The 44,699-nt window shown below is 39.3% G+C and carries 37 protein-coding genes and 1 riboswitch; of the genes, 19 read left to right on the top strand and 18 right to left on the bottom strand.

Going from position 1 to position 44,699, the window contains the following annotated elements:
• Positions 1-212 precede the first annotated feature (212 nt).
• Both murI and btuB read right to left on the bottom strand, forming a co-directional pair.
• Entirely contained in the window at positions 213-1,079 is an 867-nt protein-coding gene (gene murI / locus M997_RS02220) for a glutamate racemase (RefSeq protein WP_064718498.1), read from the bottom strand.
• On the bottom strand, positions 1,024-2,880 hold the full coding sequence (btuB, locus tag M997_RS02215; protein WP_064718497.1) for a TonB-dependent vitamin B12 receptor BtuB: 1,857 nt from the start codon (positions 2,878-2,880) through the stop codon (positions 1,024-1,026). Before btuB ends, murI begins: the two co-directional genes overlap by 56 nt.
• A gap of 71 nt (positions 2,881-2,951) precedes the next feature.
• Positions 2,952-3,176: riboswitch (cobalamin riboswitch) on the bottom strand.
• 112 nt (positions 3,177-3,288) lie between these two features.
• Between btuB and trmA the strand changes: the two genes are divergently transcribed.
• On the top strand, positions 3,289-4,386 hold the full coding sequence (gene trmA / locus M997_RS02210) for a tRNA (uridine(54)-C5)-methyltransferase TrmA (protein WP_064718496.1): 1,098 nt from the start codon (positions 3,289-3,291) through the stop codon (positions 4,384-4,386).
• Between the two features lie 127 nt (positions 4,387-4,513).
• Here trmA and M997_RS02205 read toward each other — a convergent pair whose 3' ends face one another.
• Both M997_RS02205 and fabR read right to left on the bottom strand, forming a co-directional pair.
• Positions 4,514-4,912, bottom strand: a complete 399-nt coding sequence (locus tag M997_RS02205) for a YijD family membrane protein (RefSeq protein ID WP_064718495.1) — start codon at positions 4,910-4,912, stop codon at positions 4,514-4,516.
• Positions 4,912-5,598 carry an HTH-type transcriptional repressor FabR gene (gene fabR / locus M997_RS02200; RefSeq protein WP_064718494.1) on the bottom strand — a complete coding sequence of 229 codons (687 nt, stop codon included), beginning with the start codon at positions 5,596-5,598 and terminating at the stop codon, positions 4,912-4,914. Before fabR ends, M997_RS02205 begins: the two co-directional genes overlap by 1 nt.
• 200 nt (positions 5,599-5,798) lie before the next feature.
• Here fabR and sthA point away from each other — a divergent pair, with 200 nt between their 5' ends.
• Positions 5,799-7,196 (top strand): Si-specific NAD(P)(+) transhydrogenase, encoded by a 1,398-nt coding sequence (gene sthA / locus M997_RS02195; RefSeq protein ID WP_064718493.1) that lies wholly within the window; start codon positions 5,799-5,801, stop codon positions 7,194-7,196.
• 6 nt (positions 7,197-7,202) lie between these two features.
• Here sthA and oxyR read toward each other — a convergent pair whose 3' ends face one another.
• The 5 genes from oxyR to argC all read right to left on the bottom strand — a co-directional run bounded on the left by oxyR (position 7,203) and on the right by argC (position 12,889).
• Positions 7,203-8,105: a DNA-binding transcriptional regulator OxyR gene (gene oxyR / locus M997_RS02190; protein ID WP_064718492.1), complete on the bottom strand. Its 903-nt coding sequence runs from the start codon at positions 8,103-8,105 to the stop codon at positions 7,203-7,205.
• A 235-nt stretch (positions 8,106-8,340) separates the two neighbouring features.
• Positions 8,341-9,723, bottom strand: coding sequence for an argininosuccinate lyase (gene argH, locus M997_RS02185; protein ID WP_064718491.1), 1,383 nt, complete (start codon positions 9,721-9,723; stop codon positions 8,341-8,343).
• An 80-nt stretch (positions 9,724-9,803) separates the two neighbouring features.
• Positions 9,804-11,012 (bottom strand): argininosuccinate synthase, encoded by a 1,209-nt coding sequence (locus tag M997_RS02180; protein ID WP_064718490.1) that lies wholly within the window; start codon positions 11,010-11,012, stop codon positions 9,804-9,806.
• Between the two features lie 78 nt (positions 11,013-11,090).
• Complete coding sequence (argB, locus tag M997_RS02175) at positions 11,091-11,864, bottom strand: acetylglutamate kinase (protein WP_064718489.1); 774 nt, start codon at positions 11,862-11,864, stop codon at positions 11,091-11,093.
• A 20-nt stretch (positions 11,865-11,884) separates the two neighbouring features.
• On the bottom strand, positions 11,885-12,889 hold the full coding sequence (gene argC, locus M997_RS02170) for an N-acetyl-gamma-glutamyl-phosphate reductase (RefSeq protein ID WP_064718488.1): 1,005 nt from the start codon (positions 12,887-12,889) through the stop codon (positions 11,885-11,887).
• 100 nt (positions 12,890-12,989) lie between these two features.
• Between argC and argE the strand changes: the two genes are divergently transcribed.
• Positions 12,990-14,153, top strand: coding sequence for an acetylornithine deacetylase (argE, locus tag M997_RS02165; protein ID WP_064718487.1), 1,164 nt, complete (start codon positions 12,990-12,992; stop codon positions 14,151-14,153).
• Between the two features lie 144 nt (positions 14,154-14,297).
• Here the strand turns inward: argE and poxB are convergent, their stop codons facing one another.
• Entirely contained in the window at positions 14,298-16,022 is a 1,725-nt protein-coding gene (gene poxB, locus M997_RS02160; protein ID WP_064718486.1) for a ubiquinone-dependent pyruvate dehydrogenase, read from the bottom strand.
• Between the two features lie 589 nt (positions 16,023-16,611).
• On the opposite strand from poxB, the gene M997_RS02155 reads away from it, so the two are divergent.
• From M997_RS02155 to M997_RS02145, 3 genes are read left to right on the top strand one after another with little or no spacing between them, the layout of a single operon-like run.
• Positions 16,612-17,433 (top strand): DUF3100 domain-containing protein, encoded by an 822-nt coding sequence (locus M997_RS02155; RefSeq protein WP_064718485.1) that lies wholly within the window; start codon positions 16,612-16,614, stop codon positions 17,431-17,433.
• Positions 17,430-17,879, top strand: a complete 450-nt coding sequence (locus M997_RS02150) for a hypothetical protein (protein WP_064718484.1) — start codon at positions 17,430-17,432, stop codon at positions 17,877-17,879. Before M997_RS02155 ends, M997_RS02150 begins: the two co-directional genes overlap by 4 nt.
• Positions 17,879-19,057, top strand: coding sequence for a M20 metallopeptidase family protein (locus tag M997_RS02145; protein ID WP_064718483.1), 1,179 nt, complete (start codon positions 17,879-17,881; stop codon positions 19,055-19,057). The genes M997_RS02150 and M997_RS02145 overlap by 1 nt, the downstream gene beginning before the upstream one ends.
• Positions 19,058-19,128: 71 nt before the next feature.
• Here M997_RS02145 and M997_RS02140 read toward each other — a convergent pair whose 3' ends face one another.
• Positions 19,129-20,142 carry a LysR substrate-binding domain-containing protein gene (locus M997_RS02140; protein WP_064718482.1) on the bottom strand — a complete coding sequence of 338 codons (1,014 nt, stop codon included), beginning with the start codon at positions 20,140-20,142 and terminating at the stop codon, positions 19,129-19,131.
• A 757-nt stretch (positions 20,143-20,899) separates the two neighbouring features.
• On the opposite strand from M997_RS02140, the gene proP reads away from it, so the two are divergent.
• Both proP and phrB read left to right on the top strand, forming a co-directional pair.
• Positions 20,900-22,402, top strand: a complete 1,503-nt coding sequence (proP, locus tag M997_RS02135) for a glycine betaine/L-proline transporter ProP (RefSeq protein ID WP_064718481.1) — start codon at positions 20,900-20,902, stop codon at positions 22,400-22,402.
• A gap of 12 nt (positions 22,403-22,414) precedes the next feature.
• A complete protein-coding gene (gene phrB / locus M997_RS02130; protein WP_064718480.1) occupies positions 22,415-23,842 on the top strand; it encodes a deoxyribodipyrimidine photo-lyase in 1,428 nt (475 codons plus the stop codon).
• An 85-nt stretch (positions 23,843-23,927) separates the two neighbouring features.
• Here phrB and ppc read toward each other — a convergent pair whose 3' ends face one another.
• The gene (gene ppc / locus M997_RS02125; RefSeq protein ID WP_064718479.1) at positions 23,928-26,564 is read right to left on the bottom strand and encodes a phosphoenolpyruvate carboxylase; all 2,637 of its coding nucleotides are present in this window, start codon (positions 26,562-26,564) and stop codon (positions 23,928-23,930) included.
• A 738-nt stretch (positions 26,565-27,302) separates the two neighbouring features.
• Here ppc and M997_RS02120 point away from each other — a divergent pair.
• A complete protein-coding gene (locus M997_RS02120; protein ID WP_064718478.1) occupies positions 27,303-28,040 on the top strand; it encodes a cyclase family protein in 738 nt (245 codons plus the stop codon).
• Between the two features lie 75 nt (positions 28,041-28,115).
• On the opposite strand, the gene M997_RS17395 is transcribed toward M997_RS02120, so the two are convergent.
• The 4 genes from M997_RS17395 to metB all read right to left on the bottom strand — a co-directional run bounded on the left by M997_RS17395 (position 28,116) and on the right by metB (position 32,618).
• The gene (locus M997_RS17395; protein ID WP_156510800.1) at positions 28,116-28,277 is read right to left on the bottom strand and encodes a YtxH domain-containing protein; all 162 of its coding nucleotides are present in this window, start codon (positions 28,275-28,277) and stop codon (positions 28,116-28,118) included.
• An 89-nt stretch (positions 28,278-28,366) separates the two neighbouring features.
• Positions 28,367-28,885, bottom strand: coding sequence for a TIGR00645 family protein (locus M997_RS02115; protein WP_064718477.1), 519 nt, complete (start codon positions 28,883-28,885; stop codon positions 28,367-28,369).
• A 124-nt stretch (positions 28,886-29,009) separates the two neighbouring features.
• The gene (locus tag M997_RS02110; RefSeq protein WP_064718476.1) at positions 29,010-31,448 is read right to left on the bottom strand and encodes a bifunctional aspartate kinase/homoserine dehydrogenase II; all 2,439 of its coding nucleotides are present in this window, start codon (positions 31,446-31,448) and stop codon (positions 29,010-29,012) included.
• 9 nt (positions 31,449-31,457) lie between these two features.
• Positions 31,458-32,618: a cystathionine gamma-synthase gene (gene metB / locus M997_RS02105; protein ID WP_064718475.1), complete on the bottom strand. Its 1,161-nt coding sequence runs from the start codon at positions 32,616-32,618 to the stop codon at positions 31,458-31,460.
• 285 nt (positions 32,619-32,903) lie between these two features.
• Between metB and metJ the strand changes: the two genes are divergently transcribed.
• Complete coding sequence (metJ, locus tag M997_RS02100) at positions 32,904-33,221, top strand: met regulon transcriptional regulator MetJ (RefSeq protein WP_064718474.1); 318 nt, start codon at positions 32,904-32,906, stop codon at positions 33,219-33,221.
• A gap of 136 nt (positions 33,222-33,357) precedes the next feature.
• Here the strand turns inward: metJ and rpmE are convergent, their stop codons facing one another.
• On the bottom strand, positions 33,358-33,570 hold the full coding sequence (gene rpmE, locus M997_RS02095; RefSeq protein WP_064718473.1) for a 50S ribosomal protein L31: 213 nt from the start codon (positions 33,568-33,570) through the stop codon (positions 33,358-33,360).
• A gap of 203 nt (positions 33,571-33,773) precedes the next feature.
• On the opposite strand from rpmE, the gene priA reads away from it, so the two are divergent.
• The 7 genes from priA to rraA all read left to right on the top strand — a co-directional run bounded on the left by priA (position 33,774) and on the right by rraA (position 41,797).
• Positions 33,774-35,975, top strand: coding sequence for a primosomal protein N' (priA, locus tag M997_RS02090; protein WP_064718472.1), 2,202 nt, complete (start codon positions 33,774-33,776; stop codon positions 35,973-35,975).
• A 303-nt stretch (positions 35,976-36,278) separates the two neighbouring features.
• Positions 36,279-37,310 (top strand): DNA-binding transcriptional regulator CytR, encoded by a 1,032-nt coding sequence (gene cytR, locus M997_RS02085; protein WP_074379328.1) that lies wholly within the window; start codon positions 36,279-36,281, stop codon positions 37,308-37,310.
• Between the two features lie 70 nt (positions 37,311-37,380).
• A complete protein-coding gene (locus M997_RS02080; protein WP_064718471.1) occupies positions 37,381-38,169 on the top strand; it encodes an SPOR domain-containing protein in 789 nt (262 codons plus the stop codon).
• Positions 38,170-38,279: 110 nt separating this feature from the next.
• Positions 38,280-38,810, top strand: coding sequence for an ATP-dependent protease subunit HslV (hslV, locus tag M997_RS02075; protein ID WP_064718470.1), 531 nt, complete (start codon positions 38,280-38,282; stop codon positions 38,808-38,810).
• A gap of 12 nt (positions 38,811-38,822) precedes the next feature.
• Complete coding sequence (gene hslU / locus M997_RS02070; RefSeq protein ID WP_064718469.1) at positions 38,823-40,157, top strand: ATP-dependent protease ATPase subunit HslU; 1,335 nt, start codon at positions 38,823-38,825, stop codon at positions 40,155-40,157.
• 98 nt (positions 40,158-40,255) lie between these two features.
• Positions 40,256-41,173 carry a 1,4-dihydroxy-2-naphthoate polyprenyltransferase gene (locus M997_RS02065; RefSeq protein WP_064718468.1) on the top strand — a complete coding sequence of 306 codons (918 nt, stop codon included), beginning with the start codon at positions 40,256-40,258 and terminating at the stop codon, positions 41,171-41,173.
• Positions 41,174-41,281: 108 nt separating this feature from the next.
• Complete coding sequence (gene rraA, locus M997_RS02060) at positions 41,282-41,797, top strand: ribonuclease E activity regulator RraA (protein ID WP_064718467.1); 516 nt, start codon at positions 41,282-41,284, stop codon at positions 41,795-41,797.
• Positions 41,798-41,900: 103 nt separating this feature from the next.
• Here the strand turns inward: rraA and zapB are convergent, their stop codons facing one another.
• Positions 41,901-42,143 (bottom strand): septal ring assembly protein ZapB, encoded by a 243-nt coding sequence (gene zapB, locus M997_RS02055; protein WP_064718466.1) that lies wholly within the window; start codon positions 42,141-42,143, stop codon positions 41,901-41,903.
• Positions 42,144-42,437: 294 nt separating this feature from the next.
• On the opposite strand from zapB, the gene M997_RS02050 reads away from it, so the two are divergent.
• On the top strand, positions 42,438-43,253 hold the full coding sequence (locus M997_RS02050) for an MIP/aquaporin family protein (protein WP_064718465.1): 816 nt from the start codon (positions 42,438-42,440) through the stop codon (positions 43,251-43,253).
• 41 nt (positions 43,254-43,294) lie between these two features.
• The coding region (gene glpK, locus M997_RS02045; protein ID WP_064718464.1) for a glycerol kinase GlpK at positions 43,295-44,699 on the top strand (1,405 nt) is incomplete at its 3' end.

The raw sequence follows: 44,699 nt of genomic DNA, 5'->3' as shown, positions 1-44,699 counted from the left end.
ACGTTGTTGCGGGGAGGTGCATTCTACATCTTCCTCATTCAGTGTCAAGCGTTATTTTATAAGGCTTTTCACTTTATTTTTTGTTCTCTCGGCTAACTCACTTAGCGTGGTTTGCCGTGACAACGAGGGCGCATTATAGGGAGTTTTCTGAGGCTGGCAACACTTTTTTTGAGTTTTTTTTACCGACCGTTGCTTTTTCCACCAAATTGCACTTAAAGCACCAGTTTCCTGAGTGATTTAAAGCCAAAATTCGCTAAAACAGGTTTTAGTAATTCGCTATTCTCATCTTCTTTTAGACAATAGGCGAAACTAATTTCGTTTGAACCTTTTATTTTTGCTTGATTTACGACCAACCACGCAGTTCTTCGTGCAATTGCAGCGCCAGAATCAATAATTCGTGTTCCATCTGGTAATACAGCAAGTAATTCATCAGCGAGTAAAGGAAAATGAGTACAACCTAATACAACAGTATCTGGTGGCTCTTTCATTTTTAGCCAAGGCGTTAATATTTTGCGTAATTCTTCTAAAGAGATATCTTCGCCATGCAGTTTCTTTTCAGCTAACTCCACCAGCTCAGCAGAACCTAAAGAATGAACTTTACAATCTGTGGCAAAACGTTCAATAAGTTCGTGAGTATAAGGTCGTTTTACTGTTGCTCTGGTAGCAAGTAATCCGACAACTCCATTACATGTTAATTTTGCCGCAGGCTTAATAGCGGGAACAACGCCAATAATGGGAATATCCGTAAATTTAGCTCGTAAAGCAGGAAGGCTGACTGTACTTGCGGTATTACAAGCAATAACAATAGCAGCAAGGTCATGCTGTAGAGCAACTGCACTTATTATATGAACGACACGTTCAATAATGAACGTTTCTGGTTTTTCACCATAAGGAAAAGCTTCGTTATCGAAAACATAGATATAGTGAGCCTCCGGTAATTTTTCACGGATCTCACGATAAACGGATAAACCGCCAACCCCTGAATCAAAAACTAATACAGTTGGGTTAGCGGTAAGTAATGCATCAGAAGTTGTAGCTTCCAGTGAGGAAGTATTCTCGTCCTGGCGTGCGATAGCCATAAGCTGTCTCATAATCTTTATCAAACAGGTTGGCTATTCTACCACGAATTGAGAATTGAGATGTAATAGGATATGACGCAGTTAAATCCCAAATACTGACACCACCTAAAGAAACTGCTTGGTAAGTGCTGTAGTCTTTGTCAGTACGTTGACCAATATATTGATATGTTATGCCCATTTCTAACTGTTCAACACTCCAATCCAATTGATATTTGGCTTGCTGACGAGCACGACGATCTAATCGTTGATGAGTTTCTTTATTTCTTGCATCTATATATTGTAGATTAAAGCTGTGATGGAAAATCCAAGTATCCATTTCCCCAGTTAATTCAATCCCTTTGATCAATGCCTTTCCGACATTGTAATTGCGATAAGGATAATTAGATTCTGATTGGATCAATGAATCTATATCATTACGATAGGCTGTTAATCGCCATGATAAAGGTCCCGTTAATCCTTCAAAGCCCCCCTCCCATTGTTTGCTCTCTTCTGGTTGTAGGTCTGGATTACTTCCCCACTCACTATAAAGCTGGCTCAATGTCGGTGCTTTAAATGCCGTACCATAACCTCCAATTAAGCGATATCCATCAACAAACTCCCAACCTAAATTAGTTTGCCATGTTGTATGCCAACCATATTCTGAATGTTTATCAGAACGAAGTGACGCTTCTGCAATAACATCGCCTAATTTCTGCTGCCCCGTAAGATACAATCCCGTATTGTCAAAGTGTTCTTTATTAGGGAATCCACTAGAGCCCGCTTTAATAGATTGACGTTGCCAATCCATCCCCCCACCCACACTGCCGTTACCTAATAAAAGATGATTCCCCCATTGCACATTATATTGTTCTGAGTTGGTAAAGCGGCTTCCTTTGCCATAACGACCATAACGCGGATCGTAATCGTAATCTTTGGTGTAGTTATAACTAGTATTTAAATAAGAAGAGTAGTTTTCATGGTTAAACTTCACACCACCATCATAAGTGCGACTAAAAAGCTGGCGAGTGTCTACCGTTGTATCATTATAGCTATCATAATAAGCATCGTAAGCAGTACGATTATCAAAACCATAAGCCCGTGCAAATAAAGAAACATTATCATTTATATCGTGATTAACACCTAACCACAGCGATTTATTCATAAAGCCATCACGATCAGGTTGAGGATGCCCTCCTGTATTACCATTCGCTTCTACATCATAGCCTTTGGTATAAAGATAACTACCTGCTGCTGTTAATGTCGTTTTGTCACCGACTTTGTGTTTGACCGAGCCATCATATTCTTGATAACCATGAGAACCTATTGTGGCATTAAGTGTGCCACCTTCGTTTTCTCTTTCTGTAAGAATATTAATTACCCCACCAATGGCATCAGAACCATAAACAGAAGAACGAGGCCCTCTTATATATTCAATTCGCTGAACAAGAGAAAGTGGTATTTGACTGATATCAGAACTTCCTGAGATATTAGCCTGATTTAAACGCACACCATCAACTAGAATAAGGACATGTCGAGATTCACTACCCCGTACAAATACAGCACTCAACTGCCCTACTCCACCATTTTGATAAACATCAATACCAGGCATTCTGCGTAAAACATCAAGTACACTATTACTTTGCCAACGTTCAATTTGCTCACGCTCAACCACCGTCATAGGCGCTAAAATAGAAGAAGCGGGTTCTTGAAACCGATTTGCTGTAACGCTGAGTTTCTCTTTATCATCAGCCAATACATTTGAACTACTCGCCATCACCGCTAAAGCAACACTTGAAATAAACCACAATTTTTTATTATTCATGAAAATCTGCATCCAACAGAAAATAAGTAGCAGGATGCCGCAAAAATTAAGTAATGCGCGTACTTAATTTAAGATGCGACAAGTCTTTGGCAGGTATTCGGACTGTAGGCTAAATAGATTTGTTATCTATTTTAGGCAATGACTTCCCACATCACTTATTGCCTATATAAGAAATAAGTGCATACATGCAGTGTCTTTTATTACCCTTAAACCTATTACCGCTGCGCGTCAGTTCTGGCTTTGCACCAGATTCCCTTTTCACTCCTATAAGGAGACCAGCTAACATGCTACGATTTCAAATCTGTTGAGTCCAGAAATTGAACATGAAGAAAACTGGACATCTCCATGAGGATCTCTACAATTTCGCTCGCTTAACTTTATTACTGCCAAAAACAAGGCCTGATTATCATGCAGAATTTATTACCAACGGAAACTTATCAGTCTCAACTGAATGAAAAAACACAACGATTAAAAACGATGATGGCGTCATTTAATGCGCCAGAACCTGAAGTTTTTTCATCACCAGAACAGCATTATCGTATGCGTGCTGAATTCCGTATTTGGCATGAACAAGATTCTCTTTATCATATTATGTTTGATCAAGAGACGAAGCAGCGTATTCGTGTTGATCAATTTCCTGTTGCAAGCCAGCTTATTAATCAAATGATGGTCGCGTTATTAGCAGAAATAGCAGATAAGCCACTCCTCAGACATAAATTATTTCAAATTGATTATCTTTCTACCTTGAGTAATAAAATTATTGTCTCGATGCTATATCACAAAAAACTTGATCAGAGTTGGCAACAAGCGGCAAGTGAATTACGCCAAGTATTAATTTCACAAGGTTTTGATGTGCAATTAATTGGCCGAGCTTCTAAAACTAAGATAATGCTTGATAATGATTTTATTGATGAAGTCCTGCCAGTTGCTGGCAAAGAGATGATTTATCGCCAAGTAGAAAATAGTTTCACGCAGCCTAATGCACAGGTCAATATTAAAATGTTGGAATGGGCATTAAGCGTGACAGAAGGCGCAAAAGGCGACTTACTCGAACTTTATTGTGGTAACGGTAATTTTTCATTAGCCCTTGCTCGCAATTTTGATCGTGTATTAGCGACAGAAATTGCAAAGCCATCTGTTAATGCAGCTCAATACAATATTGCAATGAACCATATCGATAATGTAAAAATTATTCGTATGTCTGCAGAGGATTTTACTCAAGCAATGAATGGCGTACGCCAATTTAGACGGTTAGAAGGTATTGATTTAACAGATTATCAGTGTGAAACCATTTTCGTTGATCCACCTCGCAGTGGTTTAGATGAGAAAACTGTTGAGTTGGTTAAAAATTACCCGAGTATTTTATATATTTCTTGTAACCCAGAAACACTTTGTCAAAATTTAGAAACGCTGATTAAAACACATAAAATCAGTAAATTAGCATTATTTGATCAATTTCCATATACCCATCATATGGAATGTGGTGTTCTATTAGAGAAAAGATAACTGCTTATTTTGCCAGTTATAGTAAAAGATCGCCTTATAATGTCGATTTAAACAAAAACACCAGTAAGATAACTTACTGGTGTCAAAATTTCGCTGTGTTTATTTAGAACAAAGAGCTAAATACAGACTAGTACTGCTCGGCTTGTGAAGCTCTTTCAGCTTCTTCAGCTTGCACTCGTAAGCGTTGGCGTTGTTTGACTTGACGATAAATCCACAATGCCACCACAACAATAGCCACAGAAGAGAAGAAGTTCGATCCCATTTCAGGATTACCCATTCTTATATAAGCGTTGTAACCAAAGAATCCCAGTAAAAAGAATGAGAATATCAGTTTTGGCATTCCATCAGTCATTGGCTGATGTAAATAACGTTGGTGCAAACAATAAACTGCTAACACTAAGCTTAATATTGGAAAAATTGACCATTCAACCAGCGAGTTAAATAAAGTCGAATAAGTACCATGTAAAGCGACACCAATGACTGCGGCAAGTAATAGCGTGCTTTTTTCACAGCGATTTTGTTCCATCATTTGTCTCCTTTCAGATGCGTTTTTTTCTTTGTATCGGGGTTATTTTGTAAGGGTGTTTCCGTTTCTTGGTCGCGTCGATACCAATAATAAGCGCCTTTGGCAATCATACGCAGTTGTAATACTAATCTTTCTTCTAATTTTTGACGTTTTTCAATATCAATATCTAGTGCTTCTGCGCCTGCACTAAATACAATAGTGACCATTGCTTCAGACTGCATTTCTGTGAAGTAACGTGGCATGCTACTTTCTTGTTCAAGATAGTCTGCCAGTTCTGCAATAAAATGTTGGATCTCTCGTGCGACAGCGGCACGAAATTCAGCAGAAGTTCCTGAACGCTCGCGCAACAATAATCGAAATGCATTAGGGTTATTACCAATAAATTCCATAAAAGTCGCAACGGATGTTCTGATAACACTGCCGCCTTTAGCAATACGTTGCCGTGCTTGTCGCATTAATTGGCGTAGCATCAGTCCACTTTCATCGACCATTGTAAGGCCTAATTCATCAACGTCTTTGAAATGACGATAGAATGAAGTTGGCGCAATCCCCGCTTCCCTAGCAACTTCTCGTAAACTGAGACTAGTGAAACTACGCTCTGCACTCAGTTGACTAAATGCAGCTTCGATTAAAGAACGACGGGTCTTTTCTTTTTGTTTAGCTCTGATGCCAATATTATTACTCACAGAAATCCTGATAATCCTAATTTGGTTTATTATCAATATATCAAACTTTGTAAAAAAATCAGTGCGTCCAATCATCCCAAAAGACACATTCTCATAAAAACTTAAATAAACTGTGACTAATGCCCTTAATGTCAATTGGGCTATTAATCATTCTAATGTTAATATGTCGTTGTCGGTTTGTATAAAACAGGTCTCTTCCTATGCAACATTCTCATTTCGATGCAATTGTAATCGGTTCAGGTCCTGGCGGTGAAGGCGCGGCCATGGGACTTGTGAAACAAGGAAAACGCGTCGCTGTTATCGAACGCTACAATAAAGTCGGTGGTGGTTGTACCCACTGGGGAACTATCCCATCAAAAGCGTTACGTCATGCTGTTAGCCGGATTATCGAATTTAATCAAAATCCACTTTATAGTGACCAATCTCATCTTATTAACTCCTCTTTCTCTCAAATACTCAGCCAAGCCAGTACAGTTATCCGCCAACAAACTAAAATGCGCCAAGGCTTTTATGAGCGCAATAGTTGTACCATGTATTCTGGCGAAGCCGCGTTTATTGACGAGCATAGAGTCAGTGTCCGTTACCCTGATGGGACTTGTGATATTCTTTCAGCAGACAACTTTATTATTGCAACAGGTTCTCGCCCTTACTGTCCACCTGATGTGGATTTCTCTCACTCTCGTATTTATAACAGTGACACCATACTCGATCTTGAGCATGAACCTCGTCATGTCATTATTTATGGCGCAGGTGTAATTGGCTGTGAGTACGCTTCTATATTTAGAGGACTGAGAGTAAAGGTCGATTTAATCAATACTCGTGACCATTTGTTATCTTTTCTTGATCAGGAAATGTCAGATGCGCTTTCATACCACTTTTGGAATAACGGTATTGTTATTCGCCACAACGAAGAGTATGAAACCATTGAAGGTGTTGAAAATGGTGTTATTGTTCACCTTAAATCAGGTAAAAAAGTAAAAGCAGATTGCTTACTTTATGCGAATGGCCGAACAGGTAATACAGATACCCTTGGCTTAGAAAATGTAGGAATTAAAACAGATAGCCGTGGATTAGTTTCTATCAACACTCATTATCAAACTAGCTGTGAGCATATCTACGCGGTGGGCGATGTGATTGGCTATCCAAGTTTAGCTTCCGCGGCATACGATCAAGGTCGTATTGCAGCACAAGCCATTACCACTGGAAAAGCAGAGACTCACCTGATTGAAGATATTCCAACAGGCATTTATACCATTCCTGAAATCAGTTCTGTTGGGAAAACTGAGCAACAACTTACGGCAATGAAAATTCCGTATGAGGTTGGTCGTTCTCAATTTAAACATCTAGCACGAGCTCAAATTGCAGGGATGAATGTCGGAAGTTTAAAAATTCTCTTTCATCGAGAGACTAAACAGATTTTAGGTATTCACTGTTTTGGTGAGCGTGCAGCTGAGATTATTCATATTGGGCAAGCCATTATGGAACAAAAAGGTGAAGGCAATACTATCGAATACTTCGTTAATACTACCTTCAACTATCCAACAATGGCCGAAGCTTATCGTGTTGCGGCATTAAATGGTTTAAATCGCTTATTTTAATGCGCCTTATTTAGACGCATAGTACGCGGTCATATGTTCTCGGATTGTCTCAGCTAATTGTTCATAGCGATTACGCAAAGGCGATCCGGGACGATAAACCAAAATAATAGAACGTGATGGGAATGGGTCTGTGCAATCTAAATAACAAACACCATCTCGTTTTTGCTCTGAAGGTACCGCTAAATCTGGTAATAATGTAATTCCGCTGCCTGCTGCAACCATATTACGTAACGTTTCTAAACTCGTTGCTCTGAAATGGGTATCTTCTTTGGCACCTGCTTGAAAACAAAAGCCCAAAGCTTGATCACGTAGACAGTGACCATCTTCTAGCATCAGTAAACGCTGACCCGCAAGATCACCCATTGGAACCGAGTGACGATCATGCCAAGGATGCCCTTCATAAATAGCCAACTTCATTGGTTCTTCAAATAACGGCACTTCAATAAAAGGTGCACTCTCTTTTACCATCGCTAAAATAGCACAATCGAGTTTTCCACTATCTAATTGTGCTAATAAATGCTGTGTTTGTGCTTCATGGAGATACATCTCCAACTTAGGATAGCTTTGGTGTAATTGAGGAATAATATGAGGCAATAAATAAGGCCCAACGGTAGGAATAAGCCCAATATGCAAAGGTCCTGACATACTTTCGCCCTGTAATGAAGCCATTTCTTGTAACACTTTCACTTCACGCAGAACTGTTTTAGCTTGATCCACCAGCAATAAACCTTGTTGAGTAAACAACACCTTACGGCTTGTTCTTTCAAGTAACATCACACCCAGCTCATCTTCAAGCTTACGAATTTGTCCACTCAACGTGGGTTGACTTACATGGCAAGAGTCTGCCGCACGACGAAAATGTTTATGCTCAGCTAGAGCTACCAGATATTCCAAATCTCGGATATTCATTGCAGATCCCACAGTTATTGCTGATAGTTAATATCTATAGATAATATAACAACTGATAAATTTTTCTATCAATTGAGCGTTATTTAGCACTTATTTTTTATCTTTATTCTTAATTAATAAGAACGGCTAAATTAATCACATTTATTAATATCGGCAATCTAGTATAAAAAAACAGGGTGTATACACCCTGCTCTTCGGTAAAGACAATATCCTATTATAAGAAAAGCATAAGAAGCTACTTATCCATACTTAAACGTTCTTTAGCCATTGCTAACGCATATGTCACTTGTTTTTGAGATACGCCACCTTTTGCCAGTCGTTTATCTAAACAAGATTGGAGCGATAGAATATCGTAAACATCGATAGCAATTTTTTCACTAAACATTTGCAGTTCAGATAATGCTAACTCTTCAAGGGCTTTACCTTGTTCAATAGCACTCACTACCGCTTCACCGACAATATGGTGGGCCTCACGAAATGGCACGCCTTTAGCAACTAAATAATCCGCAAGCTCTGTTGCATTAGCATAACCTTGTTTTGCTGCCTCTTCACAACGAGGGCGACGAATTTGAATACCATCAAGCACTAATGTTGCCATATGTAAGCAATCTGCCCAACTATCAACGGCATCAAATAAACCTTCTTTGTCTTCTTGCATATCTTTATTATAAGCAAGAGGTAATCCCTTTAAAGTCATCATCATGCCAGTTAATGCGCCTTGGACACGCCCACATTTGCCACGAATTAATTCTAATGCATCAGGATTTTTCTTTTGTGGCATTAACGAAGAGCCAGAAGTCACTTTATCTGAAAGCTCAATAAAACCCGCTTCACCACTATTAAAGAAAATTAAATCTTCCGCAAAACGCGATAAATGCACCATACCAATTGCGGCGGCTGATAAGATCTCTAATACATGGTCTCTATCAGAGACACTATCTAAGCTATTATTGGTTGCACTGGCAAAACCTAGCCAATCGGCAAGTTGCTCACGGTCAATATCATAGGCAGTACCGGCTAATGCACCACAACCAAGTGGGCTCACATCTAAACGCTTAAATGCGTCAGCTAAACGACTTTCGTCTCTGGCCAGCATTTCATTATAGGCTAAACACCAATGCGCAAAAGTCACCGGCTGAGCGCGTTGTAAATGTGTATAACCCGGCATTACAGCATCTTGATTTTTTTCTGCGGTGATAACTAATGCTTTTTGTAATTCAACTATCGCCTCACGAAGATATGCGACTTCTTGTTTGCACCAGAGCTTTAAATCTGTTGCAACCTGATCGTTACGGCTACGCCCTGTATGCAGTTTTTTACCTAAATCACCTACTTTGGCAATAAGTTTACTTTCAACCCAACTATGAATATCTTCAGCATCGCTTTGTAAAATAGATTGTGGATTAGCAATAACTTCTTCAGATAATTCATTTAACGCTTGTTCAAGCTGTGCTTGTTCGTCTTGTGATAATACACCCACGGTAACCAACGCTTTAGACCACGCTACAGAGCCAAAAATATCCTGTTGCGCTAATCGGAAATCAAACCGCAGTGAATCATTGAATTGTTTAAACCGTTGATCAGCTTCCTGACTAAAACGTCCGCCCCAGAGTGCCATAATCGATTCCTGTATTTATTCTATATGATAAAAAAGAGTGTAGAGTGACACCCTAAACAGCATCACTCTATAAATTGACCTTATTTTTTACTTAATGCCCGAATACGCGATGGCAGTGAATATAAACGGATAAACCCTTCAGCATGGCTATGGTCGTAAACTTCATCTTCACCAAATGTTGCAAACTCTTCAGAATATAGACTATTTTCTGATTTTTTCTGAATTGCATTTACATGGCCTTTATAAAGTTCTAACACCACTTCACCATTAACATCATGAGCCAAAGATTCTGCCGCAGCCTGAAGTGATGCGCGAATTGGTGTAAACCAACGGCCATCATAAGCGACATAAGACATCTCTAAGCCTAACTGCTGACGCCATTTAAATGCATCTCTATCAAGCACTAACTGCTCAACACCACGAAGTGCCGCCATCATAATGGTGCCCCCCGGCGTTTCATAACAACCACGAGATTTCATTCCCACTAAACGGTTTTCAACAATATCAATACGTCCAATACCGTGTTTTACACCCAACGCATTCAATGTATCTAAGCACTCAAAAGGAGATTGTGCTTTGCCATTAACAGCAACTACTTCCCCTGCTTTTACGGTCACAGTAACTAATTCTGGTACATCAGGTGCTTTTTTAGGATCAACGGTCCATGCCCAACAATCTTCGTTTGACGCATTCCAAGGACTTTCTAATACACCACCTTCGGTAGAGATATGCCATGCGTTTTCATCACGACTATAAATTTTTTCTAGTGTTGCCGTCGTTGGGATATTTCGTACTTTTAAATAATCCAGTAGTGCTTCACGAGAACGTAAATCCCACTCTCTCCAAGGTGCAACCACTTTTAATTGTGGTGCTAAAGCGGCATAAGTACTTTCAAAACGAACCTGATCATTACCTTTACCTGTCGCCCCATGAGCTACAGCATCAGCGCCTAATTTTAAAGCAAGTTCAACTTGAGCCTTTGCAATAACAGGCCGAGCCATTGACGTACCTAATAAATAGCTACCTTCATATAACGCACCTGTTTTTAAAACAGGATAAACGTAATCTTTGATAAATTCTTCACGTAAATCGATAACATGACACTCACTCGCACCAGAATTCAGCGCTTTTTGCTCTACGCCTTCTAAATCATCACGGCTTTGCCCGACATCAGCAACAAAAGCGACAACTTCACAGTTATCATAGTGCTCTTTTAGCCAAGGAATAATGGCTGAAGTATCAAGCCCGCCAGAGTATGCCAATACGATTTTTTTAATACCTTTAGTCATAGTGATAACCTTCAATTCCCGATTTGTTTTAATTCTGCCAACTATCAATATATTGATAAGTAATTAACGTAATAATGATTAAGCTAAAATACGTGTGCCTACGGCAATACCATTAAACAGCGCTGTTAATTTTTCAGCATGACGCCAACTTGCAATATCAACAGGTCTACCCAGTGTTTTTGCTGCCTCTAGTGCCGCATTCACTTTTACAATCATGCCGTCAGTGATAATGCCTTGGTCGATTAATGCTTGTGCTTTCTGCGCAGACATATCAGCAATTTTTTGTCCTTTACCATCTAAAATCCCGCTCACATCAGACAGTAAAACCAAATCAGCACCTAATGTTTGTGCAATTGCTGTTGCCGCTTGGTCAGCATTTACATTCATCAACTCACCTTGTTCAGTCATACCAATAGAGCTAATAATTGGCAGATACCCTGCATTGAGTAATAAGGTCAGCAACTCAGGCGATCCTGGTTTTGCACACCCTACATGTCCTAATTCTTCATTTATTTGAGTAACCGTTGCGGATTGGCCATCACCCAACGAAAGTCCCACACCATTAAGACCAAACCGCGTTGCCCATGACAGCAAGGTTTTATTTGCACTTCCTGCTAAAGCGCCAGTGATAATGTCTATTTGATCAGCAGGAGTAACCCGTAACCCTTGTTTTTTCACTACGGGTAACTGCAACTTATTCATCAAATCATCGACTAAACAACCACCGCCATGAACAATGACTAAAGGTCGAGAATGAGTTGAACGATATTGTTGTAATGCACCGAAAAAACGCGTTAGAGCTTCTTCACTATCAAGTAACACACCACCCAGTTTGACAATTAATGGTTCCATGAAACGTTCCTACTCATTATTTAAATAAGTGATTCGGTTTCAGCGAAACCAAACCGAATATTCATACATTGAACAGCTTGAGCTGCCGCACCTTTCAACAAATTATCTTCAACACCAACCACTATCAGATGTTCACCTTGTTGAGCAAAACCAATATCGCAAAAAGCCGTGCCTACAACGGCTTTTAATGCTGGAAACCCCGATTCATAAACACGTACTAGTGGTTTATCTAAATAAGCTTCTTCAAAAGCTTGTCTAACATCATCTTCTGTTACACCCGCTTTTAACTTACAGGTAATCGTTGCCAAAATGCCTCGGGCAAAATTACCTAAATGCGGTGTAAAAATGACATCAATACCAAGATGAGTCGCAATTTCAGGTTGATGACGATGTGTAAACACGCCATAAGGTTGCAAACTCACTTCACAGAAACTACTGGTTAATGACGCTTTTCTGCCCGCGCCACTCACGCCACTGGTAGCATTAATCACTGGCCACTGTGCGGTATCTAATAATCCTGCTTCAATTAACGGTTTAAGTGAAAGCTGAGAAACTGTTGGATAACATCCTGGTACCGCAATTAATTGAGCTTGGCTGATAATGTCAGCATTCCATTCAGCTAATCCATAAACTGCCTGAGATAACCAATCAGTATTCTTATGCTCAAATCCATAGTATTGTTGATAAAAATGCTTATTTTGTACTCTGTAGGCACCAGACAAATCAAACACCACGCAACCTTGTGCTAAGAAAATAGGTGCGATGTCATGGCTAACTTCATGTGCTGTGGCTAAAAAAACGATATCAATACCTTCGGCAGCCTTTGCAACATCCACCATTGGCTCTAAAGGTAAATCAACTAAACCTCTGTACTGGGGATAAAGTTGAGAAAAACATTTACCAGCATCCGCACTCTGTGCTGAAACCGTAAGTCTGCTCAGATTCACATGAGGATGACGCTGGAGATATGCCGCTAACTCAGCGCCAGTGTAACCACTTGCTCCTACAATCAGGGTATTTAACATGTCATTCTTACCTTGTACTATGAACATAAACCGATTAATGTATTTTTATTCAAAAAAAGTGCATGAATATTGATACTATTATGAAGAAAGGCTGTCAACAGTGAATATTAAATTACCTACATTTATTGAGCTTTATCGTCAATTAATTGCAACGCCATCGATCAGTGCGACTGATGCAAAAACCGATCAAAGCAATGAAGCACTGATAAACTTACTAGCTAATTGGTTGGAAACATTAGGTTTTTCTATCGAAATTCAGCCAGTCCCTGAAACAAGAGGTAAATTTAACCTTTTAGCAACATTAGGAGCGGGAAATGGTGGATTATTACTTTGTGGTCATACCGACACCGTACCTTTTGATGAAGGGCGATGGACACAAGATCCTTTCACGCTGACCGAAAAAGCAGGCAAGTTATATGGCTTAGGCACAGCGGATATGAAAGGCTTTTTTGCCTTTATTATTGATGCGTTACGCGATATTGATACTGAAAAACTCGCACATCCACTCTATATTCTAGCGACTGCGGATGAAGAAACCTCAATGGCAGGAGCTCGTTATTTCGCCGCGCATACAACAATTCGCCCAGATTTTGCCATTATTGGCGAACCAACCTCATTAAAGCCAATACGTGCTCATAAAGGGCATTTATCAAATGCGATACGTATTACAGGGCAATCAGGGCACTCTAGCGATCCGGAAAAAGGGGTGAATGCGATAGAGTTAATGCATGAATCTATTACACATTTGAGTACACTTCGCGATACCTTAAAAAATCGCTATAACAATCCTGCATTTGTCATTCCTTATCCAACCATGAATTTTGGTTATATTAATGGTGGTGATGCTGCAAATCGGATTTGTGCTTGCTGCGAATTACATATGGATATCCGCCCATTACCGGGATTAACACTGCAAGATTTGGATGATTTACTGCATGAAACACTCGCCCCTGTTAAAGCGCGCTGGCCGGGTCGTTTAAGTGTTGAAGCGTTACATGAGCCGATTCCAGGTTATGAATGCCCAACTGATCATAGAATGGTCGCGGTGATTGAAAAGTTATTAGGTGAGAAAGCGCAAACCGTGAATTACTGTACCGAAGCACCGTTTATTCAAGATTTATGCCCTACTTTGGTACTCGGTCCCGGTTCTATTGAGCAAGCACATCAGCCCGATGAATTTATTGATATGGCATTTATCGAGCCTACTCGTGAATTAATGGGGCAATTAATTGAAAACTTCTGTTTAACAGCAAAAGCTCAATGATAAAAAAATAACCCTATCGATTTATGTTAATAAGGTTATTTTATCTTCAATTTATACTCTAAATAATTCGAGTTGCAGGTAGGCGACTAGCTGAACGTAGTCAATCTCCTGCAACTTGAAGTATGACGAGCATAGTTTTAGTCACTAACGCAACCAATTGGTTTTGGCGAGCTGTACAATTTCATCACCTCTACCATTAATAATGGCTTTCATCATATAAAGACTAAAGCCTTTAGCTTGTTCAAATTTAATTTCAGGGGGCATAGAAAGCTCTTGTTTTGCCGTCACGACATCAACAATCACAGGGCCATCATGCGCTAAGGCTTCTTTTAGCGCTTTATCCAAATCTTCACCTTGTTCAACACGAATACCTTTAATACCCGATGCATTCGCAATTGCTGCAAAATCAGGATTATGTAAATCAGTACCGTCTGTTAAATAGCCACCGGCTTTCATTTCCATTGCCACAAAGCCCAATACGCTGTTATTAAAAATAATCACTTTTACAGGTAAATTCATTTGTGCGAGTGAGATAAAGTCACCCATTAACATGGTAAATCCACCATCACCACACATCGCAATCACTTGGCGCTTTCTATCTAATGCCTGAGCACCTATTGCTTGAGCCATCGCGTTTGCCATCGAGCCGTGATTAAATGAGCCTAATAAACGACGTTTTCCATTCATAGCAACATAACGTGCTGCCCACACAGTTGGCGTGCCAACATCACAAGTAAAAATGGCATTATCATCAGCAAGTTCACTTAATTGGCGAGCAAGATATTGTGGATGAATAAGTTCACGTTCACTTGGTTGAGCCAATGCATCTAAATCTTGGCGTGCTTTTGCATAATGCTTTAGCGATGCATCAAGATGCGTTGTATCACTTCTCTCTGTTAGGCGAGGTTGTAATGCATTAAGCGTCGCTTTGATATCACCCACCATTGCCATATCAACATGACAATGTGAGCCAATACTACTTGGATTAATATCAACCTGAATAATTTTTGCTTTTGAAGGATAAAAAGGGCGATAAGGAAACTGGGTGCCTAATAACACTAAAGTATCGGCATTCTCCATTGCATGATAGCCTGATGAAAAACCAATCAGTCCAGTCATACCTACGCTGTAAGGATTTTTCCACTCAATATATTCTTTCCCTCGTAATGCATGTACAACGGGCGCTTTTAATGTTTGTGCAAGTTTCACGACTTCATCGTGTGCTTGTTCACAACCGGCACCGCACATTAGCGTAATATTCTTGGCACTATTTAACGCGTCTGATAACTTTTCGATTTCAAAACGATTTGGCATGATAAGGGGTTGTTGTAACGGATACCAGTTCTCACTAGCATCTTCTGGCGCAGGTTTTAATGCGACATCACCAGGTAATACCACAACAGCAACACCCTTTTTTAAAATCGCGGTACGCATTGCGATAGCCAAGATTTGGGGAATTTGTTCAGGGTTCGAAACTAGCTCACAATAGTGGCTACATTCACGAAATAGCTCTTGGGGATGTGTTTCTTGAAAATAATTACTACCAATTTCAGCAGAAGGAATATGTGCCGCAATAGCCAACACAGGAACATGGTTACGGTGACAATCAAAAAGTCCATTAATAAGATGTAAATTTCCCGGCCCACAAGAACCAGCACATACTGCAAGCTCACCATTTATTGCGGCTTCAGCGCCGGCAGCAAAAGCCGCAACCTCTTCATGACGCGTCCCCATCCATTCAATAGTTCCCATTTTTCGCAAGCTATCACTCAACCCATTGAGTGAATCACCTGTTACACCCCAAATACGTTTAACACCCGCATTATGAAGCACTTTAGCAATATAGGTTGCAACTGTTTGCTTACTCATAGAGGTAGTTTTCCTTTTATTCTGGGCCTACATTCACGCCTCTGCTTACTGCCTACTCTTTTATTCGCTCAAGATAAAGACTCTTTTTCTTGAGACAGCTTACAGAGAAAATTTTGTTACTAACTCAAATATAAAGAATAACACCTATCACAATAATGTCACTGTAGAGTGATAATTAGGCAGTAAAATGTTTATAAAGAAAATCTAATAAATAAATCCATTCATTAGAATTATGATAGAATAATGAAACATCGCACCAAATAAGAATATATCGCATTAATAACGTATTAATATAATCCAACGCTAGACAAAACAACCTTATAGGTTTATTTTAATATTTAAAATAATTTTTAATTAATAATTTCTCTCATCTTATTTTTATTAACAATTAAGCTGACTCATTTCAGCCTTACCACTTGTCTTTACTGAATAATTTAACTTAACCTAATTTGTTAATAAAATTATCATCATTATATTATTTCATACCCCATGAAAAAGAGGTATGAAATAAACATGACATTGGTCACGCTACCTTTTGCTTTTTCTCTTCTAAAATAGAGCCTGTTTATTTTTCCACGGAGATTAACGGATGGACAAAAGTAGAAGTCCAATAAAGGTTTTCTTTATTAGTATTCTGGCAGTCCTTTTCTTAATATTTATCTCACAATATGTGATTGGTAAAAAAGAAATTAAGATTGGCATTGCAGTAATACCTATTCTACCAATGTTATTTGCTGTAATTATTGGTATGTGTATATCTGCTGGATTTACCCGTAAAAAAATTAAAGTATGGGGTAAATTATTTACAGAAAAAGAAGAAGGCTTCTGCGGTAAAATGGTAGGTTTCAGCCTACTTATTTTAGGTACGCAATATGCAGGAATGATTGTTCCTAATATTAAAATGATTTTAAGTGTCGGCATTCCTTTATTTGTTCAGGAACTCGGAAACTTATTACCTGTATTAATAGCCGTTCCATTAGCCATTAAATTTGGTTTTGGTCGTCGTGCTATTGGTGCTTGTTCATCTATTAGTCGTGAACCTTCTATTGCCGTTATTCAAGGTAAATTTGGTACTGGTTCACAAGAATATATTGGTGTATTAGCCATTTATTTATGTGGTTCTGTTATCGGTACATTATGGTTCAGCGTATTAGGTAGTATTGCACCATTAACTGGATTACATCCATTAGCACTTGCAGCAGGTTCAGGTGTGGGTTCAGGCTCAATGTTAAGTGCCGCATCAGGCGCATTAATTAATGGCCTTGATGAAGCATTAGCACAACAAGTTCTCAGTGTTGCAGCTGCATCAAATTTATTATCTTCAGCATTAGGTGCACTCTCATTAACTTATTTAGGTTTACCTCTCTCAGAAAAAATTTATAAGATTTGTACCAGAGGTGAGAAAGCATGAAAAATATAATTATAGATATGAAATTCGTATTCGTTGCTATTTTACTGGCAATGTTTACTCAAACGTTAACATCAGGGATCGCTCTTTATGCAATGTGGGATAGCTTTATTGCTATGTCATTAGTGGTATTTATTTCTCTCATTGCAAAAAATTATTTACCGTCATCTTTACCGACATTTGCTTATGCAACTATTATCGGGATTATTATTTGCTTACCAGAAACACCGGTAAGAGATTTCTTTATTAATTCTATTGGTAAAGTTTCTTTCTTATCTTGTTGTGTACCGTTATTAGCATTTGCAGGTTTATCTGTTGGTGGTCAATTAGAAGAACTTAAAAAAATGTCATGGAAAGTTATTCTTATTTTCATGATTGTTTCAACCTGCTGTTTCTTTGGGGCATCTATCGTCGCTCAAATTGGTTTTAGTATCCAGGGAGTAATTTAGTGAATAATTTATATAACGTCAGCGAAAAACTATTTCAATTAAATGACTTTAGTAAAAAAACACGACAAGATCTTCATAAAATACCTGAGCTATCTGGTGAAGAATATAAGACATCTAAATATTGTCGTGAATTAATGGAAGGTTTTGGTTATCAAATTAAAACGTTTGAAGGCTATACTGGATTTACTGCAGATTTAATCGTTAATTCAGAATTTCCATTAATTGCAATCCGTGCTGATATGGACGGATTAGAAATGCCCGATTTAACCAACAATGAACATAGTTCTGTTCATCAAGGTTGTGCACATAACTGTGGTCACGATACACACATGACTATCGCATTAACCAGTGCCAAATACCTTGCAGAAAACCGTGAAGAAATGAGCGCTAATGTACGCTTTATTTTCCAAATGGCTGAAGAAGATATGCGTATTCCTGGTGCCGATAAAATGGTTGAGCTAGGTTGTATGGAGGGCGTTGATGAAACTTATGCACTTCATAATGATGCCGCCATCGAAACAGGTTGTGTCCGTTTCAATGATGGAGTGATGTCATCTTATGGTTCAGCGTGGACATTAGATGTATACGGTGTTTCAGCGCATGGTTCAACACCGCATAAAGGTTTAGATGCTATTCGTGAAGCAACCCGTTTGATTGATTATATGGATTACGTTGTTGCGAAAAAAACAGATCCATTTAGCCCAGCAGTATTTGGCTGTGGCATGATCAATGGCGGGACGATCCCTAACGCATTAGCAGATCACGTACAAGCTCGCGGTACCATTCGTTCAATGGATGAAAATACCAACCAAATTCTCAAAACAAGTTTTGAAGAAATTGTCGCGCGTAGTACTGCTGGTGGATTTAAAACAACGTTAACTGCAACCGGTTATCCTGCGGTAGTAAATCACCCAACGGCTTATCAGCGTTTACTGGAAGCTACTCGTCGTTTCTTGCCTGAAGAAAATATTGAATCGAATGGTAAACCAATGACAGGTAGTGAAGATTTTAGCTATATGGTTAACGCGACAAAAGGCAAAGTAGGTGCAATGTTCTTTTTAGGTAGTGGTAATCAAGCGAAAGGTATCAATAACTACCTGCACGCTAATCCTTATTTTGTTGATGATGATTGCTTATTAGTTGGTGCTCAGATTTTTGTTAATCTTCTGACTCGCTAATCACACTCAATTCTGCCCTAAGCCCGCTTTTGCCCCCGCAAAAAACGGGCTTTTCTTATTTCTAAGATAAATTATTCTGTAACATTACCATTTAAACTCACTGAACTTAAATCAGGAAGCTCTTGATAGACTTCTTTGCTATGCCATTGTGTTTCCCATTGTTCTGGCATTTGAATAATGTTTCTATCAATATGAGGAGCATATAACGAAATAAATTCATGCATATAATCTTTCATATGCGTATGTTTACTCAAACAAATATGTGTATAACTTGGCTGGACTAAATGGTCAATATTAATACATTTTAATGCACCACCATCTTCTTTTTCATCATAAGACGCTGTGGCTATCACACCAATACCAAGATGACGCTTTACATAATATTTAATAATTTCAGTATCTGTTGCCGTTAACGCGACTTTAGGTTTCAGATTATTTTTATAAAATACTTTGTCTAATTTAGAACCTCGGGTAAAACCAAAGACATAAGTAATAAGTGGGTATTGTGCAAGTTGTTCTATCGTAACTAACTCATCATCTGCCAACTGTGCTAAAGGATGGTCATAGGGGACTAATAAACTACGAGTCCAGCGATAGCATGGTAATGTCACCAAATCTTCATATAAATGCATAGATTCTGTGGCGATAGCAAAATCGACATCACCGTTTTTAACCATTTCTGCTAATTGGGCTGGAGCCCCTTGATGAAAATGTAGCGAAATATTAGGGTAATAACGGCGGAAATGATCTATTACATTAGGAAGTGAATAACGAATTTGGGTGTGAGTGGTTGCTATATGCAAATCCACTTTTTTATTACGATCTTCTTCAGCAACAATACTTTTTATTTTATCCACTTGCCCAAGAATATCGCAGGCAATTTTATGAACTTCTTTTCCCATCGGACTTAATGCCAATAGATTATTATTTTTACGTACAAATAAAGAAACACTAAGCTCATCTTCTAATATTTTTAGCTGTTTACTGATTGTAGGCTGAGAGGTATATAACTTCTCCGCAGCATTGGTAATATTGAAGTTATTCTTTACGACTTCAACAAAGCTTCTCAGTTGGTTAATGTTCATTTGGGGTACCTGGGTTAATCTGCACAAATATGTGGTTAATTATTAGTTTTATAAAATGATTATTTTTAATATATTTAGTTGAGAATGTATAATTGCATCTCTGTTTTTATACACAGTAATTCTTATTCTTTATACTGCTTTGTTAATAAGAATAGCGATATTTATTCTATTATCCACTTATCTATTTTAATCATTCGAGGAAACACTAAATAAAAATAAATTATTGCCATTTTAATTTTGCTAACAGTCGCTCTATCACGCATTTTTACCGTATATTACCGACGAGAACTATCACTTCTTTTATTATGCATAATACGTATATAAATGGATTATCCTGCGTCAAAAAATTAACTTAAATAATAGCTTGCTATAAAATACAAATAAAAACATACCATTACATAAAAAAAGACACCAAAATTAAACACTAAATTAAAGCCAATCAACACGCATTAACTTCTGCGATTTTACAGAAAAGCCAAATTCCGTTATGCTATAGATCACATTTTTAATCTTGAGGCTACGTTTTGTTATATCAAAACAACACAAAAAACTTCCTAAACTTTCAGTCAATCTCATCTATACTCAATAAATATCTCCTTATCTATTAGCTTTAAATCACTCTTTTAACTATGTAGAAGTAGACTGTTTTTTAGTGAATCTTTATCACTCACTCTTCTCGCTATCAAATAGTAACTTCATTTCTTTTAATTAATTGAATAACAAGAATTGACTAATACCTTAATAAAGGTCACTTAATATGAAAATGAAGAAAAAAAGAAATAAACCATTACAAATCAATGACATAACAATCATAGATGATAGTAAACTAAAAAAAGCAATCACGGCTGCCGCATTAGGTAATGCGATGGAGTGGTTTGACTTTGGTGTTTATGGTTTCCTTGCTTATGTATTAGGACAAGTCTTTTTCCCTGGCGCATCACCTGGTGTTCAGATGATTGCTGCACTTGCCACCTTCTCAGTACCCTTTCTCGTACGACCATTAGGTGGTGTTGTTTTCGGTATGTTAGGCGATAAATTTGGTCGACAAAAAGTATTGTCTGTCACCATCATTATTATGGCGCTAAGTACCTTTGCTATCGGTCTGATCCCCTCTTATGAAACCATCGGTATCTGGGCACCTATCTTGCTGTTACTTGCTAAATTAGCACAAGGTTTCTCAATAGGTGGCGAATATTCAGGTGCTGCTATTTTCGTCGCAGAATATTCACCAGACCGTAAACGTGGATTTATGGGAAGTTGGTTAGATTTTGGTTCTATCGCCGGCTTTGTTTTAGGTGCAGGTGTCGTTGTATTAATTTCAACAACCTTGGGTGAAACTGCGTTTCATGAGTGGGGATGGCGTATTCCGTTCTTCTTAGCATTGCCTTTAGGTCTTATTGGCTTATATCTGCGTCATGCTTTAGAAGAAACGCCAGCATTCCAACAACACGTTGATGAAATGAATAAAGATGACCGTAAATCTATCGAAAATCCACCTCGTGTCTCTTTACGTGAAATTGCATCAAAATATTGGAAAAGCTTATCTGTTTGTGTCGGTTTAGTTATCGCAACTAATGTCACTTACTATATGTTATTAACTTATATGCCGAGTTATTTATCTCACAATCTTAATTACTCAGCAGATCACGGCGTATTAATTATTATCGCAATTATGATGGGGATGCTATTTGTCCAACCTGTAATTGGTTTATTAAGCGATAAAATTGGTCGTAAGCCTTTCGTTATTATTGGTAGTATCGGATTATTTGTCTTGGCTTACCCGGCCTTTATGATGATTAACAGCGATGAAATTGGCTTAATTTTCTTAGGATTATTAATTATTGCCGTTTTACTCAACTGCTTTACCGGTGTTATGGCATCAATTTTACCCGCCATATTCCCAACACATATTCGTTATAGTGCATTAGCTATCGCATTTAATATTTCTGTATTAATTGCCGGTGCGACACCAACTGCGGCGGCATGGTTAGTTGAAGCCACGGGTGATTTATATATGCCTGCATATTATCTGATGGTTGTAGCTATTGTCGGTTTAATTACGGGTATTAAAATGACAGAAACAGCAAATAAACCGTTACGTGGTGCAACACCTGCGGCGTCCGATAGATCAGAAGCAAAAGAAATTCTTTCTGAACACTATGATAATATTGAGCAACGAGTGGAAGATATCGAATCTGAAATTGAAACATTACAGAAAAAACGCCAAGCACTTATCGACCAACATCCTAAATTAGACTAAAAAGAGGTTACCATGCACCCAGCGCCTGTTCATCTGGTTTGGTTTCGCAATGATTTAAGAGTGACAGATAACAAAGCTCTTTTTTATGCTTGCCAAGATAAACAAGCGCTGGTGCATGCGATTTTTACTATTACGCCTGAACAGTGGAAAGCACATAATATGGCTTTATCACATCAGGCGTTTATTCATGATGCGCTACTGAACCTTTCAATATCGCTAGCTAAATTGAATATCGCACTCACCGTTATCATAAGTGACACATATTCTGATGCAGCAATTTCTGTTGCTCAATATTGCCAACAGCATCAAGTAACGGCGCTTTTTTTTAATCACCAATATGAGCTGAATGAACAACGTCGTGATAAAAAAGTCATGGCATTACTTGAGAATAAAATCACTATTTATTCTTATCACGATCATGTATTTATTCCGCCAGGTAATGTAGTGACACAACAAGGGGAAATGTATAAAGTTTTCACCCCTTTTAAAAATGCATTTTTACGCTTATTTTTTTCACAAGATAATGCTTCGTTACCAATCCCTGAAATAAGGGCTAATCAAAAGGCGGTATTACCTCTAAAAGCCCCTTTATTCTCTATCGAAACTTCAGCAACTGCCTCTTTTATTCCTACAGAAGAAGATGCACTTAAGCGCTTAAAAAAATTCTGTTATGAAAGTATTCCCCATTATGCAAAATGGCGAGATATTCCAGCGGTTGATGGAACAAGCCAATTATCACCCCATCTTGCCGTTGGGTTGCTCTCTGTCCGCCAATGCTTTAATCGTTTATACCAAACTGAACCTGATTTTATGGAAAATAACACATCCGGTGCTTTCACCTGGTTTAACGAACTGATTTGGCGAGAATTTTATCAGCACCTTATCGTTGCAAACCCTAATTTATGTAAACATATCGCTTTTCAGATATGGACAGAAAAAATTAGCTGGCTAAATGATAACGATAATTTTAAAGCATGGACTCAAGGCCTAACAGGCTTTCCAATTATCGATGCCGCAATGAGGCAGCTGAATCAAACAGGATGGATGCATAATCGCTTACGTATGTTAACCGCCAGCTTTTTAGTTAAAGATTTGCTGATTGATTGGCGCTGGGGTGAGCGCTATTTTATGTCGCAATTAATTGATGGTGATTTTGCAGCAAATAACGGTGGCTGGCAGTGGGCTGCGTCAACAGGTACAGATGCTGTTCCTTACTTTCGTATTTTCAATCCCACCACACAAGGCCGCAAGTTTGATGCTGATGGTGAGTTTATTCGCCACTGGTTACCTGAACTTGCTGATGTACCCATTCGTTATATTCATACCCCTCACGAATGGGCTGCAAAAACAGATAATAATATCGACTATCCTTTTCCCATTGTGGATCATGCTAAAGCAAGGATCAGAGCAATTGAGGCTTATGAGCAAGCAAAGAAATAAAGGCTACCACACTACCGCATCGCAATAATAAAAAAGCAGCTCTTATAAAAGAGCTGCTTTTATTTAAGCATCATTATATGAGAAACTAACCTGTATTACGCATACCTGCTGCAATACCCGCAATTGTTACCATCAGCGCTTGCTCAATTCGAGGATCTGACTCGCTATGAGTACGAGAACGTTGTAATAACTCAGCTTGAAGTACGTTAAGTGGATCAGTATACACATTACGCAGGGCAATAGATTCAGCAACCCAAGGTAAACCCGCCATTAGGTGCTCGTCTTTAGAGATAGCGAGTACACTCTTAATATCATCCGAAAGCTGCTGGCGTAATTTAGCGCCTAGTGGCCATAATCGCTCTTCAACTAAGCGTTGATCGTAATATTCAGCTAACCAAAGATCCGCTTTAGCGTAAACCATTTCTAACATCGCAATACGCGTATTAAAGAATGGCCAGTTTTGGCACATATCGTCTAATACTGCTTGTTTACCATTATCAATCTCATGTTGGAGAGCCGCGCCGGCACCAAGCCATGCTGGTAACATTAAGCGGTTTTGTGTCCATGCAAAAATCCACGGGATTGCACGTAACGTTTCAACACCACCAGTAGGGCGACGTTTTGCCGGGCGAGAGCCCAGTGGTAATTTACCTAATTCACCTTCTGGCGTTGCTGCTCGGAAGTAAGGAACAAAATCAGCTTGCCCTCTTACATAGTCACGATACATAGCACATGAAACATCAGATAAAGAATCCATTACCTCAATCCAAGGCGCTTTCGGTTCTGGCGGTGGCAATAAATTTGCTTCTAAAATAGCGCCAGCATAGTGAGCCAAGCTGCTAATAGTCACTTGTGGTAAGCCAAATTTAAAGCGGATCATCTCACCTTGTTCAGTAACACGTAATCCACCTTTTAAGCTTCCTGGTGGTTGAGAGAGTAGTGCCGCATGTGCCGGAGCACCACCACGACCAATTGTGCCCCCACGACCATGAAATAGTGTGAGTGTAATGCCTGATTTTTCACATAGCTTAATCAGAGAATCTTGTGCTCTATATTGCGCCCATGAAGCCGCCATTACCCCAGCATCTTTTGCAGAGTCTGAGTAACCAATCATCACCATTTGTTTATCGTCAATTAAGTCGCGATACCAAGGGATATCAAACAAACGGGTCATCACACTTTCAGCGTTATTTAAATCCTCTAAGGTTTCAAACAATGGTGCTACAGGTAACCGAATATTAGCGCCAGCTTCTTTTAGTAATAATTTTACGGCTAATACATCAGAAGGTACTTTTGCCATTGAAATAACATAAGAAGCAATAGAATCTTTTGGTGATTGCGCAATAACACGACAAGTTTCAAAAACCTCTTGTGTTGCTGCACTTGGCTGCCAGTTGGTTGGAATAAGTGGACGTTTAGAATTTAATTCTTCTAATAAGAACGTCTGTTTCTGTTCTTCAGACCAGCTTGCATAATCGCCTAACTCTAAATATTGGGTGAGCTCAGATAATGCGTCGGTATGGTTAGTACTTTCTTGGCGAATATCAAGCTTAACCAGTTGTAAACCAAAACAGCGAATACGGCGTAATGTATCTAACAATTGTCCGTTAGCAATAATACGCATACCACACTGATTTAAGGACTGATAACAGGCATAAAGTGGCTCCCAAAGCTCTGCGTTATCCAGTAATAAACCTTCTGGAGGCAAAGATTGTTGGCCTTTAATACGTTGCTCAAGATAATCACGAGTGACTTGCAAGCGAGTTCGTAGCTGTTTTGCAATTTCGCGATAAGGCTCGGCAACATCAGTGCCTCCGGCCAAATCACGTAGCTCTGGTGTACTTTCTGTCATCGATAGTTCAGAAACCAGCACTTGAATATCATTTAAAAACAGATCTGCGGCTTTCCAGCGACTTAACAATAAAGCATGGCGGGTAATTTCAGCAGTTACATTTGGATTACCATCGCGATCCCCTCCCATCCATGAAGTAAAGCGAACAGGTGAAGCTTCTACGGGTAAGTTGTAATCAATAGATTCTTTTAGTTGTTCATTAAATTCACGTAAAAAAGCCGGAACACCTTCCCATAAACTATTTTCAACAACAGCAAAGCCCCATTTTGCTTCATCTATTGGTGTTGGGCGAATTTTTCTAATTTCATCGGTATGCCAAGACTGCGCAACCAATTGACGCAAACGACGCATAATATTGGTGCGTTCGTAATCCGCCAAATCATCATGGTCAAGCTGAGAAAGACAGCTATTTACTTCAACGAGTTTATGAATCAGCGTGCGACGCGCAATTTCTGTTGGGTGAGCGGTTAACACAAGCTCTATTGAAATTTGCCCTACTGCTTCTTTTAACTGTTCATCAGTAAAATTTTTATCTTTCAGTCGTGTAATAAGTTTTGCCAATGCCACAGGATTACTTGCCGCTTCACCATGAGGCGAAATGCTATGGTATTGCTCTGCCACATTCGTCAAATTCAGAAATTGATTAAATGCTCTAGCAACAGGTAATAATTCATCGTTAGAGAGATTCTGTAACGTTAATAACAGCTTTTGTCGCTGAACTTCGTTACCAGCGCGAGATGATTTAGATAATTTACGGATTGATTCCACTTTATCTAAAATTTCTTCACCTAACGCTTCTTTAATTGTGTCTCCGAGTAGCTTACCAAGCATACTGACATTGCTACGCATAGCTGAATATTGTTGATTCATAAGACTCCTGACCTTGGCTTTGTGTCGGTAACAACATGGTCCTTCCTAATAGAAAAGTCATGTCCTCCCAGTTGTGTAATTAACTTTCATTTCTGATGTGACTTTGTTTTGATTTTTGTGATAAGCCACACTGCTTTTTTTCATAGCCTACTATTCATATCAGAAAATAAACACTTTGGGGGATTTTTCTGAAATTTAATTACGACTTCAGTGTTATAAGAATCGCTAATATTCGCGTTGTTTTGGCTCAATTTTATCAAGAATAAGGACTTTTTTTTGTTTCTTATCGACTAAGAAGTGTTTTTTACTAGAAATGATGAGATATATGAAAATTTATTCGGTAAAAAATAATAATAAATTTTTTCATGATGTAAGTGGCTTATGCCCTTATTATAAAAGTAGCATATAAAAGTCACGTACCATATATGTTATATAAAGCTTCGCTTATTGAATTTTAATCAAATAATTTTAGTGACTAATGATTTTATTTATAACCCTTCTCTCTATCTAATACCTTATTTGTCTTATCTTTTTCAGGTTTCTCTGTCAGATTAATAGCGCAAGAATAACTAAGGATCTTATTCTTTCTTTTATCTGATTTTTATGTTTATTATTTTTTACAGCAAATAGCAATAAACCAAAATAAAATATGGATTAATAACAACTATTCATTATTAATGAAAAAATAACATCACATAAGTAGTTTTAAATATAATTATCATAAAACAGGGGAAATCAATGGATAACGAATTACTTAATGCATTAACGCTCATAAAAACAAAAGAGTGGGTAGATTTAACACACCCATTTGATAAAAATTCACCACACTTTTTTATGTTCGATCCGGCTGAATTTAAAACTTTATTTGACTATCAAGATGGTTTTTTTGCACAACAATTTACCTTCCCAGGACAATATGGTACGCACATTGATGCACCTTGCCATTTTGTTCCTAATCGTCGTTATTTGCATGAGTTAGAACTTAAAGAATTAGTCTTACCTCTTATTGTTATAGATCAATCAGCACGAGCAAAAATTGATACTAATTTTACTTTTTCAACAGCAGATATTCTTGAATTTGAAGCACAACATGGCGAAATTGAAGCGGGGACTTTCGTCGCATTACGTACAGATTGGAGTAAACGCTGGCCATCACAAGAAGCAATGGATAATAAAGATGCTAAAGGTAACAATCAGATCCCCGGTTGGGGAATTGATGCGCTAAAATTCTTATTTGAAGAGCGAAAAGTAAAAGCAATAGGTCATGAAACCTTTGATACCGACTCAGCACAAGATTTTCATAAAAACCATGCATTATTAGGCGAATATTACGTTTTAGAACAAGATACTTACCAAATTGAATTAATGACAAATCTTGATAAATTACCGACGCGTGGCGCGGTTATTTTTAACATTGTCGCTAAACCTTATAACGCCAGTGGCTTTCCTGTACGCTCTTTTGCTATTTTGCCTTAAATCTGCGTTTTTATTTTATAGCAAAATAACGAACAAAGCGCTGAAGATCAGCGCTTTGTGTTAATGATAATACGTTTACTTTTTCAACGAATCGACTTTCTTTTCTATATCGTCTTTCAACTCAGACGCTTTATGTTTCACATCGTGAGCTGCTTGTGTGACTTTTTCTTCTGCTCGATGTTTTACCTCCGTCGCTTTATCTTTTAGCTCGTCAATCTGTTTTTCGAGTTTTGACATTTATCGCTCCTTTTTGACTAGAGATACTTTTAGTATAGACCAACTAATAAATTATGTGGGTCGATAAGAAAATATTTATCTAGCAATATTTATTTCAAACTTGCTTTTTCATTACGCTTACTGCGTTTTGATATTTTCTCTAAATATCCCATCACAAACGCAGATAACACAAAAGTTAAATGAAGAAGCACGTACCACATTAATTTATTATCAGGAATATTTTTTAAATCCATGAAAACACCCAATAAATGAATAGAGGAAATAGCAACAATGGAAGCAGCCACTTTATTTTTTAATGATTCAGCATCCATTTTACCAAGCCAAGATAATTTATCTTTTGCCCCTTCTATCTCCATATTGCTAATAAAATTTTCATAGCCAGAGAAAATAACCATAATTAGCAATCCACCCACTAAGGCTAAATCAATCAAAGAAAGCAAACGTAAGACTAAATCAACCTCAGATATAGCAAAGATATTTGGCAATATTTCATACATCGATTCAAAAAATTTTATGGTTAATGCCAATAATCCTAATGAAAGCCCAATATAAACGGGTGCAAATAACCAACGCGAACGGTACATCCACTTTTCTAGTACTCTATTCATTATTATTCCTCAATGTATAACATCATAATCAGCATTAATTTGAGTATTAAGTATGGAGTAGAAAAAGCCAATAAAAACTATCAGCAGTAAAAACTACTGATAGTTAATTTATAAAAAAGAGAAATTAAAGAAGTTGAGAAAGACGATTTAAATCTGATTGAATTGCGCCAGCAGTGACATCTCGGCCTGCACCAGGACCTCTGATTACCAGTGGATTATCGCGATACCAGCGACTTTCTATCGCAAAAAGATTATCACCGGGTAACAGTGATGCAAGTGGATGATCTTTTCTCACTGCTTCAACACCGACTTTGGCTTTTCCATTAGCATCAAAACGCGCGATATAACGTAAAACCATATCCATTTCATTTGCTGCGGCTAATCGTTGCGCCATTTGTTCATTTATCACTGCGCTATTATCAAAGAATTGCTCTAATGACCCAGTTTCGGCTTGAGCAGGTACTAAAGATTCCACACGCACTTGCTCTGGTTCAATATCGTAACCCGCTTCACGCGCCAAAATAATCAGTTTTCGCATCACATCTTGGCCAGATAAATCAATGCGAGGATCAGGTTCTGTTAACCCTTGCTGCCATGCTTGCTCAACAAGTTCGCTGAAAGGCACAGTGCCATCGAATTGTAAAAATAGCCAAGATAAGGTACCGGAGAAAATACCGCTGATTGATAAAATCGTATCACCACTTTCTCGCAAATCACGTACAGTATGATTAATTGGTAAACCCGCACCAACTGTCGCGTTATATAACCAGTGGCGCCCCGTTTTTGAGAACGCATCTCTTGTTGCTCGATAGCGTAAACTGGAAGCCGATCCCGCAATTTTATTAGCGCTAATAACATGGAAACCATAGCTCGCAAAATCTTCATAAGATGCCGCAAGTGATTCACTAGCTGTTATATCAACAACAACTAAATCATCAAAAGGATGTGCTCTCATCCAAAGATAAAGCGCTTCTTCATCCAGTTCGGTGGCTTCTTCATCAAAGAAAGCTAAAGCTCGACTTGGATTAATACCTTGATAATCCAATAAACTACGACGGCTATCTACAACCCCCGCAAGAATAAATTCAAAATCGCTACGTGCCGATAATGGCCCCTGCTCTCGAGAAAAAAGCTCCAGCCAACGTGAACCAATATTTCCTTTACCAAAGAGCACTAAGCCAATTTGTTTTTCTGCTCTAAATAAAGTTTGATGTAAACCTTGTAGTAAATGCTCAGTATAATTGCGCAACACGGCGACTAAGCTGATGTTATCTTCGGCATGCCAAATAAATTCAACAGGTTGATCTTTTAGTTGCTGATAAAAACGATGGCAATGTAATGGGTTTTTACACACACCGGCACCGACTAATGCCACTAAAGAAAAACCTTCGCGCAAATGTAATTTGCCTGGCAACACGGCATCTTGCAGCACATCGAGTGCACTGTTAGCCACTTCGCTGGTATAACAAAGTTGCAAAAGATGGCTATCACGATCAACACCTGTTGCTAATGGACGGATTTGTGCTCGTTTTAGTAATTCATCAACTTCTTTCGCTCGTTGCTCAAAATTTTCATGGGTTGCTAATTGAAGCTCTATTAAGCAAACATCATCATGGCTGGTGACAATTTTAGCTCCCGTTCCTGATGCCAATACTCGCTCTATTCGAGTAGAACCCTGTTCAGGTTGATAGCTACAACGAAGTTGCAAATCAATATTACTACCCGATACTGGTTGCAATGTACGGGTGTGCAAAACAGGGGCTGCTAACCGAGCAAGTTCACTCGCTTCATCTAAACGCAGCAATGGCAATAAACATGCATCCTTTACTTTACGAGGATCTGCGCTATAAACCCCAGCAACATCACTCCAAATAGTGACTTTTCCCACATCGGCTAATGCACCGACTTGTGTTGCTGAATAGTCACTACCATTACGGCCTAATAATACGGTTTCACCTTGCTGATTCCGGCTAATAAAGCCCGTGACTACAAAACGATTTTCAGGATATTTAGCGAGTAAAGTTTGTAATAAAGGACGGGATAATACTTCATTTACTTGTGGTTGTGCTGCGCGTTCTGCACATAAAAACTCTCGCGCATCGAGCCAAGCACTTGGTAAACCTTGCTCTGTTAATAGATTTGCCATTAAGCGTGCCGACCAAATTTCACCATGCCCAACAACTTCCGCATAAGTTGCATCTGTTATTGGTTTATCCAGTAAGTAACTTAATCGCTCAAGATCAGCAATAAAGGCTTGGGATAATCGTTCTGCATTCTCTTTTGATAACAAACCTTCAATTAAGGATAACTGGTAACGTCGTAGGGTTTGCTGAACTTGATGGGCAGAGATACGGTCACTTTGACTGAGCTTAAGCCAGCTAATTAATTGATTAGTCGTTGAACCCGCTGCAGAAACCACCATTAAATCATTGGGCTGGCTATAATTTGTCATGATATTTACGACGCGTTGGTAACATTTTATGTCTGCAAGACTGCTACCACCGAATTTATGTAACTGACGGCAAATAGGTTCTGCCTGTTGTTTTATCGCCACTACACTCATGATCTACGGTTACCTTTTGGTTGCTGCATCAAACGCAATTTGCAAATCGTTAATTAAATCCTGACTATCTTCAATACCGACAGAAATGCGAAGTAATGAGGCGCTGATCCCAGCGGTTTTTCTTGCCTCTTCTGACATTCCTGCATGGGTCATGGTTGCAGGATGGCAAATCAACGTTTCCACCCCACCTAAAGATTCAGCCAGTGTAAAAAGGGTTAAGTGAGATAAAAAGGTTTTTATCACCTGCTCTGTGCCTTTTAACTCAAAACTTAACATTGCACCAAAACCTTGCTGCTGTTTTTTCGCTATATTATGACCAGCATGGTTTTTTAATGCAGGATAATAAATTTTTTCGACTAAAGATTGTGTCTGTAAATAATCCACAAGTATTTGGGCATTTTCTTGCTGAAGCCGAATACGAGGAACTAACGTTCTTATTCCTCGAAGTAATAAATAACTATCAAACGCACCTGATGTTACGCCAATATTATTCGCCCACCAGCTTAAATCCTCAAGTTGTTTCCTGCACTGACAGATAACAACACCCGCAACAATATCTGAGTGTCCATTAAGATATTTTGTACATGAATGCACAATAATATCCGCCCCGAGCGCTAGCGGTTTTTGTAACACTGGACTCATAAAGGTATTATCCGCAACAACGAGTGCACCAACTTGATGAGCAAGTTCACTTATTTTTTCAATATCAGTGATCCGTAATAATGGGTTGCTTGGTGTTTCAATAAAGACAATTTTTGGCTGTTGCGCTAATGCCTTTTGTAACGCGCTCTCGTCATTTTGATCAACAAAAATAACCCGATATGCACCACGCTCTTGTTGGCTATTAAACAAGCGATAACTTCCACCGTAGCAATCGTGAGGTGCAATAATCACATCTCCCGGTTGAAGAAAAACCGTACAAATTAAATGAATAGCAGACATTCCACTACTAGTGACAACCGCACCAACGCCACCTTCTAATTCAGCTAATGCTTTTTGTACCATATCACGCGTGGGATTGCCCCTACGTGAATAATCATGTTCGCGTGGTTGATTAAATTCTGGAAAATTATAGGTACTGGAAAGATAAATAGGCGGTACAACACAACCGAATTGAGTATCTTCATTCAGCCCATTATGGATGGCAATTGTGGCGGTTTTCTTTGTCATATGGGACACCTTGTGACTACGATAAAAGGATAAGTCCCTAACAGCATAGCTAACTAGACACCAAGACGTCAACACATCTAGACATCTAAACTCCTTTACGGATAGATTAAGTAATGGAATAATATTGAACTTAACAGTATCGCCAGTGACCTATTGCTTTTTCTCACACCTTCAGCCAGAAGAGCCGGTGGTTTTAGAAAAGTCATGATAAACTGGCATGGCTCATCAGAATATGGATTTAGCCCTATTCTGACTTCAACTAAATGATATTAATTAAGGTAATTCATGGCTGAATGGAATGGTGAATATATCAGCCCTTACGCTGAGCATGGGAAAAAGAGTGAGCAAGTCAAAAAAATAACAGTTTCAATCCCATTGAAAGTGTTGAAAATTTTGACCGATGAACGCACTCGCCGTCAAGTTAATAACTTGAGACATGCAACCAATAGTGAATTATTGTGTGAAGCCTTTTTACACGCATTTACCGGACAGCCTCTGCCAAATGATGAAGACTTACGTAAAGAACGTAACGATGAAATCCCTGAAGAGGCAAAAGAAATCATGCGTCAAAGGGGCGTTGATCCCGATACTTGGGAATATTAATCACAAGCAATATTTCACATGATCTTTTAATTACTACAAAACAAAAATGCCCAAAGCTTTCACTTTGGGCATTTTTTCAATTCCGAACTGTCTACAGATTTTCAGACTAAACTGAAACCCTGTGACAACAAATATCTTATTTGCTGCCTGGAATTTTGAAACGTTTGTTGAACAGATCAACACGACCACCGGTTGCAACATCACGTTGTTTACCAGTATAGAATGGGTGGCATTTATCACAAACGTCCAGATTCAGGTTGTGACCTGCAGTGGAGTTGATTTTCATAACGTTACCGCAAGAACAAGATGCAGTAATTTCTTCGTATTTAGGATGGATATCTTTTCTCATGGAAAACCTCTACTAAGGCCGTGTCGCCATTCAGCCCACAGCCGAACACCACACGTCGTGTTGATTGAAATTAATTGTTTGGTAATTTAACTACCAAAGGGGGCGGATCATACAGAATATCCACTAAACGCGCAATGAAATCTGAACACTTTTTGTGATATTCTTACAGGCACCTTGTTACTAAAACTCTCGGAAACCCTGATATGACTATAGTTCAGGTAATATTACCTGTACCACTGTTTTCTTCCTTTGATTATCTGTTACCAGAAGGAATAAACACACCTGTAATAGGCTGCCGTGTTATCGTTCCTTTTGGTAATAAACGCCGTTCTATTGGTATTGTCAAAGGATTAAGCACACATAGCGAATTTCCGATAGAAAAACTCAAACCTATAGAAGAAGTACTTGATGATGAAAGCTTATTTCCTGGTGTCTTGTGGGATTTGCTTAATTGGGCTTCAGCCTATTACCACTACCCTTTAGGTGAAGTGCTCTTTCATGCGATGCCTATTTTGTTACGGCAAGGAAAACCCGCAGAGTTCACACCACTATGGCAATGGTACGCTACAGAAGAAGGGCTCAACATCGATTTGAATAGCCTAAAAAGTGCTAAAAAACAGCAACAAGCGTTAGCTGCACTTCGCCGTACTCCATTATATCGTCATCAATTAGAAGAGCATGACATCACCACCGCCATACTTAACAACCTTAAAAAGAAACAGCTCGCTGATTTACGCCCTATTCAACCTGCGCCAATTCATTGGCAAAATGAATATGCGGTGCAAGGTGAGCGATTTAAACTAAACACTGAACAAGCAATAGCGGTAGGTGCAATTACAGCACAATCAGATCAATTTTCACCTTGGTTATTACTTGGTATTACAGGTTCAGGTAAAACAGAAGTTTATCTTAGTGTATTAGAAAAAATTCTTGAGCAAGGTAAACAAGCCCTGGTACTTGTGCCCGAAATCGGTTTAACACCGCAAACTATTCGCCGCTTTAAAGCGCGCTTTAATGCCCCAGTTGATGTGTTGCATTCAGGTTTAAATGATACCGAACGATTAGCGGTCTGGCTGCGAGCTAAACGTGGTGACAATGCAATAGTTATTGGTACTCGCTCGGCATTACTCACCCCTTTTCAAAATTTGGGTATTATTATTATCGATGAGGAGCACGATAGCTCTTATAAGCAGCAAGATGGTTGGCGCTATCATGCTCGTGATTTAGCTGTTTTTCGTGCAAAACAAGAAGACATTTCTATTGTTATGGGAACGGCGACGCCCTCTATTGAGACTAGCTATAACGTTGAGCAGAAAAAGTATCAGCAACTCACGTTATCTCAGCGCGCAGGAAATGCAAAACCCGCCACCGAACATTTAATTGACTTAAAAGGGCAACCGTTAGTCACCGGTTTATCACCTGTTTTAATTGGTGCAATCAAACAACATCTTAATGCGGGCAATCAGGTAATGCTCTTTTTAAATAGAAGAGGATTTTCACCGACATTGCTATGCCATGAGTGTGGTTGGATAGCTGAATGCCCACGCTGCGATCACTATTATACGTTACATCAAAAGCACGGTATGTTGCGCTGCCACCAATGTGATAGTCAACGTCGTATTCCTGCCCAATGTCCACAATGTGGTTCAACAAACTTAATTCCTGTGGGATTAGGAACAGAACAGCTTGAACAAAGTATTGGAACTCTATTTCCAGATACACCAATAACACGTATTGATAAAGATACAACGAGCCGAAAAGGCGCTTTAGAGCAGCAACTAGAAGATATCTATCAGGGCGGTTCGCGTATTTTGATTGGTACACAAATGCTGTCTAAAGGACACCATTTTCCTGATGTCACGCTGGTGGCACTACTTGACGTTGATGGCGCCTTATTTTCAAGTGATTTTCGTGCTGCGGAGCGCTTTGCTCAGCTTTATACTCAAGTTTCTGGGCGTGCAGGAAGAGCAGGAAAACAAGGGGCGGTGTATCTACAAACACACCAGCCTGAGCATCCTCTTTTATTAACACTGCTAGAAAAAGGCTATGACGCTTTTACGAAAGAAGCATTACAAGAGCGACAAGCGACCTTTTTGCCGCCTTATTCTAGCCATATTATGATCCGCTCTGAAGATAATAATAATCAGCGGGCACCCCAATTTTTGCGTCAACTAAAGCAGTTTTTTGAACAACACCCAATGCGTGATGCTAATTTATGGGTAATGGGTCCCCTTCCTGCTATTCAAGCAAAACGGGGAGGAAATTACCGCTGGCAATTATTACTTCAGCACCCATCTCGGGGTTATTTACAGAAATTAATGTCGGTAACTTATCCACAAATTGTGGCGCTACCTGAAAGCAAAAAAGTGAAATGGAATATTGATGTTGATCCAACAGATTGTTGATCATATTTACATTCATAAATTGAATATATTTTAAACAATATAATCTTAATAATAAAAGACAAACAATTACTCGTTACGTAGCAAGACTATTTATCAATTTTGCGAACTAACTCATAAAAACGATTGGTATCACACTTTTTATGCAAACTAGGTAACAGTATCTATTTAAAAAGTGGGTAGAATAACAATTTAGAATATTTCTTGAATGAAAACCGTCGATAATTTCTTGTTTTGAACTGCGACGGTTTTTTTGCAATAAAAAAGCAATCGTTTAACCAAACCATCAGAAGGGAGGTATGGGGTTTGCAACAGAATAATAAAGATAATACGCAAGCAACAATGAAAGATGTTGCACTTGCGGCTGGCGTGTCAACAGCGACTGTTTCACGTACATTAATGAATCCAGAAAAAGTATCCACACAAACACGCCAAAAAGTTGAGCAAGCTGTTCTTGATGTTGGTTATTATCCTCATAACCTCTCTAAGAACCTTAAACGTAATGAATCAAAGACTATCCTCGTGATTGTCCCAAATATCAGCGATCCTTTTTTCACTGATGTTGTTTGTGGTATTGAAGAAACAGCCGCTCAACATGGCTATTTAGTCCTTATTGGTGACTGCAAACATCAGCAAAAACACGAAAATGCCTTTATCAATTTAATTATTACCAAACAAATTGATGGCATGTTACTTCTTGGCTCACATATCCCTTTTGATGTATCCAAAGAAGAACAGAAAAATCTGCCTCCTATGATTATGGCAAATGAGTTTGCGCCTGAACTTGAATTACCAACAGTACATATTGATAATTTGACGGCTTCTTTTAGAGCAACTCATTATTTGCAACAAATGGGGCATAAACGTATTGCCTGTATTACAGGCCCTGAAGATATGCCTTTATGCCGTTATCGCTTACAAGGTTATATTCAAGCGATGCGTAGAACCGGCGTACCGTTGCGTGAAGACTATATTATTCGGGGTGATTTTACTCATGAAAGCGGTGCAGAAAGTCTGAAAAAACTCATTTCTTTACCTGAGCCACCTACTGCTGTTTTTTGTCATAGCGATATTATGGCGATAGGTGTGATGTGGCAGGCGAAAAAATTAGGATTGCAACTCCCTGATGATCTCTCTGTTATTGGTTTCGATAACCTTGATATTACCCGATATAGCGAACCGGCCTTAACAACGATGGAACAGCCTCGTTATCAAATTGGCCGTCAATCTATGTTGCTATTACTTGATCAATTACAAGGGCGACCAGTGCCACCAGGTTCTCGTTTATTAGATTGTGAGCTTATTGCAAGAGAAAGTGTCTGTCGGCTTAAAAGCTAGGCAAAACTCACTATGTTAAGTAACATATCGTTTGTGATACCTATTCCTTTAATTATCAGCGAATCGAACTGTGGCACAACGAGACTATGTGGGACGAGGGCAGACATCTGCTCGTCGTAAAAAGACAACGAAAAGTAAAGGTAAAAAGGCCGCTAAAGGGTTGCCTTTGACAACACTTATTGCGGCAATTGCTATTGTGGCGCTGTTTATCGGCGGTCTCTATTTTATTACACAAAATAAAAAAGAGTCCGTACAAACAACGTCGCCCGCAACTGGACAACATCCAGCCAACACCCTTCCACCAAAACCTGAAGAACGCTGGCAATATATTAAAGAGCTAGAAAATCGTCAGGTTGGTACACCTTTACAGCCTAATTTATCCGCTCCTGGCAGCCAGATTAATCCGAAATCTACGCTTTCGCCTGAGCAATTAAAATTTCTACAGCAAATTGAAGCAGATAAGCGTCAGCCTGCTGTACAACTTCCTGAAGTGCCTTATAACGGTGAAGTGCCTCGCTCTCAAGTAGCGGTAACACCACCAGCGGCAATAACACCATCAATACCGCAACAACCTGCTCCTGCAATTCAAGAGCAAGCCCCTGCGATAGTGACACCTGCTAAGCCTGTTACTGAAAGCCGTTTTTTAGTTCAATGCGGCTCATTTAAAAATACAGAACAAGCAGAATCAGTCAGAGCGACATTAGCTTTTTCTGGTGTCGAAAGCAGAGTGACAAAAGGAAATGATGGATGGATCCGCGTATTATCAGGCCCCTACAATAAAGAACAAGCCAACACAGTAAGCAGACAAGCGGCAGGTGCTGGCGTATCAGGTTGTATTCTTCGCTCTTCTGGGGGTTGAAAAATGAAAATTCTCCCCCACCTATAAATTTAATTCACATTACGGGTAGTGCTGGGTCATAAAATGCACTCCCCGTTATTCTTTTTATTGATTAAACCAGGGGCTGACTCATGACTACAATCGTAAGTGTTCGCCGTAAGGGCCAAGTTGTAATCGGTGGTGATGGACAAGCGACGATGGGTAATACCGTCATGAAAGGCAATGTCCGCAAAGTACGCCGTCTTTATAACGATAAAGTCATTGCGGGATTCGCTGGCGGCACTGCTGATGCATTTACTCTTTTTGAACTATTTGAGCGTAAATTAGAACTCCATCAAGGGCATTTAACTAAAGCAGCCGTTGAACTCGCTAAAGATTGGCGTACCGATAGAATGCTACGCAAACTCGAAGCATTACTGGCCGTTGCAGATGAAAACACCTCCTTGATTATTACGGGTAATGGTGATGTTGTTCAGCCAGAAAATGATCTTATTGCGATAGGTTCTGGTGGCCCTTATGCACAAGCAGCCGCACGAGCAATGCTAGAAACGACAGATCTCAGCGCACGAGAAATTGCTGAAAGAGCACTTAATATTGCTGGAGATATCTGTATTTACACCAACCATAATGTCAACTTTGAAGAACTCTCTTCAAAAGAGTAAGGATCTGAGCGCATGTCCGAAATGACTCCTCGCGAAATTGCCAGCGAACTCGATAGATTTATTATCGGTCAAGATAAAGCAAAACGTGCAGTGGCAATAGCCCTACGTAACCGCTGGCGTCGTATGCAGCTTGATGAAGCGCTACGCCACGAAGTTACCCCTAAAAACATCCTTATGATTGGACCTACAGGGGTAGGTAAAACAGAAATTGCTCGTCGTTTAGCAAAATTAGCTAATGCACCTTTTATTAAGGTTGAAGCAACTAAATTCACCGAAGTGGGTTATGTGGGTAAAGAAGTTGATTCTATTATCCGTGATTTAACCGACTCTGCGGTTAAAATGGTTCGTAGCCAAGCGATAGAAAAAAATCGTTTCCGTGCTGAAGAAATGGCAGAAGAGCGTATTCTTGATACCTTAATTCCACCCGCAAAAAATAACTGGGGTGTAACAGAGCAAGCTTCTGAGCCTTCAGCCGCGCGTCAATCTTTCCGTAAAAAATTACGTGAAGGACAACTAGACGATAAAGAGATTGAAATTGAGTTATCAGCGACACCTATGGGTGTTGAAATCATGGCTCCTCCAGGAATGGAAGAGATGACCAATCAATTGCAATCTATGTTCCAAAATTTAGCGGGTCAAAAGCAAAAAGCACGCAAAATGAAAATCAAAGATGCGTTTAAGCTAATTGTTGAAGAAGAAGCAGCTAAATTAGTGAATCCTGAAGAACTAAAACAGCAAGCGATAGATGCAGTTGAACAACACGGTATCGTTTTTATCGATGAAGTTGATAAAATCTGTAAACGTGGTGGCCAAAGCTCGGGTCCCGATGTTTCTCGTGAAGGTGTGCAACGTGACCTCTTACCACTGGTTGAAGGTTGTACAGTTTCAACAAAACACGGTATGGTAAAAACCGACCATATTCTGTTTATTGCATCAGGCGCATTCCAAGTTTCTAGCCCATCAGATTTAATTCCTGAATTACAAGGGCGTCTGCCAATTCGTGTTGAACTTCAAGCACTGACAGCAGAAGATTTTGAGCGTATCCTGACCGAACCAAATGCATCACTGACTAAACAGTATGAAGCATTAATGGCAACAGAAGGCGTTTCTATCAGCTTTACACCAGACGGTATTCGCAAAATTGCAGAGTCTGCGTGGCGTGTAAATGAAACCACCGAAAACATCGGTGCGCGTCGTCTTCACACTGTTTTAGAACGTTTAATGGAAGAAATTTCCTACGATGCGAGTGAGCGACAAGGTCAATCTATCGTAATTGATGCAGAATATGTTAAACAGCATCTTGATGAGCTTGTAGCAGATGAAGATCTGAGTCGATTTATTTTATAATCAACTTGTGCGATCCTTATCAGCAATATTTTACGTGGGAGGCTTGCCTCCCATTCTTATTTTTATAATAACAACGAACACGAGTATTGAATTTCAGCATGAGCTCTCTAAATTCCACCAGCCGGACTCAGGCCTGGCTTGAAAGTTTACGACCCAAAACATTGCCTTTAGGGTTAATCGCGATAGTGACTGGTTCTGCACTGGCTTACTGGATGGGTCATTTTGAGCTACCTATTGCACTGCTGGCCATTTTAACAGCAGGAACTTTACAGATCCTATCAAACCTCGCTAATGATTATGGTGATGCGGTAAAAGGAACTGACACTGAAGAGCGTTTAGGGCCACTGCGTGGAATGCAAAAAGGTGTAATAACACCAGCTCAAATGAAAAAAGCGCTAATTTTAAATGTTATTATTTCCTGCATTTCAGGTATTGCACTTATTGTTGTCGCATGCAAAAAGCCAGAAGACGCCATTGGATTTCTAATGATGGGCTTGTTAGCTATTGTCGCCGCAATTACTTATACCGTAGGGAAACGCCCTTATGGTTATATGGGACTCGGTGATATTTCAGTCTTAATCTTCTTTGGTTGGCTAAGTGTTATCGGTACTTACTACTTACAAGCAAACACTTTCGCTATTGAGACATTACTCCCAGCGACTGCATGTGGATTACTTTCTGTCGCTGTTCTTAATATTAATAATATGCGCGATTTAGAGAGTGATATCCAGGCGGGCAAAAATACCTTAGCGGTTCGTTTAGGTGCTGCTGGCTCTCGCACTTATCATACCTGCGTTATTTTTCTTTCTATTGTTTGCTTAATTTTCTTCACGCTACTTTATATGCACCGTTGGACTGCGTGGCTATTTTTATTAGCTGTACCAATGTTATTACTGCATATTAAACGTGTTAATGCAGACCATAGTGGTGAAGCGATGCGCCCATTGCTTGAGCATATGGTTAAAGCCGCACTGCTTACCAATGTATTATTTTCTTTAGGTTTAGTTTTAGAATAATTTTAGCGGATTGTTGATTTGACTCACTGAATTACCAGTGAGTCTTTTGCCAACACCCCCTGTTAAGGGATATACTGAACTTTCCTGTGGCAACCTGACGTAAATCCTATGAATTATGATACTTCTGAACTCTGTGATATCTATCAAGAAGATATCAATGTCGTAGAACCGCTCTTTTCAAACTTTGGTGGTCGTAGCTCGTTTAGTGGGCAAATCATCACCGTAAAATGTTTTGAAGACAATGGCCTGCTTTATGACTTACTCGAAGAAAACGGTAAAGGCCGCGTTCTTTTGGTCGATGGCGGTGGCTCTGTGCGTAAAGCCTTAATTGATGCTGAGCTAGCACAACTCGCTGTTCTCAATGAATGGGAAGGTATCGTTGTTTATGGCGCGGTACGCCAAGTAGATGCATTATCTGAGCTTGATTTGGGTATTCAAGCAATGGCTGCAATACCTGCGGGTTGTCCTAGTGAAGGAATTGGCGAAAGCGATATTCGTGTTAACTTCGGCGGTGTAACCTTCTTCTCTGGCGATTATCTTTATGCAGATAACACTGGAATTATTTTATCAGAAGAGCCACTTGGCTTAGATGCCGATGACGACGAAGAACCACTAGATATTTAAGTAAGCTATTACTTAGGTGTCTTCTCTTCTATTGCGCTGTTCAAGAGATATAAAAGCCACCCTAGAGTGGCTTTTATTTTAACTAAATACAAAGTTAAGCCATTTACTGTACGTCTTCCATTTTGCCTAATAGTGCACGTAAACGTTCTTGCCAACTTGATTGCTCTTGTTTTAGTTCATCGTTTTCACGAACTAATGCTTCTCTTGATTCTTTAGCGCCTTCAACTTCTTGGCTTAGCGCATCATTCTTTTCTTTTAACTCTTCAATTTCCATCTGTAATAAAGTGATGGTATCGATAGCTTGTTGTACTTTAGATTCTAACTTCTCAAAAACTTCAAATGACATACTGTAATCCCCCATATAATCGATACTCCCGATTGTAAGTAGCCTATCAACAACTGTCTAGCATCTTCCGTGGAATTACATTTTTTTTTCATTCTGTCAAAAACACTGGTCTGATCACATTACAAATGTCGAACAAGTCACTATTCAAGAGCGTTTTCACTCATTTTCATGATGAGACACACAAAATTCAATTTCGCTTATTCTCGTTTACGCTCATTAACGATAAATTTACAGTTATCTTTTCAAATAGAAAAGAATACTAACAATAAATAACCCTCTTTCAGGATAGAATATATGAGCCAGACGAAAACCACTCTTACGGGTCAATGTATTTCCGAGTTTATCGGAACTGCATTGCTAGTCTTCTTCGGTCTTGGTTGTGTTGCAGCAGCACGTATTGCTGGTGCTCAGCTAGGCCTTTGGGAGATAAGCATTATCTGGGGGCTAGGTGTTGCCTTAGCCGTTTACCTTACCGCTGGCACCTCGGGTGCTCACCTGAATCCTGCCGTTACAGTTGCATTTTGGTTATTTGCCTGTTTTGAGCGCAGAAAAGTATTACCTTATATCATTGCACAGATGTTAGGCGGCTTCTTTGCTGCGCTTATCGTGTACTTTATGTATTACAATTTATTCACCGACTATGAACAAGTAAATGGAATTATACGAGGCTCACAAGAAAGTCTCTTTACCGCCGGTGTTTTCTCTACCTACCCTGCAGCACAAATTTCTGTTGTACATGCATTCTTTATCGAAGTTATTATTGCAATCATTCTGGTTGGGCTTATTTTAGCACTGACTGATGATGGTAACGGGGTTCCTAAAGGCCCACTAGCACCTTTACTTATTGGTATCTTAATCGCCGTTATTGGTGGGGCATTTGGCCCATTAACCGGTTTCGCTTTAAACCCGGCTCGTGATTTTGGTCCCAAACTGGTCGCTTACTTTGCTGGCTGGGGCGATATAGCGCTTACTGGCGGGCGAGATATTCCTTACTTCTTAGTACCTATGATTGCGCCATTTATTGGTGGTATCTTAGGTGCGTTAGCTTACCGTAAATTAATTGGCCGTCACTTACCTTGTGATACCTGCAAAATCGAAGACGACAAATAACTATTAGATAATATTGTTGATTATCAGAACGGATTATTATTATGACAACTGAAACAAACCTATCAAATACTGAGAAGAAATATATTGTCGCTCTAGATCAGGGGACAACCAGTTCACGCGCAGTGGTTATTGACCACGATGCAAATATCGTCAGCATTGCACAACGTGAATTCACACAAATTTATCCTAAACCAGGCTGGGTTGAGCACGACCCAATGGAGATTTGGGCAACACAGAGTGCAACTTTAGTCGAAGTTTTAGCTAAAGAAGATATTCCATCAGACCATGTAGCGGGTATCGGTATTACTAACCAACGTGAAACAACTATTGTTTGGGAAAAAGAAACCGGTAAACCTATTTATAATGCGATTGTATGGCAATGCCGTCGTACAGCAGATTTCTGTACACGTTTAAAAGATAAAGAAGGCGTTGAAGAATATATTCGCCAAAATACTGGATTAATGGTTGACCCTTATTTCTCGGGTACAAAACTCAAATGGATCCTCGACAATGTTGAAGGCGCTCGTGCAAGAGCAGAAAAAGGCGAGCTACTATTTGGTACCGTTGACACTTGGCTCGTGTGGAAAATGACGCAAGGTCGTGTTCATGTCACTGATTACACTAACGCCTCTCGTACAATGTTATTTAATATCCACTCATTAGATTGGGATCAGAAAATCCTTGATCTGCTGGATATTCCTCGCAATATGTTACCAAAAGTGGTGGCATCTTCTGAAGTTTATGGCCAAACCAATATTGGTGGTAAAGGCGGTACTCGTATCCCTATCGCAGGTATGGCGGGTGACCAACAAGCTGCACTTTATGGCCAACTGTGTGTGCAAAGCGGTATGGCAAAAAACACCTATGGTACAGGTTGCTTCTTACTGATGAATACAGGTAAAGAAGCTGTGCGTTCTAATCACGGTTTGTTAACCACCATTTGCTGTGGCCCTCGTGGCGAGGTGAATTATGCGTTAGAAGGTGCTGTATTCGTTGGTGGTGCATCGATTCAATGGCTACGTGATGAGCTAAAACTAATTGATGAAGCGACTGACTCAGAATATTTCGCAACCAAAGTTAATGATACTAATGGTGTTTATGTTGTTCCTGCATTTACTGGTTTAGGTGCACCTTATTGGGATCCGTATGCTCGTGGTGCGATTTTCGGCTTAACCCGTGGTGCAAATCGTAACCACATTATTCGTGCAACCTTAGAGTCTATTGCTTATCAAACTCGTGATGTTCTTGATGCAATGCAAGCAGATTCAGGCGCTCGTCTACAATCGCTGCGTGTTGATGGTGGTGCAGTTGCTAATAACTTCTTAATGCAATTCCAATCTGACATTCTAGGCACTCGTGTAGAACGTCCTGTTGTTCGCGAAAGTACGGCGCTAGGGGCCGCATTCCTTGCGGGTCTGGCTATCGGATTCTGGGATAATTTAGATG

Origin of the sequence: Proteus hauseri ATCC 700826 (genome assembly GCF_001654965.1) — a bacterium.
GTDB lineage: Bacteria > Pseudomonadota > Gammaproteobacteria > Enterobacterales > Enterobacteriaceae > Proteus > Proteus hauseri.
Note: the sequence above shows the minus strand (reverse complement) of the source record. Positions and strands in the feature narration are given on the sequence as shown.

What these genes read in the sequence shown, in the direction of transcription:
- M997_RS02115 (WP_064718477.1), bottom strand. Translation starts at nt 28,885, where the DNA reads ATGAATAGAGTACTAGAAAAGTGGATGTACCGTTCGCGTTGGTTATTT.
- ppc (WP_064718479.1), bottom strand. Translation starts at nt 26,564, where the DNA reads ATGAATCAACAATATTCAGCTATGCGTAGCAATGTCAGTATGCTTGGT.
- hslV (WP_064718470.1), top strand. Translation starts at nt 38,280, where the DNA reads ATGACTACAATCGTAAGTGTTCGCCGTAAGGGCCAAGTTGTAATCGGT.
- M997_RS17395 (WP_156510800.1), bottom strand. Translation starts at nt 28,277, where the DNA reads ATGTCAAAACTCGAAAAACAGATTGACGAGCTAAAAGATAAAGCGACG.
- poxB (WP_064718486.1), bottom strand. Translation starts at nt 16,022, where the DNA reads ATGAGTAAGCAAACAGTTGCAACCTATATTGCTAAAGTGCTTCATAAT.
- M997_RS02150 (WP_064718484.1), top strand. Translation starts at nt 17,430, where the DNA reads ATGAAAAATATAATTATAGATATGAAATTCGTATTCGTTGCTATTTTA.
- zapB (WP_064718466.1), bottom strand. Translation starts at nt 42,143, where the DNA reads ATGTCATTTGAAGTTTTTGAGAAGTTAGAATCTAAAGTACAACAAGCT.
- argB (WP_064718489.1), bottom strand. Translation starts at nt 11,864, where the DNA reads ATGGAACCATTAATTGTCAAACTGGGTGGTGTGTTACTTGATAGTGAA.
- M997_RS02180 (WP_064718490.1), bottom strand. Translation starts at nt 11,012, where the DNA reads ATGACTAAAGGTATTAAAAAAATCGTATTGGCATACTCTGGCGGGCTT.
- M997_RS02050 (WP_064718465.1), top strand. Translation starts at nt 42,438, where the DNA reads ATGAGCCAGACGAAAACCACTCTTACGGGTCAATGTATTTCCGAGTTT.
- proP (WP_064718481.1), top strand. Translation starts at nt 20,900, where the DNA reads ATGAAAATGAAGAAAAAAAGAAATAAACCATTACAAATCAATGACATA.
- argC (WP_064718488.1), bottom strand. Translation starts at nt 12,889, where the DNA reads ATGTTAAATACCCTGATTGTAGGAGCAAGTGGTTACACTGGCGCTGAG.
- trmA (WP_064718496.1), top strand. Translation starts at nt 3,289, where the DNA reads ATGCAGAATTTATTACCAACGGAAACTTATCAGTCTCAACTGAATGAA.
- rpmE (WP_064718473.1), bottom strand. Translation starts at nt 33,570, where the DNA reads ATGAGAAAAGATATCCATCCTAAATACGAAGAAATTACTGCATCTTGT.
- M997_RS02155 (WP_064718485.1), top strand. Translation starts at nt 16,612, where the DNA reads ATGGACAAAAGTAGAAGTCCAATAAAGGTTTTCTTTATTAGTATTCTG.
- argH (WP_064718491.1), bottom strand. Translation starts at nt 9,723, where the DNA reads ATGGCACTCTGGGGCGGACGTTTTAGTCAGGAAGCTGATCAACGGTTT.
- M997_RS02205 (WP_064718495.1), bottom strand. Translation starts at nt 4,912, where the DNA reads ATGGAACAAAATCGCTGTGAAAAAAGCACGCTATTACTTGCCGCAGTC.
- M997_RS02065 (WP_064718468.1), top strand. Translation starts at nt 40,256, where the DNA reads ATGAGCTCTCTAAATTCCACCAGCCGGACTCAGGCCTGGCTTGAAAGT.
- oxyR (WP_064718492.1), bottom strand. Translation starts at nt 8,105, where the DNA reads ATGAATATCCGAGATTTGGAATATCTGGTAGCTCTAGCTGAGCATAAA.
- priA (WP_064718472.1), top strand. Translation starts at nt 33,774, where the DNA reads ATGACTATAGTTCAGGTAATATTACCTGTACCACTGTTTTCTTCCTTT.
- phrB (WP_064718480.1), top strand. Translation starts at nt 22,415, where the DNA reads ATGCACCCAGCGCCTGTTCATCTGGTTTGGTTTCGCAATGATTTAAGA.
- murI (WP_064718498.1), bottom strand. Translation starts at nt 1,079, where the DNA reads ATGGCTATCGCACGCCAGGACGAGAATACTTCCTCACTGGAAGCTACA.
- metJ (WP_064718474.1), top strand. Translation starts at nt 32,904, where the DNA reads ATGGCTGAATGGAATGGTGAATATATCAGCCCTTACGCTGAGCATGGG.
- sthA (WP_064718493.1), top strand. Translation starts at nt 5,799, where the DNA reads ATGCAACATTCTCATTTCGATGCAATTGTAATCGGTTCAGGTCCTGGC.
- hslU (WP_064718469.1), top strand. Translation starts at nt 38,823, where the DNA reads ATGTCCGAAATGACTCCTCGCGAAATTGCCAGCGAACTCGATAGATTT.
- M997_RS02120 (WP_064718478.1), top strand. Translation starts at nt 27,303, where the DNA reads ATGGATAACGAATTACTTAATGCATTAACGCTCATAAAAACAAAAGAG.
- btuB (WP_064718497.1), bottom strand. Translation starts at nt 2,880, where the DNA reads ATGAATAATAAAAAATTGTGGTTTATTTCAAGTGTTGCTTTAGCGGTG.
- M997_RS02140 (WP_064718482.1), bottom strand. Translation starts at nt 20,142, where the DNA reads ATGAACATTAACCAACTGAGAAGCTTTGTTGAAGTCGTAAAGAATAAC.
- M997_RS02110 (WP_064718476.1), bottom strand. Translation starts at nt 31,448, where the DNA reads ATGAGTGTAGTGGCGATAAAACAACAGGCAGAACCTATTTGCCGTCAG.
- rraA (WP_064718467.1), top strand. Translation starts at nt 41,282, where the DNA reads ATGAATTATGATACTTCTGAACTCTGTGATATCTATCAAGAAGATATC.
- metB (WP_064718475.1), bottom strand. Translation starts at nt 32,618, where the DNA reads ATGACAAAGAAAACCGCCACAATTGCCATCCATAATGGGCTGAATGAA.